Origin of the sequence: Candidatus Enterococcus leclercqii, from assembly GCF_009933135.1 — a bacterium.
Lineage (GTDB): Bacteria > Bacillota > Bacilli > Lactobacillales > Enterococcaceae > Enterococcus_C > Enterococcus_C leclercqii.
Window position 1 is genome coordinate 1 of the sequence record NZ_MAEH01000002.1, and the last position, 57,671, is coordinate 57,671.

The 57,671-nt window shown below is 44.8% G+C and carries 49 protein-coding genes, 1 tRNA gene and 1 other annotated feature (1 of these 51 running past the window's edge); of the genes, 36 read left to right on the forward strand and 14 right to left on the reverse strand.

Features of this window, described 5'->3' with window-relative positions:
• Nucleotides 1-306: 306 nt before the first annotated feature.
• Both BAU14_RS00010 and BAU14_RS00015 read left to right on the forward strand, forming a co-directional pair.
• A complete protein-coding gene (locus tag BAU14_RS00010; protein ID WP_161898042.1) occupies nucleotides 307-1,470 on the forward strand; it encodes a hypothetical protein in 1,164 nt (387 codons plus the stop codon).
• Nucleotides 1,471-1,664: 194 nt separating this feature from the next.
• Nucleotides 1,665-2,156: a hypothetical protein gene (locus BAU14_RS00015; RefSeq protein WP_161898043.1), complete on the forward strand. Its 492-nt coding sequence runs from the start codon at nucleotides 1,665-1,667 to the stop codon at nucleotides 2,154-2,156.
• Nucleotides 2,157-2,253: 97 nt separating this feature from the next.
• Here BAU14_RS00015 and fni read toward each other — a convergent pair whose 3' ends face one another.
• From fni to mvk, 4 genes are all read right to left on the reverse strand, one after another.
• A complete protein-coding gene (gene fni / locus BAU14_RS00020) occupies nucleotides 2,254-3,294 on the reverse strand; it encodes a type 2 isopentenyl-diphosphate Delta-isomerase (RefSeq protein WP_161898044.1) in 1,041 nt (346 codons plus the stop codon).
• A gap of 182 nt (nucleotides 3,295-3,476) precedes the next feature.
• The gene (locus tag BAU14_RS00025) at nucleotides 3,477-4,553 is read right to left on the reverse strand and encodes a phosphomevalonate kinase (protein WP_161898045.1); all 1,077 of its coding nucleotides are present in this window, start codon (nucleotides 4,551-4,553) and stop codon (nucleotides 3,477-3,479) included.
• 174 nt (nucleotides 4,554-4,727) lie between these two features.
• Entirely contained in the window at nucleotides 4,728-5,702 is a 975-nt protein-coding gene (gene mvaD / locus BAU14_RS00030; protein ID WP_161898046.1) for a diphosphomevalonate decarboxylase, read from the reverse strand.
• Nucleotides 5,703-5,741: 39 nt separating this feature from the next.
• The gene (gene mvk, locus BAU14_RS00035) at nucleotides 5,742-6,707 is read right to left on the reverse strand and encodes a mevalonate kinase (protein ID WP_161898134.1); all 966 of its coding nucleotides are present in this window, start codon (nucleotides 6,705-6,707) and stop codon (nucleotides 5,742-5,744) included.
• 337 nt (nucleotides 6,708-7,044) lie between these two features.
• Here mvk and BAU14_RS00040 point away from each other — a divergent pair, with 337 nt between their 5' ends.
• Nucleotides 7,045-7,704, forward strand: coding sequence for a deoxynucleoside kinase (locus BAU14_RS00040; protein WP_202622135.1), 660 nt, complete (start codon nucleotides 7,045-7,047; stop codon nucleotides 7,702-7,704).
• Nucleotides 7,705-7,835: 131 nt separating this feature from the next.
• On the forward strand, nucleotides 7,836-8,741 hold the full coding sequence (locus tag BAU14_RS00045; protein ID WP_161898048.1) for a magnesium transporter CorA family protein: 906 nt from the start codon (nucleotides 7,836-7,838) through the stop codon (nucleotides 8,739-8,741).
• 170 nt (nucleotides 8,742-8,911) lie between these two features.
• On the opposite strand, the gene BAU14_RS00050 is transcribed toward BAU14_RS00045, so the two are convergent.
• Nucleotides 8,912-9,544 carry a pentapeptide repeat-containing protein gene (locus BAU14_RS00050; protein ID WP_161898049.1) on the reverse strand — a complete coding sequence of 211 codons (633 nt, stop codon included), beginning with the start codon at nucleotides 9,542-9,544 and terminating at the stop codon, nucleotides 8,912-8,914.
• Between the two features lie 384 nt (nucleotides 9,545-9,928).
• Between BAU14_RS00050 and nox the strand changes: the two genes are divergently transcribed.
• From nox to BAU14_RS00080, 6 genes are all read left to right on the forward strand, one after another.
• Nucleotides 9,929-11,260, forward strand: coding sequence for a H2O-forming NADH oxidase (nox, locus tag BAU14_RS00055; protein ID WP_161898050.1), 1,332 nt, complete (start codon nucleotides 9,929-9,931; stop codon nucleotides 11,258-11,260).
• 1,210 nt (nucleotides 11,261-12,470) lie between these two features.
• On the forward strand, nucleotides 12,471-13,988 hold the full coding sequence (locus BAU14_RS00060) for a 2-isopropylmalate synthase (RefSeq protein WP_161898051.1): 1,518 nt from the start codon (nucleotides 12,471-12,473) through the stop codon (nucleotides 13,986-13,988).
• A complete protein-coding gene (leuB, locus tag BAU14_RS00065; RefSeq protein ID WP_161898052.1) occupies nucleotides 13,989-15,041 on the forward strand; it encodes a 3-isopropylmalate dehydrogenase in 1,053 nt (350 codons plus the stop codon).
• A gap of 83 nt (nucleotides 15,042-15,124) precedes the next feature.
• Nucleotides 15,125-16,507 (forward strand): 3-isopropylmalate dehydratase large subunit, encoded by a 1,383-nt coding sequence (gene leuC / locus BAU14_RS00070; RefSeq protein WP_161898053.1) that lies wholly within the window; start codon nucleotides 15,125-15,127, stop codon nucleotides 16,505-16,507.
• A gap of 2 nt (nucleotides 16,508-16,509) precedes the next feature.
• Nucleotides 16,510-17,100, forward strand: a complete 591-nt coding sequence (leuD, locus tag BAU14_RS00075) for a 3-isopropylmalate dehydratase small subunit (RefSeq protein WP_161898054.1) — start codon at nucleotides 16,510-16,512, stop codon at nucleotides 17,098-17,100.
• Nucleotides 17,101-17,326: 226 nt separating this feature from the next.
• Nucleotides 17,327-17,845: a GNAT family N-acetyltransferase gene (locus BAU14_RS00080; protein WP_161898055.1), complete on the forward strand. Its 519-nt coding sequence runs from the start codon at nucleotides 17,327-17,329 to the stop codon at nucleotides 17,843-17,845.
• Nucleotides 17,846-18,067: 222 nt separating this feature from the next.
• Here BAU14_RS00080 and BAU14_RS00085 read toward each other — a convergent pair whose 3' ends face one another.
• On the reverse strand, nucleotides 18,068-18,820 hold the full coding sequence (locus BAU14_RS00085; protein ID WP_161898056.1) for an HAD family hydrolase: 753 nt from the start codon (nucleotides 18,818-18,820) through the stop codon (nucleotides 18,068-18,070).
• 209 nt (nucleotides 18,821-19,029) lie between these two features.
• Nucleotides 19,030-19,162 (forward strand) — a sequence feature (ribosomal protein L20 leader region).
• A 26-nt stretch (nucleotides 19,163-19,188) separates the two neighbouring features.
• Between BAU14_RS00085 and infC the strand changes: the two genes are divergently transcribed.
• The 7 genes from infC to BAU14_RS00120 all read left to right on the forward strand — a co-directional run bounded on the left by infC (nucleotide 19,189) and on the right by BAU14_RS00120 (nucleotide 25,224).
• Nucleotides 19,189-19,713, forward strand: a complete 525-nt coding sequence (gene infC / locus BAU14_RS00090; RefSeq protein WP_161898057.1) for a translation initiation factor IF-3 — start codon at nucleotides 19,189-19,191, stop codon at nucleotides 19,711-19,713.
• A 150-nt stretch (nucleotides 19,714-19,863) separates the two neighbouring features.
• Entirely contained in the window at nucleotides 19,864-20,064 is a 201-nt protein-coding gene (gene rpmI, locus BAU14_RS00095) for a 50S ribosomal protein L35 (RefSeq protein WP_161870371.1), read from the forward strand.
• A gap of 54 nt (nucleotides 20,065-20,118) precedes the next feature.
• Nucleotides 20,119-20,478 (forward strand): 50S ribosomal protein L20, encoded by a 360-nt coding sequence (gene rplT, locus BAU14_RS00100; RefSeq protein ID WP_161898058.1) that lies wholly within the window; start codon nucleotides 20,119-20,121, stop codon nucleotides 20,476-20,478.
• Between the two features lie 187 nt (nucleotides 20,479-20,665).
• Nucleotides 20,666-21,181 carry a hypothetical protein gene (locus BAU14_RS00105; RefSeq protein ID WP_161898059.1) on the forward strand — a complete coding sequence of 172 codons (516 nt, stop codon included), beginning with the start codon at nucleotides 20,666-20,668 and terminating at the stop codon, nucleotides 21,179-21,181.
• Nucleotides 21,182-21,203: 22 nt separating this feature from the next.
• Complete coding sequence (locus BAU14_RS00110) at nucleotides 21,204-22,511, forward strand: hypothetical protein (protein WP_161898060.1); 1,308 nt, start codon at nucleotides 21,204-21,206, stop codon at nucleotides 22,509-22,511.
• Nucleotides 22,512-22,993: 482 nt separating this feature from the next.
• The gene (locus BAU14_RS00115) at nucleotides 22,994-23,392 is read left to right on the forward strand and encodes a hypothetical protein (RefSeq protein ID WP_161898061.1); all 399 of its coding nucleotides are present in this window, start codon (nucleotides 22,994-22,996) and stop codon (nucleotides 23,390-23,392) included.
• On the forward strand, nucleotides 23,389-25,224 hold the full coding sequence (locus BAU14_RS00120) for an acyltransferase family protein (RefSeq protein ID WP_161898062.1): 1,836 nt from the start codon (nucleotides 23,389-23,391) through the stop codon (nucleotides 25,222-25,224). The genes BAU14_RS00115 and BAU14_RS00120 overlap by 4 nt, the downstream gene beginning before the upstream one ends.
• A 149-nt stretch (nucleotides 25,225-25,373) precedes the next feature.
• Here BAU14_RS00120 and BAU14_RS00125 read toward each other — a convergent pair.
• Nucleotides 25,374-25,447 (reverse strand) — tRNA-Pro (locus BAU14_RS00125).
• Between the two features lie 180 nt (nucleotides 25,448-25,627).
• On the opposite strand from BAU14_RS00125, the gene BAU14_RS00130 reads away from it, so the two are divergent.
• Complete coding sequence (locus tag BAU14_RS00130) at nucleotides 25,628-26,425, forward strand: DUF4357 domain-containing protein (protein WP_161898063.1); 798 nt, start codon at nucleotides 25,628-25,630, stop codon at nucleotides 26,423-26,425.
• Nucleotides 26,426-26,477: 52 nt separating this feature from the next.
• On the forward strand, nucleotides 26,478-27,128 hold the full coding sequence (locus BAU14_RS00135) for a hypothetical protein (protein ID WP_161898064.1): 651 nt from the start codon (nucleotides 26,478-26,480) through the stop codon (nucleotides 27,126-27,128).
• 276 nt (nucleotides 27,129-27,404) lie between these two features.
• On the opposite strand, the gene BAU14_RS00140 is transcribed toward BAU14_RS00135, so the two are convergent.
• From BAU14_RS00140 to BAU14_RS00150, 3 genes are all read right to left on the reverse strand, one after another.
• The gene (locus BAU14_RS00140) at nucleotides 27,405-28,955 is read right to left on the reverse strand and encodes a flavocytochrome c (protein ID WP_161898065.1); all 1,551 of its coding nucleotides are present in this window, start codon (nucleotides 28,953-28,955) and stop codon (nucleotides 27,405-27,407) included.
• A 128-nt stretch (nucleotides 28,956-29,083) separates the two neighbouring features.
• Complete coding sequence (locus BAU14_RS00145; protein WP_161898066.1) at nucleotides 29,084-29,515, reverse strand: acyl-CoA thioesterase; 432 nt, start codon at nucleotides 29,513-29,515, stop codon at nucleotides 29,084-29,086.
• A gap of 167 nt (nucleotides 29,516-29,682) precedes the next feature.
• The gene (locus BAU14_RS00150; RefSeq protein WP_161898067.1) at nucleotides 29,683-30,621 is read right to left on the reverse strand and encodes an aldo/keto reductase; all 939 of its coding nucleotides are present in this window, start codon (nucleotides 30,619-30,621) and stop codon (nucleotides 29,683-29,685) included.
• 624 nt (nucleotides 30,622-31,245) lie between these two features.
• On the opposite strand from BAU14_RS00150, the gene BAU14_RS14415 reads away from it, so the two are divergent.
• From BAU14_RS14415 to BAU14_RS00170, 5 genes are all read left to right on the forward strand, one after another.
• Nucleotides 31,246-31,377 (forward strand): hypothetical protein, encoded by a 132-nt coding sequence (locus BAU14_RS14415; RefSeq protein WP_272927966.1) that lies wholly within the window; start codon nucleotides 31,246-31,248, stop codon nucleotides 31,375-31,377.
• A gap of 80 nt (nucleotides 31,378-31,457) precedes the next feature.
• A complete protein-coding gene (hisS, locus tag BAU14_RS00155) occupies nucleotides 31,458-32,759 on the forward strand; it encodes a histidine--tRNA ligase (protein WP_161898068.1) in 1,302 nt (433 codons plus the stop codon).
• A 77-nt stretch (nucleotides 32,760-32,836) separates the two neighbouring features.
• On the forward strand, nucleotides 32,837-34,606 hold the full coding sequence (gene aspS / locus BAU14_RS00160; protein ID WP_161898069.1) for an aspartate--tRNA ligase: 1,770 nt from the start codon (nucleotides 32,837-32,839) through the stop codon (nucleotides 34,604-34,606).
• Nucleotides 34,607-35,250: 644 nt separating this feature from the next.
• On the forward strand, nucleotides 35,251-36,126 hold the full coding sequence (locus tag BAU14_RS00165) for a YitT family protein (protein WP_161898070.1): 876 nt from the start codon (nucleotides 35,251-35,253) through the stop codon (nucleotides 36,124-36,126).
• A 158-nt stretch (nucleotides 36,127-36,284) separates the two neighbouring features.
• Entirely contained in the window at nucleotides 36,285-38,201 is a 1,917-nt protein-coding gene (locus tag BAU14_RS00170; protein WP_161898071.1) for an acyltransferase family protein, read from the forward strand.
• 126 nt (nucleotides 38,202-38,327) lie between these two features.
• On the opposite strand, the gene BAU14_RS00175 is transcribed toward BAU14_RS00170, so the two are convergent.
• Together BAU14_RS00175 and BAU14_RS00180 are read right to left on the reverse strand one after the other, a co-directional pair.
• Complete coding sequence (locus tag BAU14_RS00175) at nucleotides 38,328-38,849, reverse strand: GNAT family N-acetyltransferase (protein WP_161898072.1); 522 nt, start codon at nucleotides 38,847-38,849, stop codon at nucleotides 38,328-38,330.
• A 36-nt stretch (nucleotides 38,850-38,885) separates the two neighbouring features.
• Complete coding sequence (locus BAU14_RS00180; protein WP_161898073.1) at nucleotides 38,886-39,746, reverse strand: NAD(P)H-hydrate dehydratase; 861 nt, start codon at nucleotides 39,744-39,746, stop codon at nucleotides 38,886-38,888.
• 314 nt (nucleotides 39,747-40,060) lie between these two features.
• On the opposite strand from BAU14_RS00180, the gene pepV reads away from it, so the two are divergent.
• Nucleotides 40,061-41,476 (forward strand): dipeptidase PepV, encoded by a 1,416-nt coding sequence (pepV, locus tag BAU14_RS00185; RefSeq protein WP_161898074.1) that lies wholly within the window; start codon nucleotides 40,061-40,063, stop codon nucleotides 41,474-41,476.
• Nucleotides 41,477-41,625: 149 nt separating this feature from the next.
• Complete coding sequence (locus BAU14_RS00190) at nucleotides 41,626-42,891, forward strand: YncE family protein (protein ID WP_161898075.1); 1,266 nt, start codon at nucleotides 41,626-41,628, stop codon at nucleotides 42,889-42,891.
• Nucleotides 42,892-43,117: 226 nt separating this feature from the next.
• Here the strand turns inward: BAU14_RS00190 and BAU14_RS00195 are convergent, their stop codons facing one another.
• Nucleotides 43,118-43,459, reverse strand: coding sequence for a hypothetical protein (locus BAU14_RS00195; protein ID WP_161898076.1), 342 nt, complete (start codon nucleotides 43,457-43,459; stop codon nucleotides 43,118-43,120).
• Between the two features lie 206 nt (nucleotides 43,460-43,665).
• Between BAU14_RS00195 and pepA the strand changes: the two genes are divergently transcribed.
• The 8 genes from pepA (at nucleotide 43,666) to BAU14_RS00235 (ending at nucleotide 56,601) form a co-directional block, all read left to right on the forward strand.
• A complete protein-coding gene (pepA, locus tag BAU14_RS00200; protein WP_161898077.1) occupies nucleotides 43,666-44,745 on the forward strand; it encodes a glutamyl aminopeptidase in 1,080 nt (359 codons plus the stop codon).
• Nucleotides 44,746-44,804: 59 nt separating this feature from the next.
• Nucleotides 44,805-45,308, forward strand: coding sequence for an Lrp/AsnC family transcriptional regulator (locus BAU14_RS00205; RefSeq protein WP_237580375.1), 504 nt, complete (start codon nucleotides 44,805-44,807; stop codon nucleotides 45,306-45,308).
• Entirely contained in the window at nucleotides 45,305-46,492 is a 1,188-nt protein-coding gene (locus tag BAU14_RS00210; protein WP_161898078.1) for an aminotransferase class I/II-fold pyridoxal phosphate-dependent enzyme, read from the forward strand. Before BAU14_RS00205 ends, BAU14_RS00210 begins: the two co-directional genes overlap by 4 nt.
• 608 nt (nucleotides 46,493-47,100) lie before the next feature.
• On the forward strand, nucleotides 47,101-48,906 hold the full coding sequence (locus BAU14_RS00215) for a SpaH/EbpB family LPXTG-anchored major pilin (protein ID WP_161898079.1): 1,806 nt from the start codon (nucleotides 47,101-47,103) through the stop codon (nucleotides 48,904-48,906).
• Nucleotides 48,907-49,027: 121 nt separating this feature from the next.
• Entirely contained in the window at nucleotides 49,028-50,650 is a 1,623-nt protein-coding gene (locus BAU14_RS00220; protein ID WP_161898080.1) for a SpaH/EbpB family LPXTG-anchored major pilin, read from the forward strand.
• A gap of 65 nt (nucleotides 50,651-50,715) precedes the next feature.
• The gene (locus BAU14_RS00225) at nucleotides 50,716-51,528 is read left to right on the forward strand and encodes a class C sortase (RefSeq protein WP_237580377.1); all 813 of its coding nucleotides are present in this window, start codon (nucleotides 50,716-50,718) and stop codon (nucleotides 51,526-51,528) included.
• A 26-nt stretch (nucleotides 51,529-51,554) separates the two neighbouring features.
• Nucleotides 51,555-52,409, forward strand: coding sequence for a class C sortase (locus BAU14_RS00230; protein ID WP_161898082.1), 855 nt, complete (start codon nucleotides 51,555-51,557; stop codon nucleotides 52,407-52,409).
• Complete coding sequence (locus BAU14_RS00235; RefSeq protein WP_161898083.1) at nucleotides 52,384-56,601, forward strand: prealbumin-like fold domain-containing protein; 4,218 nt, start codon at nucleotides 52,384-52,386, stop codon at nucleotides 56,599-56,601. Before BAU14_RS00230 ends, BAU14_RS00235 begins: the two co-directional genes overlap by 26 nt.
• A gap of 22 nt (nucleotides 56,602-56,623) precedes the next feature.
• Here BAU14_RS00235 and BAU14_RS00240 read toward each other — a convergent pair whose 3' ends face one another.
• Complete coding sequence (locus BAU14_RS00240) at nucleotides 56,624-57,148, reverse strand: GNAT family N-acetyltransferase (protein WP_161898084.1); 525 nt, start codon at nucleotides 57,146-57,148, stop codon at nucleotides 56,624-56,626.
• A 115-nt stretch (nucleotides 57,149-57,263) separates the two neighbouring features.
• Here BAU14_RS00240 and BAU14_RS00245 point away from each other — a divergent pair, with 115 nt between their 5' ends.
• Nucleotides 57,264-57,611 (forward strand): thioredoxin family protein, encoded by a 348-nt coding sequence (locus BAU14_RS00245; RefSeq protein ID WP_420022067.1) that lies wholly within the window; start codon nucleotides 57,264-57,266, stop codon nucleotides 57,609-57,611.
• Nucleotides 57,612-57,653: 42 nt separating this feature from the next.
• Nucleotides 57,654-57,671, forward strand: the 5' end (the start) of a protein-coding gene (locus BAU14_RS00250) for a universal stress protein (protein WP_161898086.1). The gene runs 438 nt beyond the window's last position; 18 of the gene's 456 nt are visible here — the first part of the coding sequence; its start codon is at nucleotides 57,654-57,656; the stop codon falls past the right edge of the window.

The window sequence follows — 57,671 nt, forward strand, 5'->3', positions numbered from 1 at the left end:
TTCCTTAATTTTCGCTCAAGAATCTACATCATCCAAGGGCTGATTTTTGTTTAAGAAAGAGCGAAAAATAAAAAAGCGCTCAGGCAAGAATTTTTTCCTGCCTGAGCTCATTCACTCATTCAATTTGAACTCACCAACACTATTTGACGAAGAGCCGGTTTTTTGCGTGTGACTGAAGAAATCTCGGCCTGAGAGTAAATGCAAGTTTTAAAATGTGTGAATTATTATAAAATAGTGAGTTTAAAAATAGGTATTGTTCATTTTATCTGTTAAACTATGCTTGAGAAGCTGTGGAGGTGACGGAAAATGAAGGGCAAATGGCGTTGGCAGACTGGAGGGAGGATAGCTGTATTTTTTACAGTCATTTTCTCATTATTAGTCCTGCCTTATATCAGTCAGCTGATGGATGCACCAACAGCTGTGGAGCATAAAATCGAAGGGACTCGGGCCCAGATTATGGTGACTAATGAAGCTTTGGCAGTTTTGCAATCTGACGGGGCTCCTGAATATGTCACAGAACGCTTAGAAAACGAGAAGCAACTATTGGAAAATCTGAAAAAGCAGCTGGAACATGGCTGGCATCGCTCAGCTGTGATGGAGGAAGCAGCCCTAGCTCAAAGTCATCTAATTGGACTGCGGACCACAAATCCTCACTCGCCAATGATTCAACAACAAGAGCTAAAAGTTGCGGAATTGGAGTATTTCGTTGAACACACAGGGACAAAGCGGATTGATATTACCTATGCAGATCGCTTGCCGCTGTTGAATTATTTAGCTAATATTTTCAATAAAATTCCTGGTGGCGTGTTCTTCTTAAGCTGTGGCTTGTTTATGGCCAACTGCTTTACCAAGGGACAGTTTAACGGGCAGTGGCGCCAATGGGAAAAACGGCAATTGTCACAGTGGGAGGGGAGTCTTCAGCGACGCCGCTTTAAAATGATCTTGATTTTGTGTTTGACGGTGATCGCCGCCGCATTTATGGCAGTCAGTTTGTTTGTTGTCATCAATGACGGTTTGGGGGCTTGGCAGTATCCACTGTTTTACCGAGACCATCAAGAAAAGATTCAGCAAATGAGTGTGTCAGCCTATCTGGGGCGATCAGGATTGTCGATTGTGATGGGGATTTTCTTTTTAGGGGCAGTTTCCAGTGTGTTGGTGCGCTTTACCCGTAACTTTCTGCTTCAGAGCGTGATCCTTTGTGGGCTTTTGCTACCGTCACTATTTCCGGAACTTCATGGGCTTTTAGATGTTCGCTTTGCACAATTTCTGCCCATGAGCTACCTTGATTTGCCAAAGCTGATCCTGATGGAAAATCCGTGGAATAGCTCACTTGTCAGTTGGGAAAAAGGATTGTTGGTATTTTTTGTATTGCTGGTTTTATTGCTGTTGTTGGCTAATTTTAAAGATCGGCAGGAACAGCTTGTCTTTGCTCCTGTAAAAGAAAAGTTTAATCGTAAAACACTGCAATGAAAATAGCGTAAAAGACCTTTAGCGGTAAAAAATCAGTTTTGAGCAAGTTTAGAGAAATTTTACCCTGTGAAAAGGTTTTCGAAAAAAATGCTGCTGATGTGTTATGATAAGAACAGGAAAATTCAGAATGACCAAAGCAGCCGAAAACTTTATTGAAGACAGCTGTTTGGGTACGTCTACAGGAGGTCATATCGTTGTCAGAATTAGCAGAAGCTATCGCGAATTTGCACCAATCACAGGAAATTTTGAACCGTCTTGCTCGAGGCTTGGAAAAGGACCCGGTCTACGGACAGCTGGAATATCAAGAAAAGATAAATGATCTGCGGGATTATTCCAATGGGTTGTCCGTATGTACTTACTTGGAAGAACCTACGAATATAACGATTTTTGGTGATATCAGTTCGGCAGCGTTATTGCGAGAACAAGTGGGCTTAATTGGCGCTGTGATTGCCCAGCTGAGTTCTGACGAAGGAAAAAAGACCGCTGCTGAAGCATATGGCTTAAACAATGCCGATATTCGGCGCATCACCATGAGCCTCCAGGGAATGATTGAGTTAAATAACTTATTGCGCCAAGAAGAAGATCTGGTGTTGGATGCTTCCAAAGTGACTGAAGCGCAAACAGCGCCAACGACAGCACCTACCGAAGAGAAAAAAGGCTTTTTCAAAAAGTTGTTTGGTCGTTAAAACGAATAGAAAAGACCCCTCTGCAATGAGCCCTTACGCTCAAATTACTGAGGGGTCTTTTTTTATTCAGACTAGCTGTTTAAGTATGAAAATGTCCTTAGCGAAGACTGTACTTGCGGATGTCGATGTTGCGGTTGTGGCACCACTGCAATAGATTGCCAGAAAAAGTCACAGGAACATGCCGCAAGTCTTTGAGGTCTTTTTGGCCAGTGAGAGTCATTAACAGACGCAACTGTGCTTTCCACGCTTCGACTTGCTGAATACCCGCTTCAACGCCTTTTTTGCTGACAGTATGGAGAATCGTACCGGAGACTCCGCAAGCTCGGGCACCCAGAACCAGTGACTTATAAATATCATAGGCGTTGCGAATACCACCAGAAGCCAACAAATCGAAAATCTGGGGGACTTCTAAGGCTTCTACCAAAGATTCTGGCGTAGATTGGCCAAAGTCAGTCAGATAATCCAATTCATGTTTGTGGCGACGGGCATTTTCGATGCGAGTGAAGCTGGTGCCGCCACGACCGCTGACGTCAATGGCTGTGACGCCAATATTCACCAACTGTTGGATTGTCTCCCGGGTCATTCCAAAGCCGACTTCTTTCACGATTACCGGGACTTCGATGTGATTGACAATATCCTCTATATTGGTGAGCCAGCCACGAAAGTCCCGATCTCCTTCTGGCATTACCAACTCTTGAGGCACGTTGACGTGGACTTGCAGCGCATTCGCATCAAAGAGAGCCACGGCCCGCTGTGCATCGGGAACGCTGACACCGGCACCGATATTTGCCAGTAGATAGCCATCAGGGTGAGTTTCGCGCACAATCGTGAAGCTGTCGGCAGTGGTGGGGTCCTTTAAAGCAGCGCTGACAGAACCGGTAGCCATCATCAGGTCACAGGCTTTGGCAACTTCGGCCAGCTTACGGTTCAACTCGCGGGTTTTTTCGCTGCCACCGGTCATCGCATTAATGTAAAAAGGGGTGCTCAAGGTAGTATCCAAGACGTCGACGGTCAGATCGGTCTCTGCCACCGCCATTTCTGGAAAGCCGGTGTGTAATAGGCGGATCAAATCAAAGTCGTTGGGGCCGTCTTGGTAAAAGGCATTGGCCAAAGCGGCGTGTTGATCTTTGCGGTTCATAAGGCGGGACCTCCAGTCAGAATATTGTCTCACAAGTGAGACAGTGGGCGGATTAAACAAAAGAAGCCGTCCGTCTCAGTGCCGGTATTGATTTGGGAGCAGTCCTGCTTTGAAACAAGTGCCAACAAATCAAAACTGAGCGGCTTTTTAATTCGACGGTGTGGTTGTGGTAGCCTGGAATTTTAGTATTGTGGATAGCTGTATACGTGAAGTGGCAGCGGTGTAATTTCAGACGTCTCCCATGCGCTCATCAGAGGGAGAATCCCTGTTTTCTGGTCGACAATCACAATGCCGCAATCGCCGCCACCAGCACCAGAGGATTTGGCAGCTCCTTGGTAATGCTCTGCTAAGTCACACATGGTTTTCAGAGCAGGTGTCTCAATTACAACACCGGTGATCTTTGTCAGTTGGTTCAAAAGCGCCCGATTTTCAGTAATCTTTTCTTTGATCAAGGGCACCTTTTCTTCTTGAAAAGCGCGAATCAAGTCTTCAACACAGGTTCGACTGTCTGTTAGAAACTGCTGATAACGCTCAGCGCGGTGTTCTTTGGACTCATGAACACGATCCACCAAATCGCTGGTGGAAGCCGGGCTGCCGGTCCAACCGATTAAAAGCCGCAGATTTTTGGGAACGGTCAAAGGTTTGATCATCAATGCTGGCCAATCCGCTTCCAAGAGGGCCGTCATGGTGAGATGGTCTTGGGCGGTTTTGACCCAGTTGGGATCAAAGGTGGAAAAGGCAATCCAACCACCGTAACAGCTGGCGGCGATATCTCCGCAAGAACCATTGCCCTGGACTTCCAGGTGAGCCAAAGCGGAGAGTTTAAAAATAGTCATGCGGTCCATCTCCAACTGATAAAAAGCATTCAGTGCTTTAACAGTGGCGACAGTCACTGCCCCGCTGGAACCCAGACCGTACTTGCGGCCATTGGAGTTATCCAGTTCGCTAGTGACTTTCAAATCATAAAATGACAGGGAACGGCCCTGTTCTTGAGCATATTTTTCGGTTAAATGAATGGCAGCTAAAATGTAGTGGAACGGGTTTTCCCGCACATCCAGCACCAACTGATCATGACGACGCGTCCATTTGATAGGCAGCTCGCTGTATTGTTGGGATTGGATACTGCCACTGCCCGTCGCAGCTTTGACAGTGACTGTGATGAATTGATCCACCGCGACAATCACGGCTGGATGGCCGGGTTCAACGACGGCGTATTCACCGGCAATGAATAATTTTCCCGGTACTGAGATCTCAATCATGAAAAGAACTCCTTAGTTGTGAATTTGGCTGAAGTGAAGAAACCACGAACTGTTCCCAAATTGCGCGGGTTTAATCGAGCGCCCTTTTGATAAATGAAGTGGCAGCAAAGAGTAAACAGCATTGGTTTTAATCGTCGCCTACATAAGTGCTAGGGGACTAGCGCAGGCGTAATTTTAAAAATATTGGATGCCAGGACCAGCGTGGGCCAAAATCAGTCGCTCTGGTGTAAAGATTTCGGCAAAAGCCGCTTTGATGAAAGCCTCGTCTTGGCGGCGACATAAAACTTTAACATTGGGACCGGCATCCATCGTGAAATAGCATTCGCTGCCGCGAGCCCGCAAACTGCGCACTAGATCCATAGCTACCAGACTTTGTGGTGACCAGTAAGTAAATGGTGGAACAGCTGCTAAAGTAGTAGCGTGCATCTTTAGGCCGTTAGCTTCAGTCGTCTCACCCAGAGTAGTGAAATCTTTTTGGGCGATGGCTGCTTTTAAAGTTGCCAAATCTTGGGGCGTACTTTGCAGCCAACCGGGATAAAAAGCGGAGGTCGCTACTGTTCGACGCATCCCGTCGCGGCTGGAGACATCTTTTTGCTTGTCATTAATCAAGACAAAAAGCATAGCCAAGTCGTCTTCGAAATAATCAGAAGCGACAGGGTGCGCCAAGCTGGTTTGGTCATCTTCCCCTTGTTCCCACTCTACAAAGCCGCCGAAAATACTGCGGCAAGCTGAGCCGGAGCCCCGTCGAGCTAGGCGTGAGAGATCGCTGTCAGAAAGTTCTAAGCCTAGTGCTGCGTTAGTGGCAGCTGCAAGTGCGGCCATACCACTAGCCGAAGAAGCTAGACCAGCTGCAGTGGGGACAAAATTGGTGCTTTTTACGGTTGCTCGCAGTTGTGTCCCCGCAGCTTCACGGGCGAGGTCTAGAAAGCGGCTGACTTTGGCAGTCGCCGCAGATTCTTGCAATTTGCCATCCAACACAAAAGTGTCAGCTTGCAGCTGGCTGCTGAAGCTGACGGAAGTTTCGGTGTAAAAGGCATCTAGTGTCAATGAGAGACTGTTGTTCATGGGTAAAATCAATTCTTCATTTTTCTTGCCCCAGTATTTGATCAGAGCAATATTGGTGTAAGCTCTGGCTTGTCCTTCGTGCATGGGTTTTGACTCCTCGTAAAATAATGTGGTAGCGGTACTTTAAAGAGAGACAGGAACCGCTGGTGTGTAACCAAGACGCTGAATCCAGGTGGCAGCTGCCCCGGCATTTTCCAGTTGATTGGCAATGATGGCGGCATTGTGGGCATCTGTGGCTAAGGCAATCATACAACCGCCGCGGCCGCCGCCAGTCAGTTTGGCACCCAAGGCGTTGTTGCGGCGCGCCACCTGCACCAGTTGATCCAGCGTAGGATCACTGACAGAGAGACTTTGCAACAGAGTATGGGCTTCGTTCATCAATAGACCCAAATAACGGGCTTGGTTGGCTGAGATAGCTTCTTTGGCTTGGCGAGTGAGGTCACCCAATTGCTGAATCGCACGTTGCGCTTGCTGGGGATTTGTTGTCATCAAACTAGCAACATCTCGTACGGTATCGCGAGTCTTGCCTTTAACACCAGTATCGGCGACAATTAGACAGCCGTCCAGCTTTAATGGAAATGCATGGAAGGGTTTATCCCTTTCAAAGAGAATTGGCTCAGTACCGCTGGTAGCCGCCGCATCAATGCCGCTGGGGTTGCCGTGGGCGATTTTTTCAGATTGGTTCACGTAATGCAGCAGTCCCGCCGGCGTTTCTTCTACTTGTTGCCAGGCCAAAAAGGCTCGTGTCACCGCTACTGCCACAGCAGCGCTAGAGCCCATGCCTCGTTCGGCAGGGATTGTGCTGGTGATGGTACACAAAAGCGGTGGAGCAGCAAAGTCCTGTCGCAGCATATAAATTAGTTCTTTTAAATTATTCAGGCTCTGGGGGACTTGTGTCAAAGGCCCAGTGAAATAGGCAGAGTCCAAAAAATCCTCCTGTGAACGGCGGATTACTGCGGTTACCTGAGTAGCTGAAAAGGGCATTGCAATCGCCGGTTCTCCGTAAACGACCGCATGCTCTCCCATCAATATGATCTTGCCGCTTGCTTGACCAGTAGCGATCTCCTTCACGTTGGGCACCTCAATCATGATTATTTGCGGGAGGGTGACTCCCCAAGTCTGCTCGTCTTTTTGGAAACATGACAAAACTGTCATTTTCCTCGCTTCCCCATTCTACTAAATATTCCCTGATTCGTTAATAGTTTCAGAAAAAATGCTGAGATTTCCATTGTTTTCTTAAACAATTTTTGGGAAAGAGTGTTGCTTTTTGCTGATTTTGCCCCTTTAAAATGGATTATTTAGAGAGAATCTGTTACGAAAAAGCAGCCTATTCTTTGAGTTGACCATAAAAGCTTTTCTGCGTTATAGTGGTCCAAGTGACTTTTGCAAAGGGCACAATAAACAAAAGAATGAGAGTTGGAGGACGATGGCTGTGATCGTATTAGCAGGGACGATAGGTGCAGGCAAATCAAGTTTGACAGAGATGATCGCCAATCATCTGGACAGTGAAGCATTTTACGAATCGGTAGACAACAATGAGGTGCTGCCGCTATTTTATGCGGATCCCAACAAATATGCTTTTTTGCTGCAGATCTATTTTTTAAATAAACGTTTTGACAGTATTAAACAAGCCCTACAAAATGAAGACAACGTGTTGGATCGCTCAATTTATGAAGACTCTTTGTTGTTTCATCTGAATGCTGATTTGGGACGAGCAACTGAAACTGAGGTCAAAGTTTACGACGAGTTGTTGAGTAATATGTTGGAAGAGCTGCCTTATGCGGCTCATAAAAAGCACCCGGATCTTTTGGTGCACATCAAAGTTTCTTTTGAAACGATGCTTGCTCGTATTCAAAAGCGCAATCGGCCGTATGAGCAGCTGGATTATGATCCAACGTTGTACGATTACTATAAAGAATTGAACAGCCGTTATGATAACTGGTATCAAGCTTACGATCAGAGCCCGAAGATCCAGATTGACGGTGACAAGCTGAATTTCGTAGAAGATCCGGCTGCTGCCAAAGCGGTCCTGCAATTGATTGATGACAAGCTGGCAGAAGTGCGTAACTTGCATCCGGTGGGATAAAAAGTTGACCATTGTCTGAAAAAGGCAGTGGTCTTTTTTTGGTAGTAAAACTCAGGACTGTTATAATAAAATGAGATGCAGCAAAAGACCGCTTCTGTGGCTGGCTGCGATGTTTGCAGGAGGGGCAAGGAATGGAAAAAATCCGCAGTTTCAATGATGGAATTTCTAGTTGGGTGCAAGTAGACGGCCATGATGTCGCTTCAATTCGCCTGGTACAAGAACGCTATCAGATCTCTGATGAGATGCTGACTTACTCATTAGATAAAAACGAACGGGCTCGTGTGGAGTACGATACCGAGACAAAGGCATTTTTATTGATCTTCAATGTGCCTCATCGGGAGAAAGTTGAAAATCATTACGAAGCCAGTCCCATGACCTTCATCATCAAAGAAGGTCGGCTGTTCACATTTACGACGGCTCGGACGCAATATGTCCATGAGTTGATGGAAAGTCTGCTCCACAAAAATTCTCGCCAAAGTGAGTACAGCTTGTTGTTTCATACTTTATTTGTAATTAGTGATGCCTTCTTCCCACTGATTGAAGAGGTGAATAGCCAACGCAGCCGTTTAAATCAACGCCTGCGGGAGAAAACCACCAATAAAAATCTGATTGCCATGAGTGACTTGGAAATCGGGCTGGTCTATCTGGTGTCGGCTACTAAGCAAAATGCCGTTTTATTGCATCAGATCCAAGCGCAAAGTATTTATCATCGGCTGCAGGAAAATGAAAAAGAACAGTTGGAGGATGCCCTGATTGAAGCCAAACAAGCAGTGGAGATGACACAACTGGCTTCTCAAGTGTTGGAACAGCTTTCCGGTGCCTACAACAATCTGTTGAACAACAACCTAAACGACACTATGAAATTTTTGACAGTCTGGTCATTATTATTAACCGTACCGACTATCGTCACCGGCTTTTTCGGGATGAATGTCCCACTTCCTTTTTCCAACTCAGTCTTTGGCTGGGCAATCGCCATGTTGATCAGCCTCATTTTAGCAGTGTGGATGCTAGTCGCAATGTGGCGGCGGATACGATGAACGATAAAAAAACAGTAGTTGACGCAAAGTTAGCTGCTGTTTTTTTGAATGCAGATAAAAGGCTGTTCTGTTGGTAACAAGAGTCTTTTTGTTGGCAACAAAACCTGCTGGGTAGTTGTGATGGCTACTAGTGTATTGTTCTGCTGGCAAGCGGTCCTGGCCTGCGATGGTTAGTCTATAATCAATCCCAGCCCGGCGGCGATGATCAGTGCTTGTGTGGGCTCTACCGTCAAGCCGCGCAACTGATCGGCGGAAATACCGATTCGTTCAAAACGATTACTAACAAAGCTTAGCCCCTTGAGCTGTGTTCGCAGCCAACCGGTATCATGAAGGTCGTTTTCTGTCAGTTGCAGATTTTGCCAATCAATATCGTAAAATTCGGCGAAGCGCAGCCGATTGTTGGTAAATGCGACACTTTTCAGGTTGGTAGTTGCAAAAGATGCATAGTCCAAAAGACAATCGTCAAAGCGGACATCCCGCAGCCAGCTTTCAGAAAAGTTGGTACCGATGAGGCGGCATTGACGAAACTCCGCCTGATGGATGCTGGCGCCGAGGAGTTCGCTGTTGGAAAGATCACATTTTTCGAAAATAACGTTGGCTGCTTCAAAGCGCTCCAGGCGACTATTGGTCATTGTAATCTTCTCTAGACTAGATTGGCGGATAATCAGATTCTTAACGATGGATCGGCTTCGATTAGTCTCGAGAAATTTAAGATTTTCAAAAGTTTCTTCGTCTTGGGGCTGAAAATCTGCAAGTTCTGTTTCTTGAATTTGTGGTGGCAGAATCCGGGAGTTTTTCTTCATTTTAGACTGCTCCTTACCGTGAAATTTGTGAAAATACCTGTTGGAACCAGTCTATCATGAAAAGTCGCAAAGAGCCGAAGAAGTCCGTCGACTCCTGATAAAAAAGGTGTCTTTGTGTATTGGTTGAGTGGTGGGGCTGTATCAGTCTGGTTGTTCGTTTTTTCACTACCAAGAAAACAAGAATCACGTACCGGTGACATTTTGTCTTGTGAAAGTAAATGGATGCCGGCCTTTCAAGGTTGTTGATAAATCCTGTAAGAATAGTGGTTTATAAAGAAACGCCGTTTATTTGATTTCTCGTCAGATTCACAAGCAAATTTGTCGCCTTTTGCACAATTCCTCGTTAGAATGAGAGCGAATTCAAATCTAAGGAGATGTATTACAATGACTAAAACTGTTATTATCGGTGCCAACCATGCTGGGATTGCGGCAGCCAATACCTTGTTAGACAATTTCAAAGATCAAGAAGTGGTGCTGATTGATCGCAACACCAACCTCAGCTATTTAGGCTGTGGCACAGCGCTGTGGGTTGGCCGCCAAATCGATGGGTACGAAGGCCTGTTTTATACGAATAAAGAAGCTTTTGAAGCAAAAGGCGCTAAGATTTTGATGGAAACTTCTGTGGATCGAGTGGACTTTGAAGGTAAAAAAGTTTATGGCGTTACCAAAGATGGTGAAAAAGTCGAAGAATCTTACGACAAGCTGGTTTTGGCGACTGGTTCTCGACCAATTTCCCCAAATGTCCCTGGACGTGATTTGGAAGGCATTCACTTTTTGAAACTTTTCCAAGAAGGCCAAGCCGTTGACCGTGAAATCTCAAAAGACAGTGTCAAAACGGTGGCAGTTATCGGTGCCGGATATATCGGTGTGGAAATCGCTGAAGCGGCAAAACGCCGCGGCAAAAACGTCTTGTTGTTTGATGCAGCTGGCCGCTCGCTGCCAAGCTACTACGATACCTGGTTTACCGACGACATGGACAAGAATTTGGCAGATCATGGAATCGACCTGCATTTCGGTGAATTGGTTCGTGAATACAAAGGAACTAATCGTGTAGAAGCGGTTGTTTCAGATGCCGGTGAGTATCCAGTAGACATGGTAATCAATGCTATCGGTTTTGGTCCAAATGCTGAACTGGGCAAAGACCACCTGGAGTTGTTTGCTAATGGTGCTTATCTGGTGGATCGGCACCAGCAAACCAGCGATCCAGCTGTCTACGCAGTAGGTGATTGTGCCACAATTTACTCCAACGCACTGCAAAAAACGACCTATATCGCTTTGGCTTCCAATGCTGTTCGTACTGGGATCGTCGCTGGCTACAACATCGGTGGCACACCAGTCGAATCAGAAGGTGTCCAAGGCTCAAATGGGATTTCAATCTTTGGCTTGAATTTGGTATCTACTGGTTTGTCAGTGGAAGCTGCCGAAAAAAATGGCCTAAAAGTGAAGTACACGGATCATGAAGCACTGCAACGCCCAGCCTTTATGGAAGACAATGCCAAAGTGAAGATTCGAATCGTCTATGAAGAAGACAGCCGCCGGATTGTAGGTGCGCAATTGTCCTCTACTGAAGACATTTCAATGGGGATTCACATGTTCTCATTGGCTATTGCTAAAGGGGTAACTATCGACGAATTGAAACTGTTGGATCTGTTCTTCTTACCGCATTTCAACGAACCTTACAACTACATTACAATGGCTGCTTTGAAGGCAGAATAACCAGTTTGAAACATATTTCAAGACAACGAGAATAAAACGAAGAGGAGACAAAATCTCTTCTAAATACTAAAAGGATTTCACACAGCATTCATTAGGAGGGGTGTGTGAAATCCTTTTTTGCCTTCAGGGAAAAGTGTCCCGTTCTTTTTTGATGTTGAAAACTGCTTTACTTGGGTTTAATTTAGGGGGAAATAAAGGTGTCTTTTGAAGGTATATCGTTGTGCGAGTGTCTTATACAAATTGTCCAGGACCAAAGAGCGGCTTGAATTCGCATTTTTCAATGGGAAGAGATTCGTTTCAGTAGTGGGTTAGCCATTGTTGTACAGAGCCGGTTTTTGTGAAATTGGCGAAATGAAAGATGTGCACAGTTTTTCGTAGTTTGCTGTTTTTAATGAAGCGGGGATTTTCAACAGAAGAAATTTAAAAAAGCGAAAACCCCGGTTGGTAAAACAGCAAGAACGCTTTTGGAACCCTTACCTCCCTAAACATGGGCAAAAAAATGACAAATACATTCCAATCAAAGTATTTTTTGTGGAATATTCAGAAAATTTAGAGAAAAGTGTTGACATTGCTTCCTGAGTCCGGTATTTTTGAACTATTAACTGACATAGGTGATGAAAAATGACAACATTCAAACAAACATTCGAATTGTTATTATTATAGCTGCGGACTCTTTCTGGTATAATTTTAGAAGAGTCCTATTCGCATTGCATAAAGGAGTAAACCTTTGTGGAGTGCTTTTTTTATACTTTTTTTCATCTAAATTCATAAATGATAAGTTAAACGCTCATCTAAAATGAAATCTGTTGCGGGCTGTCGAAACTTTAGTCTTTTTAAGACAAGGCGTCCATAACAATCAATCGCTAGGATCCATACAACAAGTTTTCAAATCGTTTTTCTTTGAAAACAGACAATGCCAACCACCACCGTAATCACCGAAAAAATATAAGACTATTTTTGAGGCAAGGCGTCTGCAACAATCAATCGCTAGGATCCATACAACAAAGTTTCAAATCGTTTTTCTTTGAAACTAGACAATGCCAACCACCACTGTAATCACCGAAAAAATAGAAGATTATTTTTGAGGCAAGGCGTCTACAACAATCAATCGCCATGATCCATAAAACAAAGTTTCAAAGCGCATTTCTTTGAAACTAGACAATGCCAACCACCACTGTAATCACCGAAAAAATATAAGGAGGATTCACACATGCGCAAAATTCAATTTTTTGATACGACGTTGCGAGACGGGGAACAGACTCCGGGTGTCAATTTCAATACGAAAGAAAAGGTTCAAATCGCTTTACAATTGGAAAAATGGGGGATTGATACCATTGAAGCCGGCTTTCCTATTTCATCAGAAGGAGATTTCGAGGCTGTCCAAGCAATTGCCGGAGCTACCAGTCGTATGACTGTTGCAGGGTTGGCACGTTGTCAGAAAAAAGACATTGATCGAGCATATGAAGCTTTGAAAGAGGCGAAATTTCCTCAGATTCATGTATTTTTGGCAACGAGTGATGTGCACATGGAGTACAAGCTGAAAATGACCCCAGAAGAGGTATTGACCTCTATTAAAGAACACGTAACCTATGCTCGCGAACGTTTTGAAAAAGTCCAGTTTTCACCAGAAGATGCGACTCGAACCCGCAAAGATTTTTTGCTGAAAGCAGTGCAAACCGCGATTGATGCCGGTGCGACGATTATCAATATTCCTGACACGGTGGGCTATACCAACCCTACTGAATACGGACAACTATTTGCCTATCTTATCGAAAATATCAAAACAGAACAGGAAATTACCTTCTCTTCTCATTGTCATGATGACCTGGGAATGGCAACTGCCAATGCTTTGGCGGCTATCGAAAATGGCGCCAATCGCGTGGAAGGAACGGTCAATGGCATCGGCGAGCGAGCCGGGAATACAGCGCTGGAGGAAGTCGCAGTGGCACTGCATATTCGCCAAGATTACTATCAGGCAACCTCAGGGATATCTTTGAACGAGACAAAGCGAACTTCTGATATCGTTGCACGTCTATCCGGTGTGGCAGTTCCCCGCAACAAAGCGGTCATCGGGGCCAATGCTTTTGCACATGAATCGGGTATTCATCAAGACGGAGTTCTGAAAAATCCGGAAACTTATGAGATTATCACGCCACAGTTGGTGGGCGTCAAAAATAATTCACTGCCCTTGGGGAAACTTTCCGGACGCCACGCTTTTGTTACCAAGCTGGAAGAATTGGGGTATCAGCTTTCAGAAGAAGAAATCAAACCTGCTTTCAAACGCTTTAAAGATTTGGCGGATAAGAAAAAACAGATTACTGATCAGGATTTGATTGCATTGATAGCCGATGAGACTCGGGCAGAAGCTGATACTGCGCGCTTGACTGGTTTACAGGTGCAGTATGTATCCGGCGGAAGGCAAGGAGCTATTGTATCCGTTGAGCAGCAAGGAGAATCCGGCGTCGCTTCGGCAATTGGTTCCGGCTCGATTCAAGCCATCTATAATTCCATCGACCAGATTTTTGAACAACAGCCAAAATTGGTGAACTACGAGATTATGGCTTTGACAGCTGGCGAAGATGCTCAGGCAGAAGTTCACGTTTCCGTTGAGTGCCCCCAGACCCACAAACGGATCAATGGTATCGGGGTGGACTTTGATGTGTTAGAAGCTTCAGCAAAAGCTTATGTACAGGCGAGTTCGATTTTGAAAAAGGAGACTGAGGGATAAATGAAAAAGAAAATCACAGTATTGGCCGGTGACGGGATCGGCCCGGAGATTATGGCCGCGGGGATTGCTGTTTTACAAGCTGCAGCTGAAAACAGCGAAACAGCGTTTGAATTTGTTGAAAAGCCATTTGGTGGCGCTGGAATTGAAGCCGCCGGGGTTGGTTTGCCGGAAGATACGCTGGCTGCTTGCCGCAACGCAGATGCAATCCTTTTGGGGGCAATCGGCGGACCGGCGGGATCTCCTTGGGAAAAAGCCAAGCAAACGCCAGAACAGGGCTTATTAGCGCTGCGGAAAGAATTAAATCTGTTTGCCAATATCCGCCCCATTGCTGTGCCGGATGCTTTGTTGCCCTTGTCGCCGGTCAAAGAGAGCATCGTGAAAGGAACAGACTTCATTGTTGTCCGAGAGTTGACCAGCGGGATTTATTTCGGAAAGCCGCGGGAATTACTGGCAACCGAAGCATACGATACCTGTCGTTACACGGAACCAGAGATTGAGCGAATTGCTCGTAAAGCGTTTGATATTGCCATGACTCGCCGCAAACAAGTGACATCTGTGGACAAAGCCAATGTCTTAGCTTCCAGCAAGCTGTGGCGTAAAACTGTGGAAAAAGTTGCTCTTGATTATCCGGAGGTTCAGCTGACCCATCAGTTAGTGGATTCTTGTGCAATGCGAATCGTGCAGCAGCCGACTGAATTTGATGTGATTGTAACGGAAAATCTTTTTGGGGATATTTTGAGTGATGAGGCTTCGGTTTTGCCGGGAACGTTAGGTGTTTTGCCCAGTGCTAGTCATTCAGAAGGCGGCGTTTCCTTGTATGAACCGATTCATGGATCAGCACCGGACATTGCCGGAAAAGATATTGCCAATCCGGCATCTATGATTTTGTCGGTGGTACTGATGCTGCGCCAAAGCTTTGGACTGGAGGAAATGGCTGATCGCATCGAAGCAGCAGTTTTTGACGTGATGAATGAAGGGATCGTGACCAGTGATTTAGGTGGAACAGCCACTACGACAGCCTTTACAGCAGCAGTGGTTGCCAAATTGAAATAGCAAAACAATCGCAAATACCGACACTGCAACATGAAAACCGACGAATAACTTAAAAAAAGGACCAGAATACGGGGGGATAAATGATGGGGAAGACGCTTTTTGATAAAGTCTGGGATCGCCATGTGATTAAGGGGAAAGAAGGAGATGCTCAGCTGCTTTATATCGATTTGATGCTGATTCATGAAGTGACCTCACCACAGGCTTTTGAAGGCTTGCGACAAGCAGGGCGCAAAGTTCGCCAGCCAGAAAAAATCTTTGGCACGATGGATCACAATGTACCAACTGTCGATATCCACAATATTTCAGATGTCATCGCTAAAAAACAAATCGACACGTTGCGAACCAACTGTGAAGAATTTGGCATCGAATTGTGTGATAACGGCTCAGAAGGGCAGGGAATCGTTCATATGGTGGGGCCGGAGATGGGTCTCAGCCAACCGGGTAAAACCATTGTTTGTGGCGATTCTCATACGGCGACACACGGAGCATTTGGTGCCTTGGCTTTTGGTATAGGAACAAGTGAGGTGGAACACGTTTTTGCCACGCAAACCATCTGGCAACGCAAACCAAAACGCATGGGCATCCAGATTAGTGGCGCTTTGCAACCGGGAGTTTATGCCAAAGATGTCATCTTGGCATTGATTGCTAATTATGGAACTGATTTTGGTGTCGGCTACGGTGTAGAATTTTTCGGCGATACCATCAGTGGCATGTCTATGGATGAGCGCATGACGATCTGTAATATGGCTATTGAAGGAGGAGCCAAGATGGGGATGATTGCTCCGGATGAGAAGACTTTTGCCTATGTCACAGGCCGGCGTTTTGCTCCAACTGATATGGCAGCTGCAATGGCTGATTGGCGTACACTTTATACCGATGAAGATGCCGAATTTGACAAAGTTTTGACATTGGATGCCTCTAGTCTGGCACCTTTTGTGACCTGGGGGACAAATCCCGAGATGGGTGTTTCAGTTGAAGAAGGCTTCCCGGAGATTCAAGATCATAACGATGCGCTGGCTTATGAATACATGGACCTAAAACCAGGACAAAAACCAACGGAAATCCCAGTAGAATATGTATTCATCGGCTCTTGTACCAATGGTCGTCTTTCCGATTTGGAAGAAGCGGCGAAAATCATCGCCGGTAAACAAATTAAAGCGGGTGTGACAGGAATCGTCGTGCCAGGCTCACGACCGGTAAAGCGGGCAGCCGAAGCAAAAGGATTGGATGCTATCTTCAAAGCAGCTGGTTTTGAATGGCGGGAGCCGGGATGTTCCATGTGTCTCGGAATGAATCCTGATCGAGTACCGGAATACGTTCACTGTGCCTCGACTTCCAATCGGAACTTTGTGGGTCGCCAAGGGAAAAATGCTCGGACACACCTGTGTTCACCGGCTATGGCCGCCGCCGCAGCCCTGAATGGCACTTTTGTGGATGTTCGTAAAATCGTAAAGGAGGGGGTGTGATTATGGAGGCATTTACAGTTTACACTGGGACTACGGTGCCCTTTATGAATGATAATGTAGATACTGATCAGATTATCCCTAAAAGTTATCTGAAACGAGTGGATAAAAAAGGCTTTGGGGAATTTCTCTTCGATGATTGGCGCTACTTGGATGATCGCAGACCTAATCCAGAATTTGTCCTGAATTTTCCACAATATGAACAGGCGACCATCCTGATCTCTGGGGACAACTTTGGTTCAGGCTCATCTCGGGAACACGCAGCCTGGGCGCTGATGGATTACGGATTTAAAGCAGTTATCGCAGGCAGTTTCAGTGATATTTTCTATATGAATGCAACTAAAAACGGCTTGTTGCCAATTCAATTGCCGCAAGACGCTCGTAAGCAGCTGGCAGCGTTGCCGGCGGATGCAACGATTACCATCGATTTGCCAGCCCAAGAAGTACGTGCAGGGGCAACAACGTGGCCATTTGCTATTGATGCCAACTGGAAAAACAAATTGGTAAACGGCTTGGACGAAATTGGAATCACTTTGCAAGACCAAGCGCTGATTGCAGCCTATGAAGAAAAACAAGTACCGACATACTGGCGCTAAAGAATAATCAAAAAAACGGGCCTAAGGTGATGTACTTCGAAAAAATCTCATTTTTTTGGAGGCTTGCCTAAGCCTGTTTTTTTGCGCAGACTGAAATATTGGCGGGATTTTGTCAGCGGCAAAAATTACGGCTTGTAAAATCAAGGGCATTTAAAAGGGCAGGTGTAGCTGTTTATTCTGATAGCAGACGTGATAAAATGGGGGAAATGTAAAGGAGGCTGAAGTGATGGAAATCCGTTTATTGACAGTCAAAGATGGCGCAGCAGCAAAGATACCCAATGAAGCTTTTGAATTATTCGGTCGGTTGATAGTGAGTCGCACAAACGACACTTGGACTCATCGAGAAGTGGTGTTTGACGAAACGACCCAGCAGACTTTTCCCGAAGAAAATTATCAAATTGAAGAATTATTGAGTAAAGGCTTTGTGGTGGGGGCTTTTGACGAAACGAGTTGTGTCGGCGTAGCTATTTTTGAAGACGATTGGCTAAAGTATGCGTATCTGTCTGATTTGAAAGTAGCGGCCAGTTATCGAGGCAAAGGCATTGCTGGGCAGTTAATTGATTTTGGCTTGCAGGAAGCAAAGAAAAAAGGCTATCAGGGCATCTGGACCATCGGACAAGACAACAATCTGGGGGCATGCCGCTTCTATCTGAAAAGCGGGTTTGTCATCGGCGGACTGGATACTCAAATTTACAAGCATACAGCGCAAGAAGGCAAGGCGAATATTCATTTCTATTTGGAATAAGAAATGAGTCTGTGACGGGAACCTTAGTCCTCTGTTCCAAGGTTAGTCAGCATGTGAGAATTAACAACTAAAAAACAAGCTGCTTCCCTTTTTAGTGAAAGCTGCTTGTTTTTTTTAACGCTTCGTATTTGTGGTAGGGTCAGCTTTGGTGGAGAGTGACACGACGATGGCGACCCGCCTGCTTTGCGGACATCCAGATACAGGCAGTTGAATTCGTAAGACTTACAGAAGGTGTTTTTCTAGCCAGTCGGCGACGCCTTCTTGATCATTTGAAAGTGTCACCTGATCTGCTGCAGCTAAAGCAGCAGGGATTGCGTTGGCAACAGCAACCCCGGTGCCGGCCCATTCCAGTAAAGCCACATCATTTTGATCGTCGCCAAAAAAGACGATGTCAGCAGGCGTGATTACCAACATTTGTAGCAAACGAGTCATTCCGTGAAATTTGGAGGCATTGGCCGACAGAATACTAATGAAGTCCTCCCCAAAATAAGTAAAAACCCGTAGCCGTTTATCAGTCGCAAAGTGTGCCTGGTAGCCGGCAGGATCAGAGGTACGCAGCGTAAGCGTCAGAACAGGCGCGTTTAGATGTTCTTTCCAGCTGGCGGGCAACGGATCGTTTTTCAATTCACTCCAAAGATAATCCTTAATGCCACCGATGGAGCGAAGATGCAGCTCTTTTTGTAGCTGAGTTTCAGCCAATATTTCAAGTGTCAGCTGCAAAGGGAGGGCCTCGGTCCATAGAACATTGCGAGTGCTGCCTTCAAAAATTCCCGCACCATTACTACAAAGCAGATAATCCGCTGGCAAATCTTTCAAAAAAGGAGCAACATTCAAATAATGACGAGCTGAAGCAAAAACAATGGGGATTCCCTGCTTTTGGACAGCTTGCAATGTGCGAATTGTTCTGGGGCTCAGCTCTTTGCGACTATTTAGCAGCGTACGATCCAAATCGGCAACTACCAGTTTGATGGCCATAGGTTTTCCTCCGAGAATTATTTTCTTCATCATAGCAAAGGAGAGGAGGCTTCACAATGAAAGACAGCTTGATGCGTGAAGGTAACTTTGCTTGGCTAGGAAGCGATATCGTTTTGGAGAGAGGAAAACTAGCACTTTGTTAGTCTCTGTAAATTTCCATGAAAAAAGCTTGACTTCTCTTTGCAAACCCCGTATACTGTAAAAGTTGAGAAATGAAGCAGAAGCACCCGCTTCTCGCCTGAGTGAGAACTCTCGCTGGGCAGATAGTTTCAGACTGACCTATTGTGGTTTAGTGTGACAGGGGTGCGGGTTCGATTTTCGAACTCGTCTTTTTTTGTTTCAGAGCTCACGAATATACCTGGAGGTGAATGACCATAGCAAAGGATATGATGGTAAACGACGGCATTCGTGCACGTGAGTTGCGTTTGATCGACCAAAACGGTGAACAGCTAGGAGTAAAATCGAAAGCTGAAGCATTGGCAATCGCAGAACGTTCCAATTTGGATGTAGTTCTGGTAGCTCCTAATGCAAAACCACCTGTTGCGCGGATCATGGATTACGGGAAATACCGCTTCGAACAACAAAAGAAAGACCGGGAAGCCCGCAAAAAGCAAAAAGTCATCAACATCAAGGAAGTCCGCTTGAGCCCAACGATCGATGTCAATGATTTCAATACGAAATTGAAGAATGCACGTAAATTCCTTGAAAAAGGCGATAAAGTCAAAGCTTCTATCCGCTTCAAGGGTCGTGCCATTACCCATAAAGAGATTGGTCAGAAAGTTCTCGATCGCTTGGCAGAAGAAACTGCGGACCTGGCGACAGTCGAACAAAAACCGAAAATGGACGGCCGGAGCATGTTCTTGGTATTGGCACCTAAAGCTGATAGCAAATAACATCTGAAGCTGTACTTGCTGCACTTATATTTTGAGGATGCTGGCTCTGAGCAGGCAACTGCACAGACTGTATACGTGTTGAATGTAACGAAAACGAGTAATCGTCTTCGAAAGATTCGGCGCACTAACCAATAGTAGGAGGAAATCACAATGCCAAAACAAAAAACACACCGCGGTTTAGCAAAACGCGTAAAACGTACCGGTAAAGGCGGTTTGAAACGCTTCCGTGCGTTTACAAGTCACCGTTTCCACGGCAAGACCAAAAAACAACGTCGTCAACTGCGTAAAGCAAGCATGGTGTCAAAAGGCGATTACAAACGTATCCGTCAACAATTGTCACAAATGCGTTAAAATCGCATAACCCGTTAATACTAAATAATCGAACTATTCTAGGAGGAATACATCATGGCACGTGTCAAAGGTGGAACTGTAACTCGTAAACGTCGTAAAAAAGTCCTGAAACTGGCTAAAGGCTACTACGGTTCTAAACATACATTATTCAAAACAGCTAAAGAACAAGTAATGAATTCATACAACTACGCATACCGCGATCGTCGTCAGAAAAAACGCGACTTCCGCAAATTGTGGATTGCTCGTATCAACGCAGCAGCTCGTATGAATGGCTTGAGCTACTCAAAATTGATGCACGGCTTGAAATTGGCTGAAATCGACATCAACCGCAAAATGTTAGCTGACTTGGCAGTAAACGATGCTGCAGCATTTACTACATTGGCTGACCAAGCTAAAGATGCTTTGGCTAAATAAGCTTTGATTGATCAAAAACGTCTTGACTCATCACTGAGTTGAGACGTTTTTTTTATTTTTACATTTGAAAAACACCTGAAAAGCGGCGTAGCTGAATAAACCTGCAAATTCTCAATAAAATTTTTTAATCCTCTAAAAAAATACGCTATACTAGACTTATTAAGTGAAAAAATAGTGGGGTGTTGGGATGAAAGAGTATCATTACGTGTTATCGCTGTATCAAAAACATGAAAGGCAAAAATTCCACTTGGCAGGGATTGGACTTTTACTGCTGGTGGCGGCGGCTTTCTTGACATCATTGGATCTGGTAAGAATCAGTCCCATGATCTATTTTCTAGTGGCGCTGGGAGTCATGCTGGTTTATATCCGGCGTCATCGAATCGTCAGCAGTGATTATGAGCAGCTCCAGCAGTTTTTGACTCGGGAGCGGCCACAGCTTGCTAAAGACCCGGTCATGGTCTTTTTTATCGATTATCAGTTGAAAACATACTTTGAGACGGAGTCAGAAAATCTGTTGAGACGCCTGAGAAACAAAAACAAGGCTGATGATCAGCAGGCAGAAGAAGACTTGTTGCGGGTTATTGACGAAGTGGTTGCATATCGTGAGTATTTAACTGCCCATGATGACCTGGCAGAAGATTTGGAGTTGTCGCTGTCATGGTATCGAGCAACTGTTGAAAAACGCAAACAAGATCTGATTTAGGGGGAAGAATGTGAAGGGGAAAATGAATAAGAAACTATTAGGAATTGTCTTGACCTTTGTCACCGCGGGGCTGGTTGCAACCGGGATGGACAGCAATGCTTACGATGAGGTTTACGCTCAGCAGGATCGACAAGAAACTGCCGTTCAAAAACTGCTAAAATCAGAGTTTGTGTCTGCAACCGATCAAAAGGAATTACAGCAGGCAGTCAAAGCAGTCAATCAAGCCGAAAAAAGCGCGAACCGTCGGACATTGCAAAAAAAGATTACGGCTGAACAAAACCTGCTGAAACAAGTGAAGACCAATGCGCAAAAAGCTGAGCAAAAAGCGGCTTCAAAAGAGTGGCAGCAGTTGGCTAAAAGCCTAGGAACTATTGAAAAAAAGGGCACCAATCCTTTTACAGAACAAGCAGACATTGTTTCGTTGGATCAACTGCAGTCACAGCTGCAGACTCTTCAATCTTCTACTAAAGTTGCTCCAATTCGCAAGCTGTCAAAAAAAGCGGAACAACTTGCTTCGACGATGGCGGACAATCAGCAGCAAATGAAGATGCTGGCAGATGACCTTACCCAGACAAATGAAACGATTCAAAGCTTGTTGAAAAAGAAATACCTGCTGGCCGCAGATAAATCAGCATTAACATCAGAAGCACAGGCTAATCAGGAGTCATTGAAAAAAACCAATGATCTGCAGCTGCTTAGGGATCGTAAAACACAGAGCTTGGAGATGACAGCTTCAGTTTCTAAGCGAATTTCTGCTAGTGAGGCTGATTTCAAGGATCACCAAGGGGCAGCGAATAAATTATTGGCGGCTGTGTCGAAGTTATTGTCTGACGAACAGCTGGAAAAAGCTGAAAAGACCGAGCTTGTGGAAAAAGAGCAGCAATTGTCGGGCTTTTTGCAACTGAAAAGCTATCAGCCGGGGGATCTCAAAACAGGTCACCAGCAATTACAGGAGGAATACGATACAATCCTCAAAGCTGTAAACAAGCGTAAAGCCGCAGCGGCCAAAGCAGCAGAAGAAAAGGCGGCAGCGGAAAAAGCAGCAGCAGAAAAAGCGGCCAAAGAAGCAGCTGCAGCCGAACAAAAAGCTCGTGAACAAGCTGCTGCGCAAGAAGCTGCGGCTCAGCAAGCGGAAGCAGGAAGTACATCCACGCCGACCCCAAGTGTTTCCGGAGGCTGGTACCAAGCGCCGGCTGGGTTCAAATATTTGAAAGTAGAAAGCGGCAAAACCTATGGGCAGGTCAAAAATCCTGATAATTTTGTGTTAATCACGGCAGCAGAAGCCGCAAATTACACTCCCGGGCATGGCAACGGATCAGCAAAACAATAAAGTAGGAACTGTGACAAACTGCTACAATGCAAAAGCCGGTTATCTTCCACTAAAAGACTTGGAGGATAACCGCTTTTTATTTCTACTAATTTCACAGGAGTTAACTTGGTTTTATCAAGTAAAGAAAGTGCTGCTACTGTTCACTTTCGAAATGATTTGCAAGGGTGTTTTCTTCTCCTTTGAAAGTTTCTCGTGGCACAGTGCAGCTTATCTTCTTGCAATGTAGGTGCTTTTTAAAGAATAGGCTGCGAAAAAGCCGGTGGACTGTGAAAAGAAAAATCAGCGGAAAGAATGCAGGAAAACAACTTGTGCCCCTCGGAGATTTCCGCTATCATTTACATATCTGTAAAATGGTCCAGTCACAAAAAAGAATGATCAAATCCTTGATTCATAAACTGTTGTTGCTGGCTTCTAATTGATTAAAAGCAGGTGGTTTCAGAGCTGGTCTGCATAGGAAAATAGAAAAAGAATGGAAGACGATAATGGTTATCAAAAAGATAGATAAGACGTGGTGGATTCGGATTGGTCAGCTGGCGATGGTGGCAGTGATTGTGATTTGTGGAATCATCAGCATGCAGCCGGTAAAAGACGAAAAAAATACGACGGTTACTTTGGATCAGGGCAGGTTGAAATACACTGGGGATCTGGTCGAACGGCGTTTTAGTGGGCAGGGGATTTTGACTTTCCAGGATGGCAGTGTGTATACCGGCAGCTTCAAAGACGGCTATTTCAACGGCAAAGGAGATTTTAAAGCCAAAGACGGCTGGCATTATGTTGGGGATTTTAAGAAGGGAAAAGCCGAGGGTCAGGGAACTTTGACGTTGGAGACGGGTTTGATTTATAAAGGGAAATTTGAAGATGGGGAGTATCAAGGAAAATGAGAATCAAGTGGTTTAGCGGTATTCGAGTAGCAGGTTTGATTATGGTGTTGCTGTATCATTTTTACATCACTCAGTTTTCCGGCGGTTTTGTAGGGGTTGATGTATTTTTCACATTTTCCGGCTTTTTAATCACGTCATTATTCATTGATGAATTGCAAAAAAAGGGCAGTTTAGATCTCATCGGGTTTTACAGTCGCCGTCTGGTGCGCATCTTTCCGCCACTTTTGCTGGCAGTATTGGTGACAATCCCGTTTACGTTTTTGGTGAGCTCTGACTACGTTGCTGATATTGGGCGCCAAATCGCAGCTGCCCTGGGATTTACAACTAATTATTTTGAGATTGCCAATGGCGGCAGTTACGAGACCTCCTTTTTCCCCCATCTGTTTTTGCATACCTGGTCGTTGGCTGTGGAGATGCATTTTTATCTGATTTGGGGTGCGTTGGTCTGGCTCATGAGCCGCAGCATTAGCCGCTCAAAAATTGATGAGCGACTGAAGGTGGTCCGCTTTAGGGCACTGATTTCTATGCTGTCGTTGGTGTTCTTTTTGATTAGCTTTTTGACGATGGCACTGCGCTCGCTAGGAATGACTGAATTTTCACCGATTTATTTTTCTAGTGTTTCCCACAGTTTTCCTTTTTTCATTGGGGCTTTTTTAGCGACAGTGAGTGGTGTCAAAACGGTGCCGAAAAAATTCACGAATACTGTGTCTGCATGGTCTTTAAGAAAAACACTGATGGTCTTTTTCGGAGCGTTAGCCGTTTTACTCTTGTTGGGTCGCTTCTTGGATTTTAGTCAACGGATCACGTATCTGGTGGGCTTTTTGACAGCTAGCTTGGTAACGGCGGTGATGATTTATGCCGCTCGTATTTTGCATGAGCAGACACCAAATATTGAGGAGCCGAAAGTTCTGACTTTTTTTGCCGATATCAGTTATGGCATTTATCTGTTTCACTGGCCGCTGTATACGATTTTCAACAATCGGATGGGCAACCACCTGGCCGTTTTGCTGACTGTGATTTGTTCAACTTTCTTTGCGGCAATTTCTTATTACATTTTTGAACCGCTGGTGGTAGGAAAGACACCGAAGTTTTTCCAACGAGAGATCAAGATCAACTGGCATCTGGCAGCTGTTCCGTTGGCGGCACTTTCCCTTTTGTTGGTAGGTTTGACGACAACGGTCGCAGCAACTGCTCCTCAGATGACGTCGTTGGAGAAAAATCTGTGGGCCAGCCACTTGCAACAAGATGAAGATGCCTTGCGAGATATGCGGGAGATGGTAGATCAGCAGGAAGCCACTGAATATCAGGTGAAAAAAGGGGTCAGCGTCATCGGAGATTCCGTTACCTTGGGGGTTCGTCAGGCAATCTTGGATCAGATCGGTGACAGTCGTGTCGATGCAGAAGGCGGACGGCGGATGGAGCAGGCCAATGAGGTCATGAAAAAACAGCAGCAGAAAAAACTGCTGCGAGAATACGTGATTATTGCCTGTGGAACCAACACCTTTGATGATTATGAAAAACGAACAGAAGAGCTGATTGCCGCACTGGAGCCCGGTCATAAATTGATCTTTGTCACGCCGTATGACGGACGAGCCGACGAGACCTGGGACTCTCAAAAGCTGGCAGAATACGAGCGAACATTGCCGGAAAAATATCCTTTTGTGATGATTGCCGACTGGAATAAACTAGCGCCACAGCACAAAGAAATTTTTGCTGAGTCAGATACCACCCATTTTGCCGGTAATCCTGAGGGAGAAAAAATCTATCTGGAGATGTTGCAAAAAGCCTTGACAGAAGCCAAGAATAAGCCGGCTAAAACGAATAAGGAATGAAAAAAACCTCTAGCGGAGTGTGAGCTGCTAGAGGCTTTTTTAAAGGAAGAAAACAGTTGGCGACAGTTGTTTAGCGGGCTGGAGCCGGAATTTTTAACAGTATCACTAATTGAAAAGCCCTCCAACGTCAAAGCGCTGAAGGGCGAGAATCGGGAAGACCGGATTTGAACCGACGACCCCTTACTCCCGAAGCAAGTGCTCTACCAAGCTGAGCTACTTCCCGAGGTCAATCACATTAGTAATATAGGACTAACTTTATTTTTTTTCAACTAAAAAGTTTCGGAAAATTTTCCTTTGAGCAATCTACTTTGGCGTCAGCTGCAAATCCACTAAAATGAAGGCAGATGACCTGTCCTGTGCAGGTTTGACTATACCAGGGCTCACAGAAAGGAACGTGGATGCCATGACCATTCATTTCACTGGCAGTATTGACGAAGACAAGACGGTTATCCAATTAGAAGAAAATCAAGGGCAGCTAACTTTACTGAAACCGGCGGCCGCCGCTCGAGAACAGCCGGCACGCACATCGATTTATCTCTATTTGAAGGAACGTCAGCCGCAACTTGCAGCATTGGCACCTCTCAATAGCAAGACGATCAATGAAAATAAGGTTGACCAGACGTTGATTGTGACGCCCCCTTGGGAAATTGAAGGAGAAACGCTGTTGGCGGCTATGCTTGCAGCCTGGGCTGAAAATGGGCTGAAAGTTGCGACGATTACTGAGACTCCAGGCAAAGTACCTGCCAACCAACAAAATGTAGTCAATGATTTTCAGGGAAACGTCTTTCAATTGTTGGAAAATTTTGGTTATCCGATGGGAAAAGTCAAAAAGAAACCCGCTAAGGCACAACACCGCTGGAATAAACAAGTCTCCGAAATTCCCTTTTACATTAATTACAGTGATGCTACCGGGGAAGCAATCTGGCAAAAGCGCAATGAATTACTCCTAAAAAAAGGGGCGAAGCTCAAGATGGAAGTTCCTTTGAACAAAGATGGGTCCGTGGGCTATTCTGCACGATTTACCGAAAAGCTGCGAGATGATTATGCCGATAAAATCAATGGTGATACGACGACGGAAGATATTATCTTCAAGAGTGTCAACGAGTTAGGAATCTTTTTGTATTATGCTGGAACCAATGGCTGGCTAGTACTCAAAGACCAAAATGGCAAGACCATCGACGAATACACTGTGGTAAAATGAAAAGGATCACTTGTTGCAGGTTTTCATTAACCAATAAGAAAAGGATGATTCGATGGATTTTGCCAAACAAGATTTTGATTATTATGAGCGGACTGTGGGAAATATGTACCGCAGTTATTATACGAAGCGGCTGGCGTTTGCGGCAGTCGCACTGGCAATCATCGCCGGCTACAGTTGGCTTTCCCAAGACAATCTGCTATTAAATGGCATATTGGCGGCAGTTTTGATTGTTCTGATTGTTTATTTGCTAATGCAGCGGCAAAAATTTTCCGAAGTCTATCAGCAATGGCTAGAAAACAATCTGCCTCAAGCAGTCATCGTTGATGTGCAAGAAGATGAATATAGCTACAATATTTATCGCGAGGGTGAAAAAATCGCCCGAATCAATAAAAAGGCTGTGCGAAATTTACCCTCTGCCAATAAGCAGTACACGTTACTGGCAGGCTTTGATAAGAAATTTTTCTCGGCACAGCCGCTGGAGCTGTATTACTACGATATGCTGGAGCTGACCTATGAAGAAAAATTTCGGTTAAGCCGCGGGGGTTATAGCTCGATGCCGCGATTTTTGCGGCGCTTCACTTGGAGCAACCTGAAGGCTACCGGGGGCAATGCTTTGAGTTTCGTCTTAGGAAATCTCTTCTTCTTGTTTATTTTGTTCCGCTTGATTCGTTATGTCATCGCGCTGATTCGAATGGTGTTTTAAGCTGTCTATGTGAAAAAAGCAGCGACAGCAATCATTGCTAAGTGCTGGTAGTGAATAATTCAATAGACAGGGACAAAAAGAGCCCTATCAGAAAACAGCTTTGGCAATTGTCATTGCAATTCCTTGTTGAATCAAGGGTAGCCAGTGTTTGCATTTTTAACAACAAAAAACAAGCAGCTTCCACTATTTTTAATGGAAGCTGCTTGTTTTGTCATGTCGTTGCCTCAGAATTTAGATGCAAGCAGCTTGCTAAAGCTTTTTTCATAGAACGAAAAGCTATTTTCCAGTCGCATATTTTGCCGATTGTTCACCTGCTTGGCGACCGAAAATGATGATGTCGGCTACGGCATTTCCGCCGATACGGTTGTTTCCGTGAATCCCACCGGTGACTTCACCAGCAGCATACAAGGCCTTGATTGCTTTGTCGTCTTTACCGATGACTTGGGTTTCAGTATTGATTTTGACACCGCCCATTGTGTGGTGGATTCCAGGGGCAATAGCGATAGCGTAGTAAGGGGCTTTAGATAGATCGTGATCCATGGCAGTTGTCCGACCGAACTCAGCATCTTTCTTGTCGGCGACGGCTTTGTTCCAAGTGTCCAACGTTGCTTTTAAATCAGCTTCCGGCATGTCGATTTCTTTTGCCAATGCTTCGATGGTATCTGCAGATTTCACCAAGCCTTGTTTTTCATAGAAATCAATGGCCTTGACCCGTTCTTTGACACCAGCATCAAAGACCAGCCAAGCGGATTTTTCAGGGAGGGCAATGATTGCTGCAGAGACTTTATCACGAGTTTCCATTTCATTGAAGAAGCGTTTGCCTTGTTGGTCCACCAAAATGGCACCTTCACCTCGGACTGCTTCTGTGATCAACAGGGATTTTGATTGGTCGACGGTTGGGTGAATTTGGATTTGGTCCATATCCACTGTTTGTCCGCCTAATGCTTCGATCATTTTGATCCCATCGCCGGTAGAGCCTTCTTGGTTGGTAGTGACATACCCTTTTAGTTCAGGTTTGTATTGCTCTACCATCGCCATGTTGGCGCCAAATCCGCCAGTGGTGACAACTACTGCTTTGGCACTGATTGTTTTTTCTTTACCGTCGACTTTGACTTGAACGCCGTTGACAGCACCATCTTTTTCATTAATCTTCACGACGTCAGAGTTGACAAACAATGGGATTTCTTTTTCGTGAATGTTTCGTAGCAGACCGTCTACCAAATATTCACCGACAGCCGAACCATCAGTTGGGCGGTGGGTCCGTTTTTCGCTCATGCCGCCGGTAGTCGTCAAGTTATCTAACGTAATGCCCATAGAATCCAACCAGTCGATTGCTGCAGCAGAATGATCTACCAAATAGTGAAGCAGTGCCGGATCGTTGGTTCCGCCGCCGCCTTTTAAAGTTTCTTCATAGAATTTGTCGTTTGTGTCTTCGATTCCTTGATCTTTTTGGAACTTGGTTTCTGACGCGTTCATACCGGCAGAAGATTTTAAGGTGTTTCCGCCAGCAATCGGCATTTTTTCCAAAATTACCGGATTCGCGCCAGCTTCTTTAGCGGATAAAGCCGCTGCCATGCCTGCACCACCGGCACCGACGATCACGATGTCGTAGGTATCTTTCATTTCTGACGGATCGGTGTATTCCTGGGCAGAGGCACCTGATGTGGCATCAGTCGCTGCTGTAGAAGAATTTGCCGTCTGTTCTGTTTTAGCAGAAGAATCTTTGGCAGAGCTTGAAGCCGCGGAATCTTTTGACTGATCGGCACCACAGCCCGCCATCAGCAATAGGGCTGACAACATGATGATTTTACCAAAAACTTTTTTCATTTTTTTCCCTCCAATTGTTTTGTGTGGAAACTCACAAGTGCATTATAACAAAGGAGAGTTTGCTGTACCACCACAGCTGGGCGACAAAAAGGCAAAGCTGGACAGCGAAACTTTACACCATCAGTTGGTTAAAGGCTTTCAGAAAAATCAACAAAAATTTGATGGAAGGCAGGATGGGTTTTCTTTAAAGAAAGCAGCCGACCACTGTCTTTAGACAAAAAGCAGTGTTTACTGGCGCCGGTAGTCATCAGCTGATCGGTGGCAATATCACGAATCTCATAGGAAAAGTCTAGTCGTGTCCCCGTGTATTGAGTGATGCTTACTAATATTTTCACTTGATCCCCGTAGCGAATCATATTTTTGTACTGGCAATCGACAGCCAGTACGGGAATGATGATGCCGGCATTTTCGATGGCGTGGTAGGAAAGACCGAGATGTTCCAAAACATCGACGCGGGCTTCTTCAAACCAACGAATATAGTTGGAATGGTGGATGATACCCATCTGGTCTGTTTCATAATAGTGAGGCTTGCGAAGATAGCCAGGGTAAGTAGTTGTCATAGTTGGATTCCTCCTGTAAGAACTGATTAAGATTTTTTTCAGCTTATCATGAGCCGCCGCTCCCAGCAAACAAGGAGAAGGCTGCAAAATAGTTTCTAACTAAAAAAGCTGCCTGGTACCAAAATTTCGATACCAGGCAGCATGGATTTTATCATTTGAACCAGGCGTTAGAAACGAAACAGCTCATCGATGAGTTGATAGTCTTCATTAGATAAGTGGACATCCACAGCTTTGGCGTTATTTTCCACTTGTTCAGGACGTTTTGCCCCAGGAATCACAGCGGTTACGGACGGATTTTTCAGATACCAGGCCAAAACCAGTTGAGGAACTGTTGTGTCGTTTCGATGAGCGATCACTTTTAGTTCATTAACTGTGGCTACGATTTTCTTGAAACGTTCCCCTTGAAAATCAGGATTGCTTGAACGGATATCCCCTTTGGCAAAAACAGTCTCTTCCGAATATTTACCAGTGAGTAAGCCGGAAGCTAATGGGAAATAAGGAACGAAGCTGATGTGATGTTTTTTTAGATAAGAGAAGAGCTCTTGTTCCGCCTCACGATGCAACAGGCTGTATTGATCTTCAACGATATCTACATAGCCTTCTGCATTGGCTTCTTTAATCTGGGCCAACGAAAAATTCGAGACACCAACGGCACGGATTTTTCCCGCTTCCTTCAATTCGTGAAGTGCAGCCACGGCTTCATTTTTTGGTGTTTGTTGATCGGGAAAATGAATATAAAAAATATCGATATAGTCCGTTTGCAGGCGCTGTAAAGCATCTTCTACAGCATTTCTCAAAAATTCCGGGGAGTTGTCTTTTTGTCCTTCGTTACCTGGAACATGAGCGGCTTTGGTGGCGATGATGACGCGGGCCCGATCAAATTCTGCTTCCTGCAGCACTTCGCCAATCAATTCTTCAGAACGTCCCAACCCATAAGCATAGGCAGTATCCAAAAGAGTAATCCCGTTGCGCAAGGCTGTCCGAATGATTTCCTTGCCGACCTCATCGTCTAAGCCGGTAAACAAGTTGTGGCCACCCACAGCGTTGGTTCCCAGACCTAAAGCAGAAGCATAGACTTGCGATTTTCCGATACGTACATCAGACATGATTGATTCCTCCGTTTCTTGATCACGCTTACTTGACAGCATTTGTCGAAGCCTTTGCGTGTAAGACCTAGCTGTCACTGCCAGTGACGGCAGCAAAGAATTTATTTGTTATTCTCTAGGAAATATCTGAGAATTTCAGTGAGCGTCAGATTACGAACTTTTGTCAGAAACACAGAAAACATCATCGCTTACTTCATCGTCTACTTGATGGAGAAGTGCGCGTTCCAGCGTTGATTCCGGTGAAAAGAACGAATGCAGCTCTCAGCAGTTTCTCCAGAGACTTCCTAACTTCAAGTCTATTACAAAAGAGCAAAATCCGAAAATCATTCGCTTTATTTTTTGCCGCAGCTTTGTGAAAACGGCTTGACTTTTTTCATGTCTTCTAGTAGATTTGTTGTAATATTAACAATCTGTGATGGAAAGAGTAGACAGTTGTCCACTGTTCAGAGAGAGGGATCATGGCTGAGAGTCCCTTAGGTGCGGCTGTTGAAAGACATTCCGGAGATGAGCGCGTGCAAAGCCGCTCCGTCTTGAGTACGTTACACTCCAGAGGAAGATCTGCCTGTCTAAACTGACGGCCGGCCAAAAGCCGAAATGATCCTCGAAAACCAGGTGGTACCGCGTATGACTAGTCATCCGCCCTTGCGTCGCAAAGCGACACAAGGGCGGTTTTTTGCTGTGAAACAAACGATTGGCCTGCGAAGGCAAGACAGAGTTGCTGTTGAACAGCAGCAGCCGAAAATTGACTATAATTAAGTCGTCAATATTTTAAACAAGCTGCAGCTTACTCTATAATTAAATTATTAAGATAAAACCATCAAAAGGAGTTTTGCGCTATGAATTACCAACGTCCAAAAGGCACCAATGATATTCTGCCGGGTGAATCCGAAAAATGGCAGTTTATTGAAGAAACTGCCCGCTTATTATTTCGGGACTATCAATACCAGGAAATCCGCACGCCAATTTTTGAACACTACGAAGTGATTTCCCGCAGTGTCGGGGATACGACGGATATCGTATCCAAAGAGATGTATGACTTTTACGACAAAGGGGACCGCCATGTGACACTGCGTCCGGAGGGAACAGCGCCAATCGTGCGGGCCTATGTGGAAAACAAACTCTTTGGTCCAGAGTTTCCAAAGCCTTACAAAATGTTTTACACAGGACCGATGTTTCGCTATGAACGTCCGCAAAAAGGCCGTTTGCGTCAGTTCCATCAAATTGGCGTAGAAGCTTTTGGCTCTGCCAATCCAGCCACAGATGTGGAATCGATGGCAATGGCGCTGGACTTTTTCAAACAGCTGGGAATCCGGCAAGTTCGTTTGGTAATCAACTCATTGGGAGACAAAGAAACTCGGGCAGCTTATCGTCAAGCGCTGATCGATTATCTGGAACCTCATACAGCAGAGCTCAGTGAAGATTCTCAACGCCGGCTCCATGAAAATCCATTGCGGGTTTTGGATTCAAAAGACAAACGGGACAAACAGTTTGTCGCTGATGCACCATCGATTTTGGATTACCTTAGTGAAACTGCCCGCACTCATTTTGATGCTGTGCAAACGATGCTGGATGCGCTGGGGATTCCTTATGAAGTCGACAGCAACATGGTTCGAGGACTGGATTATTACACCCACACCATTTTTGAAATCATGAGCGAAGCACCGGGTATGGGAGCACAAGCGACAATCTGTGCCGGTGGACGTTACGATCATCTGGTGGAAGAATTAGGTGGCGAGGCGACGCCGGCTTTCGGATTTGCCATGGGAATTGAACGCGTACTGCTGACTTTGGAATCAGAAGAAGTGCTGCTGCCAGCGTTGAATGAGTTGGATGCGTACGTAGTCAGCTTAGGCGATGAAACTAATGTGGAAGCGCTGAAAGTCGTACAAGCCATCCGCAACTTTGGTTTTTCGGCTGATCGGGATGTAATGGGACGCAAAGCCAAAGCGCAGTTCAAGTCTGCGGATAAAGCCGGTGCTAAGCTGGTATTGACCATTGGCGGCAACGAGTTGGAACAAGGAATCATCAATGTCAAAGGAATGGCCAATCGTCAGGAAAAAGCTTTTTCTTTGGCTGATATCTATGAACGCTTTGATGAAGTCTATGACGAAATGACTACAGTAATGTTCGAAGATTGAGTAGAACATTCTGGTTAACTACGGCAGGCCAGCAATCTGGCTGGTCTGCTTAAAACTGAAAAATGGGGGAGAAAAAAATGGCAAAACGTACTGTATATTGTGGTCTGGTATCTGAAGCACAACTGGATCAGACGGTTACATTGAAAGGTTGGGTTCAAAAACGCCGCGACTTGGGGGGCGTAATCTTTATCGACTTGCGAGACCGGGAAGGAATCGTTCAAGTGGTTTTCAATCCGGAACGAGACAAAGCCGCTTGGGAGATTGCAGATAAATGCCGTAGCGAATTTGTGATTGAAGTGACCGGAACTGTAGAACATCGCGCACCAGAAGCGATTAACCCGAAAATGACCACTGGTGCGTTTGAAGTAATGGCGACAGACATCACAATCTTGAACCGCTCAAAGACACCGCCGTTTGCCATTGAAGACGATCAAACCATCAGTGATGAAGTTCGTTTGAAATACCGGGCATTGGATTTGCGGCGGCCAAAAATGACCCAAAATCTGATTACTCGCCACAAAACAACGCATGCCATTCGGGAATATTTGGACGGCTTGGGCTTCTTGGATATTGAGACACCTTATTTAGGCAAGTCCACACCTGAAGGAGCACGGGATTATCTGGTTCCTTCCCGAGTACACGCGGGGCATTTCTACGCATTGCCACAATCGCCACAGCTCTTTAAGCAGTTGTTGATGACAGCAGGGTTTGACCGCTATTACCAAGTGGCTCGTTGCTTCCGTGATGAAGACTTGCGGGGAGACCGACAGCCGGAATTCACCCAGATTGACATGGAAATGGCCTTTTTAGATATGGACGAGATCCAAGAAATCACAGAAGGCATGATTGCTAAGGTTATGAAGGATGTCAAAGGGCTGGAAGTAACGCTGCCTTTTCCACGCATGACTTATGACGATGCGATGGCGCGGTATGGTTCTGATAAACCGGATACTCGTTTTGATATGGAATTGATTGATATTTCAGAAGTCGTCAAAGATGTGGATTTCAAAGTCTTCCAAATGGCACTGGATCACGGTGGTGTCGTCAAAGCGCTAAATGCCAAGGGTGCTGCGGACAAGTATTCTCGTAAAGACATGGACAACTTGGGCAAATACGTCAGCCAATTTGGCGCCAAAGGACTGGCTTGGCTGAAAGTGGAAGCAGATGGTCTGAAAGGGCCAATCGCTAAATTCTTCGGTGAAAAAGAGGCTGAAATCATTGCTGCTACCAATGCAGAAGTCGGTGACTTGCTGATGTTTGGTGCAGACAACTATGGCGTAGTCTCTGCTGCGTTGGGAGCTATTCGCTCTCGTTTAGGCAAGGAATTGGGCTTGATCGACGAAAGCAAGTTCAACTTCTTGTGGATCACAGACTGGCCACAATTTGAATACAGCGAAGAAGAAGGACGCTATGTTTCTGCTCACCATCCTTTCACTATGCCGAAAGCCGAAGATGTGGAGTTGTTGGCAACTGCACCGGAAAAAGTATATGCAGACGCTTATGACATTGTCTTGAATGGGTATGAGTTAGGTGGCGGCTCCTTGCGTATTTACACGCGTGAACTGCAAGAGCAGATGTTCCGCACCTTAGGCTTTTCCGATGAAGCCATGGTTGAACAATTCGGCTTCTTGCTGGATGCGTTAGACTACGGTTTCCCACCATTGGGAGGAATTGCTCTTGGTCTTGATCGCTTCGTGATGCTTTTAGCCGGCGAAGACAATATCCGAGAAGTAATTGCCTTTCCTAAAAACGGGAAAGCCGCAGATCCAATGACGGAAGCACCAAGCACCGTATCACCATTGCAGTTGTTTGAACTGAATCTCAATGTGACGAATGTCGAAGAATAATCGCAAAGTCAGGATCTGTGACAATAGTTGAGTCACCGTCCTGCGAACCGAACAATACCAAACGTGAGCCCCCAAAAGCCGACGATCTTCCAATGATTTTAATGGAAGATCGTCGGCTTTTCATTGCTAAAAATTTCAAGGGCTAACTAACCTTGATTTCATCAAGCTAAGTCAGTCTCACTCATTTCTCTTAACACGTATGGTCATGTTCTCTCTTCGGACTAAGACATAAAGGTGCTCACAAATTTTCCTCGTCCGTATACTGTTTATTAATTGTGGTTAAACATCTGCTATTTAGCACTTGGAAATTACTTGTGCCACATTCCTGTTTTTATCAGGAAATGTGAAGACTTTCAAACAACAGCTTCACATAAATTTTTAGGTAGGCTGTCGGGCTTGGCAACGCGTCTTTTCAGACTGGAAAGCAGGATTGGTTTATAATCAGAAAAAGGAATATTTACAAGGCCAGCTGTGGTGAAGCTTCTTTTTTCTTACCTTTTATAAAGAATCCAGCTTCTTCTTTTGTTTTTTTACCTTTCCCCGTATAATGTAACTGACTCTGCGCTGGAAGATCGTCCGAAAAAGCGAGCGGGCTGTTTTTTTGCATGGATGCAAATGTACTTGAAATGAGGAATCCATCTATTATGGAGAAGCTGTTCAAATTGATGCCCCACCCGGATTATGCCCAGAAATTTTCTTTTTCGGTGGTTTACGCATTGCTGGCATCTATCGGCGTGAATTTTTTCTATCAACCGGGGCAAATTTATTCTTCGGGGATTACTGGTATCGCCCAGATTCTGACCACGTTATCGAAGGATCTGATCGGTGTTTATGTACCAGTATCAGCCACGCTATTGTTGTTAAATTTACCATTGTTTTTATTGGGCTGGTTCAAAATCGGCCATAAATTTACGATTTTTACCGGAATCACGGTTGTGCTGACGTCTGTTTTCATGCAGATTATTCCGGACGAAACCTTGACTACCGATCCGATTATCTGTGCGATTTTCGGCGGTGCCATCATGGGAGCGGGGATTGGCTACGCATTAAAAAACGGCCTGTCTTCTGGTGGCTTGGATTTTGTCAGCATCGCCATCCGTAAAAAAACCGGCAATACTATCGGGTCCATCTCTATCACCTTTAACCTCTTTATCATGCTGGCGGCAGGCTTATTGTTTGGCTGGCAGTATGCTTTATACAGTGCCATCGCCATTTTTGTTTCCGGAAAGGTGACGGATGCCGTCTATACGAAGCAAAAGAAGATGCAGGTGACTATTATCACCCGGCACCCGGAGAAAGTTATCCACACGATTCAGAAAAAAATGCGCCGCGGCATCACCATTATCAATGAGGCTGAAGGTGCTTATAAACACGATAAGCAAACGGTTCTGCTGACTGTAGTGACCCGCTATGAACTGCCGCTTTTAAGAGCAGCGATGGGTGAAGCGGACAAAAAAGCTTTTGTTAGTATCGCCGACAATGTCCAGATCTTGGGGCATTTTTACGAAGAAGAATTCTAAGCTGCCAAAAGAGAACCAGCCACAAACAGTTAGATTTTGCGTCATGACAAGCATTGACAAATCAGGCAATCGACGAGGGGGGGACATTACAACTGCCCTATCTCTTAGCCGGCGTTCTTTTGAACGACTAATCAAAACAGAAAAGTTGGAATACGACCATGGAAACGAAACGATTGAAAAAAAGCCGCTACATTTCCGGTTTGGACGGGGTCCGCACACTAGCGGTTCTCGGAGTTATTTTTTATCATCTGCTACCTGATAAAATGCGGGGTGGCTATTTGGGGGTGCCGGTATTTTTCGCCATCTCCGGCTATCTGATTAGCGATCATTTACGATTGGAGTGGGAAGAAAAGGGGAAGATTTCACTGAAGGCGTTCTTTGGAAGGCGTCTGAAGCGATTGTATCCGCCGATGCTGTTCTTCTTAGTAGTGACGACTGCCTATATCACCTTGTTCCAGCGGAATCTTTTGAACAATTTGAAAGGTGTCGTGACCTCGGCACTGTTGTATGTCAATAACTGGTGGCAGATCAACCAGGGAATGAGTTATTTTGAACGCTTCACCAACGAATCGCCCTTCACTCATATCTGGTATCTCTCGGTGGAATTCCAAAACTATCTGATCTGGCCAATCCTATTTGTTCTCCTGATGACCTTTGTCAAAAATCGCAAGAAGATTTTTCTGGTGGTCTTTGCCGGCGCGTTGCTTTCAGCTGTTTTGATGGCAGTGGACTTTGTGCCGGGGGCTGATCCGACACGGGTTTATTATGGCACCGATACCCGAATCTTTTCCATCTGGTTGGGAAGTGCGATGGCTTTCTTGTGGCCAAGCACGCACCTGCGGCCTAAGATTCCGCAACAGGCCAAGCGGGTGTTGAATACGGTGGGGCTTGTATCGCTGGCGTTGTTGCTTGTCTCCTTTTTTATAGTTGATGCTCATTATACCTTCGTCTATCGTGGTGGCATGTTTCTCATCAGCTTAATTGCAGTCTTTTTGATTATGATTGTGGTTCATCCCGGCGCCAGCTTGAACAAGTGGCTGACTAATCCGGTATTCACTTATATCGGTAAGCGCAGCTATGGAATCTATCTGTACCAATATCCAGTCATGATCTTCTATGAAGCAAAAGTGAAAAACATCGCCGATCATCTCTGGCTGCATACACTAATCGAGATTATTCTGATTTTAGTCTGTGCGGAGATCTCCTATCGTTTGATTGATCGACCACTGCGGAATTTTGATTACTCGAAAACTTGGTCCACAGTCAAAGGCTGGTTTAAAAAACCAATTCTCTCTCGGCAAAAACCGTTTTTGATTCCAGGACTGTTATTAGTGTTAGTAGCTTTGACCGGCTTTGTCATCGCCCCTTCCAATCATGTAACTGCGGAACAAAAGCAAATGCAAGAACAAATTTTGAAGAATCGCGAAGTTTCTGAAGCAACGAAAAAAGAAGCGCAAAAAGCCAAAGAAACAGCAGACAGCGGCACTTCCGGGACTGCTGAAACAACTGATTCCAGCAGTGAAGAACTCGATCCACAACTGCAAGCGCAGCGAAAAGAGATGGAGAGCACTTACGGGTTATCAGAAGAACAAGTAGCAGCTGCTTATAAGCTGAAATTCACCGCATTTGGAGATTCCGTCATGCTGGGAGCAGCGCAAAATATGAAAGATCTCTTTCCTAAAGCTGTCGTTGATGCCAACGTCAATCGCCAAGTCTACAGCAGTGTGGACTTGGTAAAACAACTGGATACGCAGGGGCTTTTGAATGATCCGGTCATCGTTGGCCTGGGAACCAATGGTGATTTCAATGACTCTCAGTTTGCTGACTTTATGGCTGCGTTAGGAGATCGTAAAGTTTACTGGGTCAATGTTCATGCGCCATCTGTACGAACCCAAAATGTCGTCAACAGTTCGCTGACAAATTTGGCGAAGAAATATGACAATTTGACGATTATCGATTGGCATACCTATGCTTCTAATGGCAATGCCAGCTGGTTTTATGATGATGGTGTCCATTTGACTCCAGAAGGAAGAATCGCGTATACCAAGTTATTGTTTGAAACGCTGACGAAATAATTACTGACAAAAAAACACCCTCTGCTGCCAAAAGACAGTCAAAAACTGTTTCTTGGTGCAAAAGGTGTTTTTTTGATTTATTAAAAGAAAGCATACTATGCTGTACCCCTCTTTGTACTCCAAAAATTACAAATTTTTGATTAAGAGCAGGTCGGTTTGAAGATCCGCACCCAGCTGAAACGTATGGCTACCGACTTGTCGAAATCCCAATTTGCGATAAAAGGCACGGGCATTTTGATTATGTTCCCAAACTCCAAGCCATAAGTGCTTCTTGCCACTTTGGCGGGCAGTATCTAGAGCAAACTCCAGAAGGTATCGGCCCAACCCCTGCTTTTGAAAGCCTTGGCGAATGTAGATGCGTTCTACTTCCAAGGCATCGTCAGCCAGGACTTCGGTTTGGGCATTTCCCGCATTTAGCTTGAGGTAGCCGGCAGGTGTCCCTGCTTCTGTCAATAAGAGGTAGAAGGTGACGCCGGGTGTGATCAGTTCTGTTTGTAATTTCTGGGGAGCATAGGCGACAGCTAGATACGCGGCCATATTTTCTGGTGTATTTTGCGGGGCGAAGGTATCGGTAAAAGTTTCGATGCCGATACTTCGGAGAATCTCCAGATCGGCTTCGGTGCATTTGCGAATGAGTGCATCAGACAATGTTTTTCCTCCTGTGAATAGTAAAGTTGACCAGCGTTAGCTTGTTTCAGAAGCAAAGCGGGCCATGTAACGAGGCAAGGCTGCGCTGATTGCTGTCGGCAGCACGACGTATTGCTTTTGTGCAAAATCATCGGCAATCAGGCTGTGGAGGGCAACGGCCGCAGCCACTGTGGTACCATTGCGAGGAAATTGCGCCAAAAATCCGGTAATCATCCCTGCCAACGTATCTCCACTGCCGCCGGTGGCCATTGCCGGCGAACCATAGGGATTTTTAAAGGACAGGCCGTCAGCCGTATAGATTTGAGTACGGTGACTTTTGATGACGACGGTTGCTGCTAATTTTGCGGCTGCTGCCCGATTTGAAGCTTCGTTCTGATCGGCAATCAAAATCTCGGACAAACGCTGCCATTCCATTTGATGAGGTGTAAAGACCACCGTTTCTGGCGAGTGGAGCTTGTAAGAAAGAGTCGTCAGAGTATAGCTTTCTGCCAAAAGTGTGATAGCCGAGCCGTCGATGACCAACCACTGATCTGGGCGCCGTTTTTCCAAGAAAAAATCTAAGAGCTTACGGGCTTTTTCGGAAGTACCTAAACCCGGTCCTACCAACAGCACATCGGCGGTTTCTATCGCAGCTTCAGTTGTGGCAAAATCCTGCCAATCGACTGCCATCGCTTCGGGACGCCGAGCCAGCAGTGGACTGTGATTTTCTTTGGCGGTGATGACAGTGGTGAGCCCGGCGCCTGCACAAATACAAGCCTCGGCAGCCATCAAAATGGCCCCTGCATAACGAGGCTCACCTCCAGCCAAAACGGCTCGACCAAAAGTACCTTTATACGAGTCGTTGGGACGCTTACGAATAACCTCTCGCAGCAATTCTTCCGTGATTTCCTGTAACATGAACAGCCACCTTCGATCCAGTTTTTTTAAGTATACCACGTAAACCAGGTTGTAAGAAAATGCTGCCCCAAAGTAAAGTAAAGAGCAGCACAGCCCTAGCAGTGACACATCATCTTTGCGAAGAGAAAGAAAGCTTGTCAAAAGGGGTATGTTTTTATTTCTCTCTATGTAATGATACGGTTCGGTGTCATTTTATGAAAAACAATGGTATCATAAAAGGCGGAAAAACACTGATCATCGTTGGTTTGACCGGCTCAGTAGCATAAAAAATTGCAAGAGAGGATCAGGCTGAACGAATTATTGGAGGGAACTTCATGACAACTATCGATTGGAAAAAAGAAGTAGCATCACGCAAAGACGATCTGCTAAATGACTTGGTAGAATTGTTAAAGGTTAAAAGTGAACGAGAAGATGACAAAGCCACAGCCGATGCACCTTTTGGCCCTGGTCCTAAAAATGCGCTGATTCACATGCTGGGTTACGGTGAACGGGACGGCTTTACTGTCAAAAATGTCGACAACTATGCCGGTCACATTGAATACGGAGAAGGCGACGAAACTCTGGGGATTTTCTGCCATATGGACGTGGTACCTGCCGGCGACGGTTGGGACACAGATCCTTATCAACCGGTAATCAAAGACAACAAGATTTATGCTCGTGGTTCCTCTGATGACAAAGGACCAAGTGTCGCTGCTTATTACGGTTTGAAAATCATCAAAGAATTGGGCCTGCCTTTGTCTAAAAAGATCCGCTTTGTTGTCGGTTCTGATGAAGAGTCTGGTTGGGGAGACATGGATTATTACTTCCAACATGAAGAAAAACCAGATTTCGGTTTCTCGCCAGATGCGGAGTTTCCCATCATCAATGGTGAAAAAGGCAATGTGACTGTCACTTTACACTTTGAAAATACTAATGATGGCGATTTTGAATTGCAAAGCTTTGACGCCGGCTTGCGAGTGAACATGGTGCCGGGAAATGCCACAGCAGTTTTCAAAGCTGCCGGTGACATCAGCTTAGAAGAGTTGGCAACTGCGTATACTGATTTTCTAAATGAAAATGGTCTGGCCGGTGAACTTGAAGCAGAAGGGGACCTGGTTAAAGTTGACCTGATTGGTAAGAGTGCCCACGGGGCCAGCCCTCAAAGCGGAGTCAATGCGGGTACTTTCTTGGCATTGTTCCTGGATCGCTATCCTTTTGGTGGCGGCGCAAAGAGCTTTTTGCACACAGCGGCGACTTACGTTCATGTGGATCATTACGGTGAAAAACTCGGCGTGGCTCACACTGATCCGCGCATGGGACAATTGACCATGAACGCTGGCTTGCTGAAATTCGGCGAAGATTTCGAGGACAATTATATTACCTTGAACTTCCGCTATCCGACTGGTGTAACAGCTGACGGCTTGGTGGAAAAAATCACTGAAACCGTCGGAGCAGACGGTGCCAAAGTGGATCGGGAAGAGCGGGATTCTGCTCCTCACTACGTACCGATGGAAGACCCATTGGTAGAAACTTTATTGGCAGTTTACGAAGACCACACCGGCGAAAAAGGTTATGAACAAGTAATCGGTGGCGGAACTTTTGGCCGCTTGTTGGAACGTGGCGTAGCCTATGGGGCAATGTTCCCAGGTTATACCGACACCATGCACCAAGCCAATGAATTCATGAGCTTGGACGATCTGTTCAATGCCGCCGTAATTTATGCGGATGCTATCTACCGCTTGGCAAAATAACAAACAGCAAATCATAAGACCCGTTTGCCACCGTTTATTCGGGGCAGACAGGTCTTTTTTGTTCAGATTGATGCAAACCTTGATTTACCGGCAATCGCTGCCAGTCATGCTACAATCAAAGCAGAAAAATTCAAAAAGGAGGAAGGACTGTGAAAAATCGGAAAATCATCGGTATGGCTGTTGTGGGTATTTTAGCGATAGTATTGCTGGCCATTTTGAGTGTTCGTCAACTGCGGACCAAAGCCTTTGAAAAGATTGCCGAAAGCCGACAGCTGGTAACAACGGTGGCAACGAAAAAGGATATTTCACAGCAATTGTCAGTCCTTGAAGATTATCCTGAAGTGGCTGTTGCTGTAGCTGCTTTACCAGAAGCTACCGATTACGATATGTTTGCGATTCCCGGCTTGTATCAGGCGGTTTCGTTGAACACTGAAACCGGGAAACTGGCTCGTTGCCATGAGATGACGCCGCAGGGAGTGACTGTCAATGATGATTACCTGTTCATCTCAGCCTATTGCCATGACCATCAGCACAATTCTGTGATCTACCAGTTGGACCGCAAAACCAAAATGTTACTCAAGACGATACCTGTTGAAGGGCAGCCGCATCTGGGGGGCGTTTGGTATGATAAGGCAGATCAACAGCTATTTTTAGCTACCGAAGAAGATCGGCGGGCGGCTGCGTCAACTCTTTCGCTGGCAACTATCCAGGATTACGAACTATATTCAGACCCCACCCCAGATCCGATAAAGTATACAGCCACGACTCAGCTGCAAAATGTGCGACGGACCTCCTTTTTGACCGGCTTGCCACCATTTTTGGTGGTTGGCTATTTTGATCGCGGACATCGGGGAACTCTTGCGATGTACCCCATTGATGACCAAGGACAGATCAGTTCATTGAAGGAGACCGCTGGCGGGACCTATGAGATAAGTGACGAAAAAACGGCGCAATCCAAGTCCGCCACTCAAGGGACTGCCACTCAAGAAGCGACTACTCAGGAAACGACTACCCAAGAGAGCCATTTTCAAGAAGCGGGGGCTACTAGCGATTTTCGAAAGGATTTTGACCCTCAAGAAGCAGAAACGATTGACACTAGCGGAGTGGTTAAAAAAGTTCAGGGGGTCGCCTATTATCAGGAGTACATGCTCCTGTCACAGTCCTTTGGTCATCACGATTCATCGCTGTTGCTATTTGATTTACAGGATACTGTCGGCGGGTTCACCGGAAAATCGGCAAAAATGAAGATTACCTTTCCGCCATATTTGGAACAGATTGCAGTCGACGGTGACCGATTGTTGGCAGTGTTTGAAAGTGGTGCCGCGGCTTATCGTCATAAAACCTCACGGCAGATGGAATATGTATTACAACTCGACCTGAAAACCCTCTTAAAATCCGTGAAACAGTCAAAATAAACAGGAACAGGCTGTGACAATAGTTGAGTCACCGTCCTGTGAGGCAAACAATACCAAACGTGAGCCACAAGCAAAAGAGAAGTCACCTCCATTAAAAATAGTGGAAGTGACTTCTCTTTTCATTGCTAAAATTTTCAAACGCTGACTAACAGGCGTTTTCTTACTTAGATGATGAAACCTGCGCCAATTACTTCTTAAAATGAGTTCTGTCACAGTCCATCTGTTTTTAGTCTTTCAAGCGTTGGATATCCAAAACGGTACCAGTGTTGGCATCAGCCAAAAATTCGTAACTCACCAGTTTGCCGTCTTCCAATCGGGTAATTCCGCCGGTGTAGCCTTCGGAATGGACCGCAAATTTTCGCAAAGGTTGTTTTTCAAAATTAATCCAAGAACCTTCAATCGGACCTTCTTTCAAAAATGCGTCTTTGACTACATTCAATACCGCATCAGCACCCAGACGCTGCCGCTTTTTCACCCATAAGGCAGATGCGACACCACCGGCGAGACCGACACTCAGTCCCAATGCTAGTCCGCCTTTGAACAGACTTAATTGATTGTCGTTTTCCATCAGTGTCTCCTCCTTTAGGGAATCCTTCTTTTGCCGACTGATTCATTCTACTCAGCCATGCCACTATTCTACTGATAATTTTACCATAGTTTCGGAAAAATCGAACATCTTAAATACTCATTATCCTGTTAGTGGGGTATAATGGTACACGTAAATTCGGAAAAGACAGGTTTGTCTGTTTTTTCCATAAAGAAGGAGCTTTACCCATGGAAGAAAAAACGTACCAACGAATCAAAACCCTGACAGAAATGCAGGCGACTTCCGGATTTGAAGGACCAATCCGGGAATTTATGCGAAACGAACTGACTCCCTTAGTGGATGATGTTCAACAAGACGGCTTAGGCGGAATCTTTGGCATCCGTAACCACGAAGATGCAGATGCCCCCCGTGTCATGGTAGCAGCTCACATGGATGAAGTCGGCTTTATGCTGACTGAAATCACTCCTCGTGGCTTGTTCAAAGTTGTTCCTTTAGGCGGTTGGAATCCGTATGTTGTTTCAGCCCAACGCTTCACATTAATCACAGCTTCTGGTAAAAATTATCCAGTGATTTCTTCTTCAGTGCCACCACATCTGTTGCGTGGAACTGGCGGCGGACAAACCAATGTCACCGTGGACAGCATTCTCTTTGATGCCGGCTTTGAATCTCAGGCAGAAGCCTTGGAATATGGCGTGCGCCCAGGAGATACAATTGTGCCACAGGTCGAAACTGTTAAAACTGCCAATGGCAAAAATATCATCTCTAAAGCTTGGGATAACCGCTACGGCTGTACAGTGGTTTTAGAAGCATTGGAAGCACTGAAAAATGAAAAACTGGGACATACTCTGATTGCCGGTGCCAATGTTCAAGAAGAAGTCGGCCTGCGGGGTTCAAAAGCCTCAACGACTAAATTCAAACCAGACCTTTTCTTTGCTGTGGATTGCTCGGCAGCAGATGATTTGACTACCACCACCGGTACGTTTGGACATCTCGGTGAAGGAACCTTGATGCGGATTTATGATCCAGGTCTGATCATGCTTCCTCGTTTGCGGGAATACTTGTTGGATACGGCTGAAAGCAACAACATTCCGTATCAATACTTTGTTTCCAAAGGTGGCACAGACGCTGGCGCAGCCCACACATCAAATGAAGGTATCCCTAGTACTGTCATCGGTGTTTGCGGACGCTACATCCACACGCACCAAACTATGTTTAATATTGCTGACTTTGATGCTGCTCGGGAAATGTTGATCCAAACACTGAAAGGTTTGGATAAATCAACAGTGGCCACTATCGTCAACGGTTGATTTTGTAACTTTTCCGGCTGCGGCCTCCCCGTCGCAGCCGGTTTCTTTTTAGAAAAGGAGTGATCCCCATCGAACAGAAAAAACAAAAAGAACTGTTGCGCCTAATCGAAGAAAACTGTCGCTTGACCCCCACTGAATTGGCGGTCTTGATTGATGAACCAGAGGCAGTCATCCAAGAAACTATCCGCTTTTTGGAGCAAGAAAAAATCATCTGCGGCTATCGTGGCCTCATCAACTGGGAAAAATTCGAAGACGACTGGGTGGAAGCCATCGTTGAGATCCGCGTCACAGCCCAAGGCACAGCCGGGTATCAATCCGTCGCCGAAGAAATCAAGCGGTTTCCGCAAGTGGAGACCGTCTATTTTCTCAGTGGACCCTATGATTTTCTGGTTATGCTGCGAGGCAAAAATATCAAAGAAATCTCCAATTTCATCTCCAATCATCTGGCACCTATTGATGTCGTGCAAAGTACCCGCACCCACTTTACTCTGAAGAAATACAAAGACTGGGGCCTGGTGTTGGACGACCATGACCAGGACGAACGAATTAAGGTGAGCCCATGACTAGCGGTACAGAGCGATTCTTAGCTGACAATATCCAGTCGCTGGCTCCCAGCGGAATCCGTAAATTTTTTGATATCGTTTCAGAGCGGCCGGATGCGATTTCCCTTGGTGTGGGGGAACCGGATTTTGATACTCCTTGGAAAATGACCACAGAAGGGATCCGTTCTTTGCGAGAAGGGCGCACCTTTTATACCGCCAATGCTGGATTGATTGAACTGCGACAAGCTATCAGTGCTTATTTGACTGAGCGAGTGGGAAACACCTACGACCCTAAAAATGAAATTATCGTGACTGTTGGTGGCAGCGAAGCCATTGATTTAGCCTTTCGCGTTCTGTTGAATCCTGGTGATGAAGTAATTATTCCTCAACCGGCTTTTGTCAGCTACGAGCCTTGTACCATCATGGCCGGTGGTGTTCCAGTCACAGTTGACTTGAAAGCAGACAACGGCTTTGTCTTGACTCCAGAGCTGTTAGAAGCGGCAATCACTCCCAAAACCAAAGTCTTGCTTTTGTCTTACCCTAATAATCCTACCGGTGCGACACTGACCTTTGAAGAAGCCGCCACTATCGCCAAAGTGGTAGTTAAGCATGACTTGGTGGTGGTTTCAGATGAGATTTACACAGAGCTTTTATATGAAGGAGAACACGTTTCCATTGCGTCATTGCCAGAGATGGCAGAGCGGACGATTTTGATCAACGGATTTTCCAAAACCTTTGCTATGACCGGGTGGCGCATCGGTTATCTGGCTGCTCCACGGGTATTGACCGAGCAGATGCTGAAGCTGCACCAATACATTATCATGACCGCCCCCACTGTCAGCCAATATGCTGCGCTGGAAGGTCTGACAGGTAACTGGCGGGAAATCGTTGAACCAATGCGGGAATCCTATCAGCAGCGGCGCAACTACCTTCATCATGCATTGACAAAAATGGGCATCCCCTGTTACAAAGCCAAAGGGGCCTTTTACCTCTTCCCTGACATTTCTCAGTTCGGTATGACGTCAGAAGAATTCGCTTTGAAACTTTTGGAAGAAGAAAACCTGGCCTGCGTCCCCGGCTCGGCCTTTGGTGCCGCTGGAGAAGGATATCTGCGCTTATCCTACGCCTATTCATTGGAAGAATTGAAAGAAGCAGTGGAGCGACTGGAACGATTTGTTGCGAGACTGGCTGCTGAAACTGAATAACTGAACGAATGTTGTCGAAGACCTTGATGATCAGATGATCATCAAGGCCTTTTTTGAACTGCTCACTTTTCTCAAAGGTATATTTCAAACTATGAAAGTATTCTCAAAAGATTGAAATGATAGCGTTTTTTGTTTTGGGATGATATCTGTTTGTACCTCTTATTAATGAAAAAATGCGAAAAAGAAAATAAAGTTAATTTTTTTGAAAAAGCTCGTTTAATCTTTTTAGTAACTTGAAATTATGTATTTTGAGTTAAGGTCGTTTTTTTTTGTGAAATTGAATAACGAACTCAGAAAATTAAATAACCCGTATAATATATATGGCGTGCTTATCTTGAGATGATGACAACAATCGGAATATGTTCAAATAATATTATTATTTGAATTTTAATATTCATTTTAAATAAATGATTAATTTTTGATTAGTTATATACGAGAGAATATTTGATTCCACTCATTTTTGGTGGTACAATTTTTATATAAGAAACACATTGAAAAAGATATGACTTTGTAATGTATTACTTAAAATAACAGGAAGTTGTGAGGGGGCGTCGAAAATATAGATAGTTGAATAAGAGAAAAGAACAGGAACAAAAGGGGGAAAAGAGATGAAAAAGATTTTAAAAGTATTTGCAATTGTTGCATTGATAGTCAGTAGTTTTGGTGGAATGGCAGCGGTATTTGCGGATGACAACACAGGTGACAACACAGATGAGTATTCAGCAATTCGACCAGAAAAAGGAAATTTAACGATTCATAAGTATTTAGTCGATGATGTTTCAGAGATTGGCTCTGAAGGCGACGGTACTGAAAAAGTGCCTAATGGTAAGCCAATAGCAGGGGTGGCCTTTAATGTCTATTCATTAGAGTGCGATGAGGGTGCACCAGAAATTCCACCGTCAGAAAAAGATGGTGCAGTGTATAACAAAATTAAAATAAACGAAGAAGATGTTGAAAAGTTACAAATAAAAATTGGTAATGCAACATATACTTATACAATGAGTAAAATTACTGCTACTGCGCCTTCTGATAGATTAACTGCTGCTGATGGGACTTTATTCTACGAAGGTCTAGCTGCTGGTTACTACTATGTAGAAGAAGACCTTGAAAATTCAACTGAGGCTGCAAAAGCGTTAATTGATTTTGCCTCTCGTCCATTTATCGTGGCCGTGCCAATGACAAATCCAGAGGGTGATGGTTGGAACGCGGATGTTCATGTTTATCCAAAGAACCAAGGTGCAGATACTCAAAAAACTGCTGATGGAGAAGTTGAAAACTCAGTAAATGTTGGGGATGTGATTAATTTTGAAATCTCTGCAGCATTACCGGTTAATATTGGCGAATATGAATGGTTTGCCTTCAGAGATGCTCTGGATACAGCTTTAACTTATAAACCGATTGATGATTCTGAAGATAATCCGATAGAAATAAAGGTATTTGTGGGAAACAAAGATTCTAGTGGAAATATTACAGATAAAAAGTACCTTTCAAATACGGATTCAACCTTATACAAATTCACAATTTCAGAATCGGATGGAACCGGAACCTTACGGGTTGATTTTACAGAGGAAGGTATCGCATATTTAGCAACACTCATCAGTCCTAAAGATGTGAGGGATTCTCGTACTCATGTAGGGTTTGAATTTGAAGCAATAGTTAATGAAAATGTTTTGAGTAAGAATAACCTTGTTGTGAAAAACCAAGCTTATGTTGAGTGGAATGAAGATCCACTTGTTGAAGGGGATACTCCAAAAGAGACTCCGACTCCAGAAACGCAAACCCCAGTTGGGGAAATTGAAGTTGATAAGCAAAATCCTGAAGGGAACAAGTTGGAAGGAACGCTTTTCCAATTGGCAGATACTGAAGAAAACGCAAAACTGGGTAAATTCATCAAAGTGATTGTTGATTCAATGGGAAACATTACTGATTTGGTCTATCCTTCAGAAGATAGTGAAGCTGAGGATTACATCTATGATAAGGCAAAAAATTGGGTCATTATGCCGCATGCCAGTTCAGATGAAATCAAAGATGCTAACAAAGAAGAAAATATTTTTTATGCTAGTACGTTCCAAGGCTTGAAAGTTTATAAAACTGAACGTGGCACAGATAAAGATAAAAAGCTATGGATTTCTTACTGGCTCGTGGAAACCTTTACTCCAGAGCCTTATAATTTATTAGGAAAACCAGTCCAAGTAACATTTAAAGAGGCTGGAAGAGTAACGGATGAAGAGACTGAGGGTGGGGAAATTGGAGACTACAAAAAATATATCCAATCGCCAGCTGTTATCAATACTCGAGGCTTCACCTTGCCACGTACTGGTGGTCCTGGTCTGATCATCCTAACAATTTTCGGTATCGTCTTGGTAGGTTTGGGAATCATGGTAGCTTTGCCAAAAAAACGTAAAAATGCATAATTTAGTAGCGAATATTGTCGGGTAATACCTTGATATCATATTATCTAAAACTTGCGGGGAGCATTCCCCGCATACATAGATTTGGTTACTATACAGACTGAAAGAGAACAGGAGGGAGGACATGTTCAAAAAGAGGGCGAAGTTTGTCGCAAGTATACTACTTGTCGTCTTGGCACTTATAGGGGGGCTGTCCGTCACAGCGGCAGAGCAACCAGACTCCGGAAATCTTCATATTCACAAGTATTTCGGTACCGTGATTGCTACGCACGATGGAACCGAACTGCTTTTTGGCGAGATACCAGAAATGCCACCGGTTAAAGGCGTACGGTTTGATGTCTATGCTATCGAGAATGCTGATGTGTTTCCTGATACTCAGGGATGGACTTTAGCACGTATTGGAACCGAGCTAACGCTAACCAAAGGGACAGAACAATTAACTTATCGACTTTCTAAAGTGCCATTAACCGGTCTTACCAATGAAAAAGGCGTGCTGAGCTTTTTTAATTTGGAAGACCGCTATTACTATGTGGAAGAAAATCTTGGAGCAAGCCAGCCGCAGATTCCTGATGATAATAGTTGGAAGACAGTCACAATTTATGAAGGGACAGCTGCCTTTCTTGCGGAGGTACCCATGACTGATCCAGGTAGCGGCAGTAGTTGGTTGACGGATATCCATGTTTATCCGAAAAACCATACTGTGGATCCGGGAAAAAAGGTAGCACAACCGTCTGTCGATTATGGGAATGGGGTTACCTGGCGAATCTATGCAGATATTCCTAATGCTATCGACACCTACACCGCTTATCGAATCGTTGATCAATTGGATCTGCGGTTACAATTTGACCAACAATCCTTGTCGGTGATTCTCACCAAAACAGGAATAAAGCTGAGTGAAGGTCACGATTATACCGTTTCCTGCCAGAACAATCGCTTGATCATAGAGACAACAGCGGTTGGACGTAAAAAAATGGCCCAGACCGGTGGCGAGATTGAATTTTTATTTCAGACGACAGTGAAACCGGCATTCATTGTTGTAGGAGAAAACCTGATCAAGAATGAAGCCACAATCGAGTTCAATAATGCCTTCTATCCAGATCCGGATAATCCTGGTCGTCACCTACTAGATGGAGGAGATCCCAGTGATCCCAAGTACCCGTTGGTGAATGTCGGCGATTTGATCATCGAAAAGGTAAACCGAAAGGGCAGGTCACTGGCAGGTTCTGAATTTCAACTGATGCAAGAAGGACAGTCAAATTTTATCGGGCTTGTGGTAGATCCAGCTGGAGTGCAAGTTAAACGAGTAACGCCCAATCAACAACTGACTAAAGAGGAACACTCAGCGGGCTATCAAATCTGGCAATGGATTGTACGTCCAAGTGGAGAGCAAATCACCTTTGATAACAGCACCCAGACAGTCTATACGGCCTTTTTTGACGGGCTGCAAACCCATAAGGTGCAGGCCAGCAGCAAAAAGCCGGTAAATTACCAATTATATGAAACTAAAGCGCCAACTGGCTACCTCAAGTTGAGCGAGCCGGTAGAGTTCGCTTTTTCAGAAGAGAGCGATGGCAGGTTAGAAAACGCCAATGCTTACGTTGTCAAAAAGGAAATCATCAATCAATCCAGAGACACTCTACCCAAAACTGGGGCAATCCTCACCACCAGTATTTCAGGCCTGTTGCTGATTTTGATAGCAATCTATGGCTTAACAAGAACCAAAAGGAATCAACGAAAAGCAACATAAAAAACCATTCAAACGAAATCGCTGCGGTAAAAACTATTGTAAAGGGGTGACTGCCATTGAGGCGAGTGATCCTGAGTATACTGATTCTAATTGCCGGTCTGGGCGTATTGGCCTATCCATTTATCAGTGATTACCTGCAACAAAAAAATGGTAGCTATATTTCTGACAAATACGACCAAGAGTCAGCCGCATTAGAGAAGACCAAACGAGAACAAATGTTAGGTGATGCCAAAGTATACAATGCCAAGATTGGTGGTTCAGTTTTTCCTGATCCTTTTTCTGATAACTCTGCAACTGAAGCCTCGAAAGAATATCGTGAGTTGCTGCGGGTCAATGGAATGATGGGAATCGTGGAAGTTCCCAAAATAGCAGTAAAACTTCCTATTTATCACGGAGCCTCAGAAGCCGCCTTACAAAAAGGAATTGGGCATTTGGAAGGATCAGCACTGCCGATTGGTGGACAGGGTAATCATACGGTGGTAACTGGTCATACCGGACTTACGAATGAAAAAATGTTTACGAACCTGACCTCATTAAAAGTGGGGGATGAGTTCTATTTCACCGTGCTAGGAGAAACCCTGGCGTATCAAGTTGATCAGATCAAAGTTGTTGAGCCGGGAAATACTACCGATTTGCAAAAAATTCAGGGTGAGGATTTGGCAACGTTACTCACTTGTACCCCATATGGAGTCAACAGTCATCGCTTATTGGTACGGGGACATCGTGTACCTTATGATCCCGACAAGAAAGCAAATACGAAGAAGGTCAATACACTGACGGCTGAACAACTGCTGCTGATCAAGATTGGCGGTATCACGGCTGCCATTATGTTGGTTCTGATTCTGATCAAAGTGTGGTTGAATCAACGACAAAAATAATCAAGCTGCAAAAAGGAGGGGAAGCAATGCGGCGGATACTTATCGGCGCATTGGCGCTTCTCGTGGGAATCGCTATTCTGGCTTATCCTCATGTCAGTAGTTACTTTAATGAAAAAAATAGTTCCTATGTTGCGGAAGGCTATCAAGAAAAAGTTCAACAGTTGACAGAGGAAAAAAGAGTGGCGGCTTTGAAGGAAGCTCAGGTCTATAACGAGAATTTGACTGGGAGGCCCGTCCATGATCCATTTGTACCGGGATCTGGGGTAGCAATGCCGGATAATTATTATAAAGTTTTGAATGTTGACGGGATGATGGGCGTTTTGGAAATTCCCAAAATCAATGTAAAATTGACGATTCTTCACGGAACCTCTGAACAAGTTCTGAAGAAAACTGCAGGACATATGGAAGGGTCTACGTTACCTGTCGGTGGCGAGTCTAGTCATGCAGTGATTACAGGCCACACAGGCTTATCTCACGCCAAAATTTTTACGAATCTGATAGATCTGGAGCTGAGGGATATGTTCTACCTTCAAGTTTTAGGAGAGACTATGGCCTATCAAATCGATCAGATCAAAGTGATTGAACCCAAGTATACCGAGGACCTGAAAGTGATCCCCGGCGAAGATCATGTGACTTTGCTTACTTGTACCCCGTATAGTGTCAACAGCCACCGTTTGTTGGTGCGAGGAATCAGGGTACCATACAGTCCAAAAGAAAAAGAAGCTATCCAATCCCAAAAATCCCTAACAGCCGAAGAAATTCTGCTGCTGAAAATTGCTGCTGCCACAGCCGGAGTTATGTTGTTGTTGATTTTATGGAGGATTAGGCAGAATCGTAGTATAGGGAGGGGTTCAAATGAAACTAAAAAAAGTAGTGCGTAAGCAAAAAAATTATAAATGCTTACGAATCTTTTTGGTGCTTTCTTTGATCTTGCCACTGCTGGCATCGGGAGTGCTATCTAGTCAAAACGTGAGTGCGGACACACAGGAAATTACCACAAGGAGCACACCAGATTTATCAGGTGATCTTGCACTGACTACCGATGAGAGGCATTTGGAAAAAGCACAGATGGAACCTGCTTCTGAACTGATGAAAGAAGCAAGCAAAGTCGATGAGTATGAACCACAAAAAAGCGATACTTTTTCAACAAATGGCGAGACCGACAAGCGTAACGATCTTCAAACTCTTGACGACAGCGCGGAAGTAATAAGCAGCAAAACGGAAGATAGCATGAATTCATTTTTTAAAGATATGAAGAAAGATAACCAAGTATTAGCTGATGCTTCTTCAAAGGTAGTCAATTGGGGTCTTAGGGAATATGTAAATGTTTTAGACTGGCTGATTTATGAAGAGAGTCCAGACCGCCCTTTGTCAGCAACCAATGCGGCAAAAATTGATACCTCCTATTATTTTCGTTTTACATGGAATCTTTCATTGCCTCAAAGCGGGGAAGATGAAAATTTCCTTACAGGCGGGGATTCTTTTCTGATTTCATTGCCCGAAAATACTGAATGGGGCTTTTGGTCAGCTGTTCCCAGTCAAGACTCTAATCCACTTACTTACCACGAAAAAGATGAAAATGGCCCAAGTATTGGCGACTCAATTGAGATTGGGGAATGGAAAGTTGTGTGGATTGATGATGGTTCTCCAAGAGGCAGATATGGCATTTCAGTGGAATTTGCTGAGGGTATCGAAGAGTATAACATCAGGGAGTTGACCGGTGTGGACTTTACCTTGCCTTCCAATGGACTTAAAAATCAAACCTTGAAAGGGGGAATCCAAGATGTTGAATTTGGCAGTATAGTTCAGCGAATCAAGTTCGATCAACTAAGTAACATTGTAAACCTTGGAGATGATTATAAATATGTCCCTAGTTCGGGGAAGTCTAACATTATTTTTGATATTGGGGTAGGTCGCAGCTCACCTATAGAATTGGCTGGTGATGTTGCCGACTATGTAGCGAATCCAGAGTATGCTTTTTATCTTGATGGCGAGGAGCACGGATACAAGTGGGGGGAAAACTTTACTGATGTCCCAGGAACTTATGTAGAGGACGAACTGGAAGCTGGTGTTGTATTGGAGTATTTAACGATTTCCGCTATGACCCATATTCCTATTGGATTAACACAAGAAAATTTGATGAGTCAATCGGGGGGACTTGTTCATCGAAATCGGGCATTTGAGGCCTTTTTACTTAAAGATTATGGGACGGGACCAATCTACCATGTTTCAGGTGGAAACGAAGAAATATTGAATCCGTCGATGGAAACATCATTTCGCTTGATAGAACAAACTGCTGAGGAGTCTAAAGAATCTTTTAGAGAACGAATCAAAGCTGATCCTTATCAATATGGTATTTATGTTGAAAAAGATTCAAAAACGAATTGGGATCAGCGAACTGTAATGATCAATTTTGGTGATATTGGTGAAGATAAGGGAGACGGAACAAGAAGAATCAAATACTCAGATTTAACCATTGACGAGCCAAGTAAGGCATGGGCTATTGCACGAGAAGGAGGTGCAATATTAGAAGAAACTGAAGTGAAAGTTTCTCAATTTGCGATAGATAGTGCGGATTACTGTATCCAAAATGGGTTTTACGGCGAGGAAGACCGGAAGTTATTGGAAGATTATTTTACCTTAACGTATGGTGACAGTAATGTGATTGGTGGTCAGGTGGTGTCTTTCAACATATCCATGAATCTACGCTATCGACCAGATCAAGACCTTTCGCAGCCAAAATCCAATACCGCATTCTTTTATTTTGAAAATGCTAAGCAGCAGTTGGAATCGACCAATCCGCCATACCAACATAAGGCTGAAGGATCAATGTCAGATGCTTATGGAAAAATCGAAGTTGAGCCAAACAGTATCATGTTGATAAAATTTGATGGTGAAACCAACAAAGAGATGGATGGCGTCAAATTTTACTTACAAGAGCTGCCTGCTGATGGAAAATGGAAAAATTACAAAAGCGATACTGGGGAACTCTATACAACCGGAAAAGTCAATGTGTTGGGACAAGAGTATAGTGGGGCTATTTATGTGTCAGGCTTGCCAGCAGGAACGTACCGGTTTGTGGAATATCAAGAAGAAGTGGCTTCTGGAGAGGACCGCTACCTTTATCCACCGGGATACGATCAGCGCAAGTCGACTTATTTTGATGAAGAAAACAAGTTAGTGGTGACAATTCCTTATGAAATTGATTTAGTCTCAAAAGGAAAGCCATTATTTGTGGATAATTATCCTGTACCGACCGCGCCTTATGTGATTGAACATTATTTGCTGAAGGAAAATAGACCGGATTCTAGCACAAATCCGAATGATTACGAATTGCATTCTGTTGTGGATAATCTAGATGGCAGGCTTCGACTACCGATTGGTGAGACTATCACAGCAACACCAAGAGAAGGCATGGTGGGCTATCGTTATGTATCGATTCCGTCTCTTGAAAAGGTTGAGGGAGAAATTACCCCTATAACTGATAAAAATAAGCCATACAATGAAAACGGCCAACTTGTTTTAAAACTCTATTACACAAGGGATGCAGAAGCAATTCCATTTACTGTTACGAAAGTGGACACAGCTGGCCAGCCGATGCCGTCTGTGGATAAGAATGGTGTTCCTTTAGGAGAAGGTCAAGAAGTTAGTTTCCAAGTCTATCTATATACTGGAATTTGGGGGAAAGATCCTAGTCCAACTGACAAAGGCCCGAAAGAAGTTGGGGGAGAGTCTATCTGGAAGTTAGTGGAGGAAGATATATATGGTGCGTCTTTGAATCCTATAAAGACAGATTCAAAAGGTCGCTTGAGAATAAATCTACCTCTTTCAGAGCGAATTGAGCCGCATGATTATTCGCTTGTTTATGCACTCGTAGAAACAGCGACTTATGATGGGTTTGAGCTCCCGAGCAATGGTTGGTGGGTGATCTGGTCTGGGAATGGAAATAATGGGGCAGAGATTGGTGAACTCGGTTCTGTTGAAGGGGTTGGAGGAGCTAAGGGGTTAGATGATGGGCAGGATAAGCTGTGGAATAAACCTAACGAAAGCGCTATCGATATTTATAAAGTAAATGAAGATGGCGATATCATGGCTTCAGATCCAAATAATCCCAATCAGCAAGTGGAGTTTGATATTTATAAATTTATTTATGAAGATGGCTATGATTTTTGTAATGCAAATTTTAATGACAGTGAGAGATGGGAACTCGAAAGCAGCTCTATCACGGAGGAAGATGGTCGAATTCCCATTGAGGCTCTGACCCAACGAGAAACGTATGCTTTGATAGAAACCAAGTCTTATCCAGGCTATCAATTTGATCCAGAAGATTTCTGGCTTGTATTCACTGGTATTGATGCGAATGGTTATATGATTAATAGTATTTTTTACTATTACTGGGATGTGGGCACTTCTAAGTATATTCAATGCAATCCAGAATCGGATAAGTACCCTGGACTCTTAGCACCAGACGATCCTTTAAATAAGACGGGAAGCTACGCTATTGTTAATCAACAAAGTCCAGAAAAACGCTTTGATTTCTCTTTCATTAAAGAAGGGCAAGACAAAGAAAAACTGGGGGAAGTTGAGTTTGCACTATATGAAGGAAAATTTGGTAAACAATTAGTGATGGAGGGACCAGGTGCCAACTATCGTCTGGATTCACCTGATCGTTATTGGAAAGAGCAGCCAGTTAAAATGTTGATCAGCGAGGCGGCGGGTATCGATAAAGGCTTGATAACGACAGAGCTGCAACACGGCAATTACTTACTGGTCGAAACTAAGACTGCTCCTGGTTACCAGCTACCGGATGGCTACTGGATACTACAGGTGGATTTGACAGTCGAAGCAGGAGAAAACCCATTGACAATTACGGCTGTTGATTCACCACCTGCCTTTGGAATTGAGGAAGCTGGACAGCAGCATCAATACTATCTTCCGAATTTTCGTAGTTATGATTTGCCAAGATCAGGTGCCGGAATAGCGCGGATTTTGATCACTATCTTCGGAATTGGTGCGTTAGGCGTTGGTTTCTTACTACTGCTTCCAAAGAAAAGGCGCCCGTTTGACAGTTGAGTTTAAAGGAGGATGCGTCCTCTTACTGCAATTCCTTCACCATATACAATACCAGCTCGTCATCGTTGCAGCACTCGCTGTAAGGGATGGCGGGCTGGTTTTGATACCATACGCCACTACCATCAGGAATGAAGCCGCGTTTGACATACATTCGCTGGGCAGGGCCGTAACCGGCGTGAAGGCCAACACCTAATGAAAGCTTATCTGCTGCTAAGGCAGTGACTGCCAAAGTTTCCACCGCATCAAAAAGTGCGCTACCAATGCCGTGTTCTTGATAGGCTTCCAGTACGTTGAAGTCCACTACTTCTGGCAAGACAGCGCGAAAAGGGCCTTCTGCAGCTAAAGGAACTAAGGTTACATAGCCGCAAGGGACGCCATTTACTTCGGCTACACGGACGTAGCGGGTCTTTTCTGTTTGTTCCTGCAAATATTTTTCAAAGAGCTCGGATGGCTTTGTCCAGCCCTGTTCTGCAAATAACTTTGGAAATAAAGTACAATCTGCTTCATTGATAGGGCGAATCTGTAGGTTCTTTTCTCGATAGGTCATGAGTATTGCCTCCGCTGTTTTTTTATTTTATTGGTGATTACATGATGCCCAACGTTCTGAGTATATCATGCCGGTCTTTTGTCTCCCAGAAAAAAAGGTGTATAATCGAGTTAGAATACAGGAGAAAGTAGGAAAATATATGATTATACCGAATAGTTTGGAAGAGTTGGCAGGCTATGTGAATAAAGGCCGGAATGTCTTTTTCTTCACTGCAGGATGGTGTGGGGACTGTCATTTTATCAAACCATTTATGCCAGAGATTGCAGCTGATTTCCCCGAATTTACGTTTATCGAAGTCGATCGTGACAAGTATATCGACGTGGCAGCTGAATGGAGCATTTTTGGTATTCCCAGCTTTGTCGTTACCGAGGATGGCAAAGAATTGGGGCGTCTGGTGAACAAAGACCGTAAAACAAAAGAAGAAATTGAAGCATTTTTGAAAAGTTTGCCGGCAAATGCCTAGACTGGGACATCCGACAGTTCGTTATAGAAAGGAGCAGGTACAATGGAGTCACAGCAATAT

Excerpts from the sequence above, each read along its gene's own strand:
- BAU14_RS00010 (WP_161898042.1), top strand. The coding sequence starts at position 307 with ATGAAGGGCAAATGGCGTTGGCAGACTGGAGGGAGGATAGCTGTATTT.
- fni (WP_161898044.1), bottom strand. The coding sequence starts at position 3,294 with ATGAACCGCAAAGATCAACACGCCGCTTTGGCCAATGCCTTTTACCAA.
- BAU14_RS00025 (WP_161898045.1), bottom strand. The coding sequence starts at position 4,553 with ATGATTGAGATCTCAGTACCGGGAAAATTATTCATTGCCGGTGAATAC.
- mvaD (WP_161898046.1), bottom strand. The coding sequence starts at position 5,702 with ATGCACGAAGGACAAGCCAGAGCTTACACCAATATTGCTCTGATCAAA.
- mvk (WP_161898134.1), bottom strand. The coding sequence starts at position 6,707 with ATGATTGAGGTGCCCAACGTGAAGGAGATCGCTACTGGTCAAGCAAGC.
- BAU14_RS00040 (WP_202622135.1), top strand. The coding sequence starts at position 7,045 with ATGGCTGTGATCGTATTAGCAGGGACGATAGGTGCAGGCAAATCAAGT.
- BAU14_RS00045 (WP_161898048.1), top strand. The coding sequence starts at position 7,836 with ATGGAAAAAATCCGCAGTTTCAATGATGGAATTTCTAGTTGGGTGCAA.
- BAU14_RS00050 (WP_161898049.1), bottom strand. The coding sequence starts at position 9,544 with ATGAAGAAAAACTCCCGGATTCTGCCACCACAAATTCAAGAAACAGAA.
- nox (WP_161898050.1), top strand. The coding sequence starts at position 9,929 with ATGACTAAAACTGTTATTATCGGTGCCAACCATGCTGGGATTGCGGCA.
- BAU14_RS00060 (WP_161898051.1), top strand. The coding sequence starts at position 12,471 with ATGCGCAAAATTCAATTTTTTGATACGACGTTGCGAGACGGGGAACAG.
- leuB (WP_161898052.1), top strand. The coding sequence starts at position 13,989 with ATGAAAAAGAAAATCACAGTATTGGCCGGTGACGGGATCGGCCCGGAG.
- leuC (WP_161898053.1), top strand. The coding sequence starts at position 15,125 with ATGGGGAAGACGCTTTTTGATAAAGTCTGGGATCGCCATGTGATTAAG.
- leuD (WP_161898054.1), top strand. The coding sequence starts at position 16,510 with ATGGAGGCATTTACAGTTTACACTGGGACTACGGTGCCCTTTATGAAT.
- BAU14_RS00080 (WP_161898055.1), top strand. The coding sequence starts at position 17,327 with ATGGAAATCCGTTTATTGACAGTCAAAGATGGCGCAGCAGCAAAGATA.
- BAU14_RS00085 (WP_161898056.1), bottom strand. The coding sequence starts at position 18,820 with ATGGCCATCAAACTGGTAGTTGCCGATTTGGATCGTACGCTGCTAAAT.
- infC (WP_161898057.1), top strand. The coding sequence starts at position 19,189 with ATGACCATAGCAAAGGATATGATGGTAAACGACGGCATTCGTGCACGT.
- rpmI (WP_161870371.1), top strand. The coding sequence starts at position 19,864 with ATGCCAAAACAAAAAACACACCGCGGTTTAGCAAAACGCGTAAAACGT.
- rplT (WP_161898058.1), top strand. The coding sequence starts at position 20,119 with ATGGCACGTGTCAAAGGTGGAACTGTAACTCGTAAACGTCGTAAAAAA.
- BAU14_RS00105 (WP_161898059.1), top strand. The coding sequence starts at position 20,666 with ATGAAAGAGTATCATTACGTGTTATCGCTGTATCAAAAACATGAAAGG.
- BAU14_RS00110 (WP_161898060.1), top strand. The coding sequence starts at position 21,204 with ATGAATAAGAAACTATTAGGAATTGTCTTGACCTTTGTCACCGCGGGG.
- BAU14_RS00115 (WP_161898061.1), top strand. The coding sequence starts at position 22,994 with ATGGTTATCAAAAAGATAGATAAGACGTGGTGGATTCGGATTGGTCAG.
- BAU14_RS00120 (WP_161898062.1), top strand. The coding sequence starts at position 23,389 with ATGAGAATCAAGTGGTTTAGCGGTATTCGAGTAGCAGGTTTGATTATG.
- BAU14_RS00130 (WP_161898063.1), top strand. The coding sequence starts at position 25,628 with ATGACCATTCATTTCACTGGCAGTATTGACGAAGACAAGACGGTTATC.
- BAU14_RS00135 (WP_161898064.1), top strand. The coding sequence starts at position 26,478 with ATGGATTTTGCCAAACAAGATTTTGATTATTATGAGCGGACTGTGGGA.
- BAU14_RS00140 (WP_161898065.1), bottom strand. The coding sequence starts at position 28,955 with ATGAAAAAAGTTTTTGGTAAAATCATCATGTTGTCAGCCCTATTGCTG.
- BAU14_RS00145 (WP_161898066.1), bottom strand. The coding sequence starts at position 29,515 with ATGACAACTACTTACCCTGGCTATCTTCGCAAGCCTCACTATTATGAA.
- BAU14_RS00150 (WP_161898067.1), bottom strand. The coding sequence starts at position 30,621 with ATGTCTGATGTACGTATCGGAAAATCGCAAGTCTATGCTTCTGCTTTA.
- BAU14_RS14415 (WP_272927966.1), top strand. The coding sequence starts at position 31,246 with ATGACTAGTCATCCGCCCTTGCGTCGCAAAGCGACACAAGGGCGGTTT.
- hisS (WP_161898068.1), top strand. The coding sequence starts at position 31,458 with ATGAATTACCAACGTCCAAAAGGCACCAATGATATTCTGCCGGGTGAA.
- aspS (WP_161898069.1), top strand. The coding sequence starts at position 32,837 with ATGGCAAAACGTACTGTATATTGTGGTCTGGTATCTGAAGCACAACTG.
- BAU14_RS00165 (WP_161898070.1), top strand. The coding sequence starts at position 35,251 with ATGGAGAAGCTGTTCAAATTGATGCCCCACCCGGATTATGCCCAGAAA.
- BAU14_RS00170 (WP_161898071.1), top strand. The coding sequence starts at position 36,285 with ATGGAAACGAAACGATTGAAAAAAAGCCGCTACATTTCCGGTTTGGAC.
- BAU14_RS00180 (WP_161898073.1), bottom strand. The coding sequence starts at position 39,746 with ATGTTACAGGAAATCACGGAAGAATTGCTGCGAGAGGTTATTCGTAAG.
- pepV (WP_161898074.1), top strand. The coding sequence starts at position 40,061 with ATGACAACTATCGATTGGAAAAAAGAAGTAGCATCACGCAAAGACGAT.
- BAU14_RS00195 (WP_161898076.1), bottom strand. The coding sequence starts at position 43,459 with ATGGAAAACGACAATCAATTAAGTCTGTTCAAAGGCGGACTAGCATTG.
- pepA (WP_161898077.1), top strand. The coding sequence starts at position 43,666 with ATGGAAGAAAAAACGTACCAACGAATCAAAACCCTGACAGAAATGCAG.
- BAU14_RS00210 (WP_161898078.1), top strand. The coding sequence starts at position 45,305 with ATGACTAGCGGTACAGAGCGATTCTTAGCTGACAATATCCAGTCGCTG.
- BAU14_RS00215 (WP_161898079.1), top strand. The coding sequence starts at position 47,101 with ATGAAAAAGATTTTAAAAGTATTTGCAATTGTTGCATTGATAGTCAGT.
- BAU14_RS00220 (WP_161898080.1), top strand. The coding sequence starts at position 49,028 with ATGTTCAAAAAGAGGGCGAAGTTTGTCGCAAGTATACTACTTGTCGTC.
- BAU14_RS00230 (WP_161898082.1), top strand. The coding sequence starts at position 51,555 with ATGCGGCGGATACTTATCGGCGCATTGGCGCTTCTCGTGGGAATCGCT.
- BAU14_RS00235 (WP_161898083.1), top strand. The coding sequence starts at position 52,384 with ATGAAACTAAAAAAAGTAGTGCGTAAGCAAAAAAATTATAAATGCTTA.
- BAU14_RS00240 (WP_161898084.1), bottom strand. The coding sequence starts at position 57,148 with ATGACCTATCGAGAAAAGAACCTACAGATTCGCCCTATCAATGAAGCA.